Here is a 56,928-nt window from a genome sequence, read left to right as displayed (position 1 = left end):
GTCGTCGTCGCCGGCCCCGCCGAACAGGTTGGTGCAGCCGGCGCCCGCGGCGCCCAGCGCGACGCACGAGAGCATGAGCGCGTAGCTGAGGCGCCGCGCCAGCGTGCGCCGCGGGGCGTCGCCCGGCGGCAGAGGCCGGGAGGCAGACGCATCCGCCCTGTCGAGGGGTCCCGTCGTTTGCGTGTTCATAAGCTTGTTCCTCGTAATCCCAAGTAAGGTGGGTGGACGGACACGCGGATCTCCGCGCGTCACGCGAGCCCGTCCAGCGGGCCAGTGCCCTTCGAGGCGTCGCCGAAGGTGCTGTTGCTGAGGCCCATGGCCTGGCAGACCGAGACCAGGAGCTGCTGGTGGGGAGCGCCGCCGAAATTGACGTAGCGGCCGGGCGTGAACGCTCCCCCGCCGGCGAGGACGAACGGGACCGACTCGCACCGGTGCAGCGGCGCGTCGCCGAGCTCCTTGGCCCACACGACCAGCGTCTCGTCGAGCAGGGTGCCGCCGCCGGAGCCGGCGGTCGACTTCAGCTTCTTGAGGAGGTAGGCGAACTGCTCGGCGAACCATCGCTCCGCGATGCGGAACTTGTCGACGTCCTCGCCCGTGCTCGCGTGCGAGAGCGAGTGATGGTCCGTGCCGGCCAGGCCGAGCCACCGGAGGTGCAGCGGCGAGACGGTGTGAGAGAACTGGACGGTCGCGACCCGGGTCCGCCCGCACGCGAGCGCCGCGGCGACGAGGTCCATCTGCGCGAGGGCGATGTCGGGGACGGCGTCCTCGTCGGTGGGGTTGAACGCGGGCGGGGGCGCGGGCGGCGTGTTGCAGCTCGCGGCGATGGGGCCCGCGCCCGTGCTGGCGCCGGGCGCGATCTGCTTGAGCCCGTCGATGTGCGCGTCGAGCTTGGCCTGCTCGCGCTCGGGCACGCCGGCGCGCAGCGCCTGCATCTCGCTGTTCGTGACGCGCAGGATGCTCTGCCGGCGCTTCTTCTTCGGATCGACCTCCTCGGCCCCATTCCCGGTCGGCTCAGCGCTCCCGGTGAAGCCGTCGAAGATCTGGTTGTAGGCCGTCCGCGGCTCGTCGATCACGGGCGCGAACTGCCCCGCCGCGCTGTACGACATGCGGGTCTGCGAGTTCGTCCCCCACGGGCTCGTGTAGATACCGAGGTTGGCCGGCCGGACGCCGAGCTCCTGGGCGACGTACCAGTCTAGGCTCTGGCCGCGGCTCGCGCTGCCGGCGTTGCCGCCGCCCGTGAGCATGTTGACCATGCCGGGCTCGTGGTTGTCGACCCCCTTGAAGTCGATGCCGTCGCAGATAATGAGATCGGATTTGTGCGCCGCGAGCGGCTCGAGGATCGAGCCGGCAGGGAAAGAGAAGCTGGATCCAGAGCCCTGCGGGCGCCAGAGATGGTGGTGAGTTCCGTTGGGAGAGAAGAAGATGACCAGATTTCGGGCAGTCCCACCGTCGGCGCGAAGGTGGCCGATCCTCCCGAGGAACGGAGCGGCGAGGAGACCGGCGCCCAGGCCGGCGGCGAAGCGACGTCTGGATATGCGATTCATAACGACGGGCTTTAGCAGAGGTCATGCCCGCGAAACAAACAGCGTCTAGCACTCGAATTCACCCGACAAATGATGTGCTACATGTCGCCTGAACCGAGAGCTGTTCTGGGCACGAGATCCAGGAGATTCCGGGGGCGATCCTGGACCCGAACGAGTTCGGCGCGCGTTCACCACAAGGCATGAGCGAGCTCGGCAGAGAGCGGACTTCAATATTCCAGCGAGAGCCCTCGAATCCGCGGCGAGACATCCAAAGAATGTGCCAGAGACATCCGGAAATGCCTTAGGGATCCATCGCGATCCTCGGCTGTCACCGGTACAGCGAAGCGATCAAGCGACGAACGAGATGCCATGAAGACCGGATGAGTCAGGATTTTTATATTCCCGGTGTCCCCGGGTCGTTGGCAGCTCAACCCATCCTCGTCCGATCATCTCCTGCTATTCTCGTCAGAGCATCTCTTTGCATGATGCTCTACCGAGAATCCCAGTTCGCATTGGCGCTCTTCCGGGAAACGCATTTCGCATGTTCCTCGTCCAGGAAGCGCATTTCGCATGCTCCTCGTCCGAGAAACGCATTTCGCATCTCGATGAGGGGGTTGAAGGCCGCTGGACTGCCCCGCCGCGCGACCACCAGCCCCGGCGCGACGGCCGCGGCGAGCCGCCGGCGCGGAGCGCATCGCGAGGATGGGCAGCAGCCGCCGCTCGTGCGATGAGCTAGGGCCCCGCCGCCGGGGCAGACCTCGCCCGTGGCCCTCCAGATGGCTGTAGCGCTCCCCACGAGACCATGCCCCACGCACGCCCCGCCCCGGCCACCGGAGCGCGCGCCCGGACCCCCGGGCACGCCCGCGCCGCGGCGCAGGGCGCCGGGCGCGCTCGCGTTGCTCGCGCTGGCGGCGGCCCTCGGCGGCCCTCACGCGGCGGCAGCGCGCGCGCCGGATGGGCCGCCGCCCGGTCCGCCGGGGCCGGCCGCCAGCGCGCAGGCGGGCGCGCCGGCCGACGACGCCGCCGCGCCGGCCGACGGTCGCTCCGTGGTCTCGCCGGTGCAGCGGCCCGAAGAGCGCGACGTACCGCAGCGCGCGTGCTCCTTCACGCTGCCCGTCTGCGTGCACGCGCCCGCGGACGTCCCGGGGGCCGCCGTCCTGGACGGCCTCGCTCACCTGGAGGCCGCGATGCGCGCCTACGACGCGCTCGGCCTGCCGCGGCCGCTCCCCGACGGGCAGCGGGGCGGAGGCCCGTCGTACGACCTCTACCTGGAGCGCGGCCCGCGCCGCGGGCCCCTCCGCGTCGGGCACGACATGCGGGCGCTCGGGGATCGGTTCGACGCCGCGAGCGCGTTCGCCGTCGCCGCGGCGCCGGCGGCGCCCGGGCGAGGCGGGTGCGCGAGCGCCTCGGACGCGGCCTACGCGCTCGGGCACGCCGTCGCCGCGCGCCTCGACGCCGGGGCGGAGGAGGGCGCGCTCGCGATGACGGCGAGCTACCTCGCCGCCGTCGCGGCGCCCTGCCCGGCCGAGGAGCTCGCCGCCGTCGACGCCTTCCAGCGCGCGCCCGAGCGGGCGCTCACCGGCGCCGCGCTCGGCGCGCTCGACGGCGCCCTGCTCTTTCCGTGGTACCTCGACGACGCCTACGGCACCGGCACGCCGGCGCAGGTCGCGGTGTCGCTGCTCGCGATCGCGGCGCAGTCCACGCCCGCGGGCGCCGCGCGCTTCCGCGGCGAGCCCGACGTCTTCGACGCGCTCCGGGCGTCGCTCCGGTCCCGCGGCAAGGAGCTCGACGACCTGCTCCTCGAGTTCGCGGTCGCGCGGGCGTTCCTCGGCAGCCGCAGCGACGGCGCCCACCTCTCGGACGCCGCGCGCTTCGGCGACTTCGGCCGGGTGCGCTTCGAGTGGTCGCTGCCCTACGCGACGCTCCCGCGGCGGGTCGCGCCCCTGCGGCCGATCGAGCCGACAGGCGCCACCTACCTCTGGCTCGATCTGTCGGCGGAGAGCGCGGCCGGGGGGCCCGATCTCGAGACGGCCGAGATCACGTTCGTGGCCGACTGGGAGCTGCCGGCGCTGTTCCGCTGGGCGATCGTGAAGGTCGACAGGCAGGGCGCCGAGGCCGGCCGCGTCGAGGTGGCCGGCATCTTCGGGAGCAGCCGCGCGCAGCGCACCGTGGTGGGGCTCGAGGGCCTGTCGGGGCTGCTCATCGTGGGCGTCAACGCGGGGAGCATGATCCGGAGCCACCCGTTCGATCCGGACGACGCGCCGTTCATGCCGCACGCGTACGCGGTCTGGCTCTCCAGGTAGCGCGGCGCGCTCGCCTGCGCGGCGCTCGCCTGCGCGTCACACCCGCGCCTCGCTCCCCCTCGGCGACAGGTGATGCGCGAACCACTCGCCGGCGAGCCGGGCGACCGCCGCGAGCGCGCCCGGCTCCTCGAACAGGTGCGTCGCCGAGGGCACGACGGCGAGGCGGCGCGGGCCGGCCAGGCGGTCGAGGGCCTCGTGGTTCAGCTCGAGCACCGCCGTGTCCGCGCTGCCCACGATGAGCAGCGTCGGCGCCCGCACCCGGGAGAGCGCGCTGCCCGCGAGGTCGGGCCTGCCGCCGCGCGACACGACGGCGCCGACGACGCGGGGCCTCGCCGCGGCGGCCACGAGCGCGGCCGCCGCGCCGGTGCTGGCGCCGAAGTAGCCGACGCCCAGGTGACGGAGCTCGGGGCGCGCGAGCGCCCAGTCCGTCGCCCCGACCAGCCGCCGGGCGAGGAGGTCGACGTCGAAGCGGAGGCGAGCGCTCGGGCGATCCTCCGCCTCCTCGCCCTCGGTGAGCAGGTCGAACAGCAGCGTGGCCAGCCCCCACCGCCAGAGCGCCTCCGCGACGGAGCGGTTGCGAGGGCTCCTGCGGCTGCTGCCGCTGCCGTGGGCGAAGATCACGAGGCCGACCGCCCTCTCCGGGATCGCGAGGTCGCCGGGCAGCGCCGCCGTGCCCGCCTGGACGCAGAGGGGGCGCTCCGCCCCTTCCGGTGGACGCGGCAGCTCGCGCCGCGCCTCGGCGAGCAGCAGGGCGACCTCGTCGTCGGACGTCTGCGAGAAGTCCTCGTAGTAGGCGCCGATCGCCTGGAGGCTCGCGTCCTCCTCGATGCAGGCGACGCCGTCGACCTCGCGACAGAGCGACGACAGGCTCGACGGCGCGGCCACGGGCGTCGCGAGGACGAGCCGCCTCGGCGAGCGCTTGCGCAGGTCGCGCAGCGCGGCCCGCACCGTGCCGCCCGTCGCGATGCCGTCGTCCACGACGATCACCGTCCGCCCCTCGACGGGGGGCATCGGCCTGTCGCCCCGGAACCGGCGCACCCGGCGCTCCACCTCGACAGCCTCCTGCGCCGCGATCTCGGCGAGCTCCGCCTCGGTGATCCCGAGCAGCGCGACGAGGTGCCGGTCGATGTACACCTCGCCGCCCTCGGCGATCGCGCCGACGCCGAGCTCCGGCTGCCCGGGCGCGCCGAGCTTGCGCACGATCCACACATCGAGCGGCGCGCCGAGCGCACGCGCCACCTCGTAGGCCACCTCGACCCCGCCTCGCGGCAGGCCGAGCACGATCGGCGCCTCGCTCCGATACCCCGAAAGGAGCTGCGCGAGCCTGCGCCCGGCGTCCCTGCGATCCTGGAACAGTTTGGCTCGACCCATTCGCCGCCTCCCCTCACCTCCGCCCTCTCCGGCCCTTCAAGAGCGGTGCCGCGCGCGCAGCGAGAGCGCGCGGCCGGCGGCGGTGCGCGGCGGACGCGGCAGCGGGGGGCGCGAGGGCGGCCGGCGCGGGCTCAGCCGCGCGGCGCGGCGCGGCGGCGCGTCAGCCGAACAGGCTCCACTCGTCCTCGATGAGCGAGAGGGCGTTGATCAGCTCGACCGCGAGCTCGCGCTCCAGCCACTCGTCGATGCGCTGGCCGGCCGCGATGGCGCTGTAGCTCGCGCGCGGGATGCGCTTCGCGAGGTGCATCAGGCACGCGCCGGTGCGCTCGAGGCGCGCGACCCAGTCGGTGTCGCGGTAGGCGTACCTGGCCTGGTGGATCAGCGAGTCGCTGAGCGCGGAGATCCTGTCGCGGATGACGTCGGCGGGCTCGGCGCGGGAGCCGATCGCCTCGCGCACCTCGCCGATGGCGCGCAGCACGAGGCCGACCGGCGCGCCGGGGTGGAACGAGGCGCGCTTCGGCGAGAACGTCAGGTCGTCGAGCGCGAGGAAGTACCAGGCCTGCGGGGAGGACACGCGGTAGAGGTACGCCGCGCCGCACGCGTCGGCCGCCGCCATCGCGATCTGCCAGGCGCCCGCCTCGTCGATGCTGTCCTGCTCCGCCGGCATCCCGTCGACGCGCTCGATCCCCGCGCCGCTGACGAGCGGATCGGCCCACGCCATGACCAGCACCGAGGTGGCGCGCGACCAGCTGCACAGGAGGCGCGCGCTCGCCTCGGCGGACACGCGGCCGCCCGGCGCGAGCCACACGAAGCGCCCCTCCTTGAGGTCGGCGCGGTACTCGTGCAGCGAGGCGCCGTGGTCGGCGAGCTGCTGGAAGAGCTCCTCGCCCCGCGCCGCCCAGCGCTGGGCGCGGGCCTCCTCGGCGCTGCCGGACGGCGTGTCGTCCCAGTCGAGCTCCGGCGGCCGGGGCGGCCCGAGCTCCGCGTCGTCCGCCTCGCTCTTCGCCTTGGCGCGCCGCGTTCGCCGCTTCGGCGTCGCCGCGCGGGCCTGCTCGTCGGCGCGCGCCCTGGCCGCGCGGATCCTCGGCGCGGCCGGCCGTTCCGTCGCGGCGCGTTTGCCGGGCGGCGCCGGCCGTTCCGTCGCGCCGCGCTTGTTCGGCGCGGCCGGCCGTTCCGTCGCGGCGCGCTTCCCCTGCGCCGCCGGCCGTTCCGTCGCGCCGCGCTTGTTCGGCGCGGCCGGCCGTTCCGTCGCGGCGCGCTTCCCCTGCGCCGCCGGGCGCGCCGTCACAGCGCGCTCGTTCGGCGCGGCCGCTCGCGCCGCTACGGCGCGCTTGCCCGGCGCCGGGGTTCGCTTCGTCGCGGCGCGCTCCGCCAGCGCGGCCGCTGCCTTCGCCCTCCTGGGCCGAGCCCCCGAGCTGGCGGGCGGCCGCTCCTTCCGGTCGCGCAGCGCCGCCGGCGCGCCCACGTCCGCGGCGCCGCGCTCGCCCGCCTTGACGTGAGACGGCGCGCGCGCGCGCCCGCTCGATGCCTTGACGGTGCGCCTGGGTTCGGCCGATGTCCCCCGACCGCGCGGTTTGGGCATTGGGACAGGGTATCACGAGGTCGACGGACAACACCGGTGGAGACGCGCGGGGGAACACGGCTGGCGCGCCTGACCCGAGCGCCCGGCATTTCCCCCGGTCTCGCGCGGCTCACTTCGCTTCGGCGAGGGCGCGGCGCACGACCTTCTTGAATTTGGCGAGCGGCTGAGCTCCGCTGACCAGGTAACCGTTGATCACGAAGCCCGGAGTCCCGGTGATACCGGCGCTCTTCGCGACCTGCATGTCGGCCTCGACGGCGGCGCGGTGCGTGCGCTCGTCGAGCGCTCTGGCGAAGCGCGCCGCGTTGAGCCCGAGGCTCGCGGCGTGCTGCTCCAGGGCCGCCCGGTCGAGGTTCGAGGCGGCGTTGTCCTTGAAGAGCCGGTCGTGCATCTTCCAGAAGCCGGCCGGCCCTTGCTGCGCCATCGCCTCCATGGCCGCCTCGGCGGCGAGCTGCGCCTCGGGGTGGAAGGGCAGCGGCAGGTGGCGAAAGACCACACGGACCTTGCCCGGGAAGGCCTTGAGGAGCTCGTCCATCGTGGCCCCGCCGCGCGCGCAATAGGGACACTGGAAGTCGGAGAACATCTGGATGACCACCTTGCCGGCGGCCGCGCCCTTGCCGGGGTTCTCCTTGGACGGCGGCGGCACGGACACCCGGGGCGGGGGCTCCGGCGGGACCGCCTGCTTCTGGATGGACTCGTAGACGCCCGCGCGCGGCGTCCCCGCCACGACCATCGCCTCTGCCTTCGCGATCTCCTCGTCGATGATCGCCTGGAACTTCTCGATCGGCTGCGCGCCGATGAGCCTGCGTCCATTGATGAAGAAGTGAGGTGTCCCGCTCGCGCCGAGATCGTCCGCGAGCTCCACGTCGGCCTCGATCTTGGCCGTGTGCTTGCGCGAGGCGATGGCGCGCTTCGCCGCCGCCACGTTCAGCTGGAGTTCCGCGGCGACGGCCTCGAGAGAGGCGTCGTCGAGGGCGGCCTCGCCGGCGAGGAGACGGTCGTTGGCCCGCCAGAAGGCGGCGTCCCCCTTCTGGGCCCGGGCCTCGCGCGCGAGCTCTGCGGCGGGCTCGGCCCGCGGGTGGAACGGGAGCGGGTTGTCCTTCCAGACGACGCGCAGCTTGTCGCCGTACTGCGCCGCGAGCTTCTCGATCGTCGGCGTGACCCGCCTGCAGAACGGACACTGGTAGTCGCTGAACATCACCATCGTGACCAGCGCCGTGTCCTTGCCGCGCACGGGCGAGTCGCCGACCGGCACGAGGTGCACGACCGCGCTGACGTCCTCCTCCTCGGCGTCCTCGGGCTCCTCGGCGGGGGCGGCGAAGTTCTTCGTCGCGAGCGCCGCGTACACCTGCTCCGGCGGCGTCCCCGCGGCGCGGAGCTCCCGCGCCGCCGCGAGCTGCGCGTCGATGATCTCGGTGAATTGCTCGGCCGGCTGCGCGCCGACGACGAGGACGCCGTTGATGAACGACGCGGGCGTGCCGTTCACGCCGAGCCGCGCGGCGAGCGCCATGTCCGCCTCGACCTTCCGCGCCGCGCCGCTCTGCTGCACGAGCTGCTGGATCTGCCCGGGGGTCACCCCGGCGCGCCGGAGCGCCGCGGCCTCGATCTCCGGCGAGAGCCGCTCGTCGGCCGCGAAGATCGCGTCGTGAAACGCCCAGAAGCCGCCGGGACCGGCGTGGGCGAACACCGCCATCCCCGCTTCCGCGGTCGGCCGAGCCTGCCTGTGGAAGGCGAGCGGCATGTTCTTCCACACGATCCGGAGCTGCTCCGGGCCATACCGCTGCTCGAGCTGCCTCAGCGTGCCGCCCAGGTGCTTGCAGAAGGGACACTCGAAGTCGGAGAACACGACGATCGTCACGGGCGCAAGCCGGCTGCCGCGCGCGGGATCGGCGCGGGTCACCGGCACGGGACCAGGGTCGCCCTCCGCGACCATGAGCTCGTCGCCGCGCGCTCCCGGCCTCGGCGGCGCGCCGCCGGCCTCCGCCGGCTGCGGCGTGCCAGGAGGGGACGGCGGCAGGGAGGAGCTGCACGAGAGGGTGAGCAGCAGCGAGAGCCAGGCGACGGCGGCGATGGCGCGGCGGAGCATCGCGCGAGTGTACTCTCGTTCGGCGATGGCGCCGTCGCCGCGCCCGCCTCGCTGCGCGCGCCTTCACGTCCCGAGCAGCGCGGGAGACGCGCGCGCCGGGCGCGATTGACGCCCTCGTCGCCTTCGGCCATGACGGGCCCCGGCGCGCCCGCTCGGCCGCGCCAGGAGAGCGCACCGGGAAACCATGGAGAAGGTCTACAGCGCCGCCCGCATCCAGCCGGAGGAGCACAGGGACGTCCTCGCGCAGCTCTGGAGAGAGAACCTCGCCCACGGCGAGGTATCACCGGAGTTCGTCGAGCGCCGGATGCGCTGGTTCCAGGAGCAGAACCCGGCCGGCCCCCCTCGGACCTGGATGGGTTTTCACGGCCCCGAGCGCGAGATCATCGGCAGCGGCTCGTTCTACCCGCGCGACCTCTATGTCAGCGGGCGCAAGCTGAAGGCCGGCATCCTCGGCGACTTCGGCGTGACCCGGGCGCACCGCATCGCCGGCGCCGCGATGACCATCCAGCGCGAGCTCGCGAAGGGCTGCCGCGACGCCGGGGTCGACTTCCTCTACGGCTTCCCCAACAAGGCCTCATTCCCGATCTTCCAGCGCGCCGGTTACAAGAAGATCGCCGACTCCATCATCTGGGTCCGGCCGCTCATGGCCGCGTACAAGCTGCATGAGCTCGCGGCCTCGTCGGCCGGCGAGCAGCGCAGCACGGTGGGCGCCGTGGTGCAGCGGGTCGCCGAGCGGGCCGCCTCGGCGGTCCCTCACCCTCGCTGGCGCGCGCTCTGGGAGGCGTCGGAGCCGGCCGCCCCGCCCGCCCCGCTCGCGCAGGCCCTGTCGACGGCCGCCGAGCGGTTCGTCCAGCGGGCGACGGTGAAGCCGGACAACGCCCTGGTCCGGGCCGCGGGGCGCGCGATCGACGCCTCGATGGCGGTCAGGGACACCGCGGTGCTGCTCGCGAAGGGGCGCCGGGTGCGCACCGAGCTCGTGGACGCCGCCGATCACCGCTTCGACGAGCTGTGGTCGCGCGCGAGGCCCTCGCCGATCGTCGGCGAGCGGAGCGCCCAGTTCCTGAACTGGCGTTACGCGCAGCTCGGCGCCGCCCGCTACCGCTTCTTCTGCATGCTCGACAGGCACGACGGGCGGCTGCTCGGCTACACCGTCTACTCGGTGCGGAACAACAAGGTCGAGCTGACCGACATGTTCTGCGAGGACGACGGCCCCCTGCTCGACGCCCTGCTCCTCGAGTTCTGCCAGGCGATGCGGCGCGAGGGGCACGTCTCCGTGGGCATGCTCCTGGTGACCCCTCCCGCCTTCAACGCGCGCCTCCGGGCGCTCGGCTTCTTCTCCCGCCCGCACCCCCCGAGCGTCGGCTCGCGGTGGCTTGTCGTACACCTCGACCCGAGCTTCCCGGAGGAGCTGCGGCGCGTGCTGCTCGACCCGAACAGCTGGTTCATGACCGACGGCGAGCTCGACGTCTGATCGCCGGGGCGCCCGGCACCACGGCGGATCCCACCGATCCGCTGGACCCCCTCCTTCCGCCGATTACCCTTGCCTCCATGGATAACGAGGCGCCCGCCCTGTCCATCGCGCGGCTGCGCTCCATCTGGGATGCGGAGGTGGGCCCCTCCGCGCGGCGCGCGCTCACCGCGGCGGCCTTCGCGGGGCTGTTCGGCGCGGCGCACGTCGCGCGCGTCGGCACTCCGCTCGCGCGCGCGCTCGCCGGGGCCGGCCTCGCGCTGCTGCTCGCGGCGATCGTCGCGCGGGCGATCGTCGCGCGGCGGCGCCGCGGCGACGCCCGGCGCACGGTGCGCGAGATCATCGGCCGCACGGACGAGGCGCTCGGCGCCGCCACCCTGAGGGCGCTCGCGCTCGTGGATCGCGCCGCGGCCGACGATCGCGTCGGGTCGCCGGAGCTCGCGGGCCTGCACCTCAGGCGGCTGCTCGGCCGCGCCTCGCACCCGCGCATCGCCGCGCGCGCGCGGCGGGCGGCGGCGCGGTGGGCGAGCGCGGGCCTCGCGCTCGGCGTGGCGGCGCTCGCGGCCGCCGCGATCGAGCCGCCGCGCGTCGTCGAGGGGCTCGACGTCCTGGCGGCCCGCGGCGGCGAGGCGCCGCTCGATCTGCCGTGGCTCGAGGACATCGAGGTGACGGCCACGCCGCCCGAATACCTGCACGAGGACCCCGAGGTGCTCCTGCCGTTCGCGACGACGATGCAGCCCCGCGGCACCGTGATCACCCTGCGCGGGCGCCCGATCCGCGGGGGCCGCGCGCTCGTGCTGACCGACGGCGCCGCCGACGTCCCGTTCGTCGACGACGGCAAGGGCGGCGTGATCGCCCGCTGGACGCTCGGCGACTCGACGACCCTGCAGGCCGCCGCGCGCTTCGGGCAGGTGCGCGTCCGGCAGGCGGACGCGCAGCGCGTCGTGTCGATCCCGGACGACGCGCCGCGCGTCACGCTCGAGGGGGCCCCGCGCACGGTGAAGCTCCTCGACGAGCCCAGCATCCCGCTCCGCTACGAGGTCACCGACGATCACGGCCTGCGCGAGGTCGATCTCGTCCTGCGCGCCGGCGCCAGGGAGGAGCGGCGGGTGCTCTCGCGGCCGGCGGGGGACGCGAAGGTCGACCGCGGGGGCTACGAGCTCAGGGCGCGCGACCCCTTCTTCCGCAGGACGTACGTGCCCATCGAGGTGCGGATCGAGGCGCGGGACAACGACCCGATCGAGGGCCCGAAGTGGGGCAGGAGCGAGGCGATCCTGGTCGTGCCGCCGCAGGTGGGCGAGCCCGAGGCGCTGCGCTACGTCGCGCTCGTGAAGGCGCGCGACGCCCTGACCGACCTGCTCGCCGACCGCATCGGCCAGAAGGCGCCGGACGCGGGCGGCGCCGCGGCGCACGCGGCGCACGAGGCCGAGGCGCAGGCGACCGCGAAGGCGGCGGTCGAGCGGGCGCTCGACGCCGATTACGGCGGCATCCGGGTGCGGGGGCGCATCGCGTCGCTCGCCCGAGGTCAGCTCGCCAGGCTCGACGAGGCGCTCGCCGCCGAGCGGCGGTCGACCACGCGCGCGGCGCACCAGAAGCTGCTCGACGAGACCGAGGGCGTGCTGCTCGCGTTCGACGCGGGCCTGCGCGGCCTCGGGTACCGCGACGCCCAGGCCGTCGCGCGGCGGCTCGCCGACGTCGCGGACGAGGCCGCGGCGGCCGCGGAGCTGCTCGGCGACGGCGATCGCGGCAACGGCGAGGTGCGCCTGGAGGCGGCGGTCACGGTGCTGGGCGGCGGGGGGGTCGAGCTGCGCAAGCTCGGCGAGCTCGGCCTCGACCTCGGCGAGATCGTCGCGAACGACCTGCGCAGGATCGCGCGCGCCCGCGGCGCGGGCGACTGGATGCACGCCGAGCTCGCGGCGCGCGACCTCGCGGCGCGGCTCAGGCGGCCGGAGCCCTCGTTCGGCGGCGGCGGCCGCGGCGGCGTCGAGTCCGGGGCGCCGCGCGGCGGGCCGGAGCCCGCGGACGCCTCGAGCGCCGACGAGAGCGTCGCGCAGAGCGAGCGCGATCTCGAGGAGCTCGCGCGCGATCACGCCGCCGAGATGAACGCGGTCGCCGAGGAGCTCGAGCGCGCGTCGCGGCCCGAGGACGTGGAGGCGCTCCGCGAGGAGGCGAAGCGGCACGCCGAGGCGATCCGCGAGGCGGTGCGGGATCTGCCGCAGCCCGGCGCGGCGCCGGGGTCGGCCGAGTCGGCCGCGGCGGCGGGCAGGGAGCAGGCCGAGGCGATGGCCGGCGCGCTGGAGCAGGGCCGCCCCGAGGACGCGGTCCAGAGCGGCCAGGGCGCGATGCGCTCGCTCGGCGAGGCGAAGCGGCTCGGGTCGCAGAGCGGCGGCTTCTTCCCCGAGGAGCGGGCCGGTCGCGAGGCCGCCGAGGCGCAGCAGGCGCTCGCCGAGGAGCTGGCGTGGGCCGAGGAGGCGCTGCGCAAGCTGCGGCAGGCCGCGTCGGAGCGGGCGCGGGAGGGCCTCGGGAAGTCCAGCCAGCGCGAGGGCTCGCTCGCCGATCGCGCGCGCGATCTCCGCAAGCGGGGCGAGCGCGGCGACAGCCGCATGCCGGAGGAGGTGCTCGAGCGCCTCGACGAGGCCGAGCAGGCGATGCGCGACGCGCAGCGCGCCCTGTCCGAGGGCGACGGCGAGCAAGGCGGCGAGCGGCAGCGCGACGCGCAGCGGCTGCTCGAGATGTCGCGCAGCGAAGATCAGGGCCAGGAGGGCGACGGCGATCCGGACGGGGACAGGGACATGGCGAGGAAGGCCGACATCCCGGACAAGGACAAGCACAAGGGCCCCGAGGAGTTCCGCCGGCGCGTGCTCGAGGGGCTCGGGGGCGCGTCGGAGCCGCGGTTGAGAGAGGCGGTCAAGCGTTACGCGGAGGGGCTGTTGAAATGAGGCGCATCGGTGGTGCAGCGGGTCCGGCCAGGGCGCCGCGGATGGCGGCGGCGGTCGCGAGGCGCGGGCTCAGGGCGGTGATCCTGGCCGCGCTCGCGACGGCGGCGACGCCGGCGTCCGGCCGCCTGTCGATCGGCGATCTCGATCGCGCGACGCGGGCGCGGGCGGCGATCCTGGAGATCGACGTCCCCGCGGCGCGGGACATCCTGAAGGACGCGGATCCGGCGGACCCCTCGCTCGCGCTCGAGCGCGGCCGGCTCGCCATCTACGAGGGCGACTGCGACGCCGCCTCGGCGATCCTCGCGCGCCCCGACCTCGCGGCGACGGCGGAGGGCGCGGCGCTCGGCGACGTCGCGCGCGGCTGCGCCCGCGCCACCGCCGCCACGGTCGTCGTGAACGACGAGGCGCGCGGCGTCTGGGTGCGGCTCCAGGACGACGACGATCGCGCGCTCGTGCCGCTCCTCGTCGAGGTCGCAGCGAAGACGCGCGACGTGCTCGCGAAGGACCTCGGCGTCGAGCTGCTGCGGCCGCTGCGCATCGACCTCGTCCGGGATCAGTTCACGCTCTCCGCGATGACGGGCCTGCCCGAGGACGCGGCGCGGACGACGGGGACCGTCGCCATCGCCAAGTGGGGGCGGGTGACGATGCTCTCCCCGCGCGCGACGCCGAACGGCTATCCGTGGCTGGACACGCTCGCGCACGAGATCACGCACCTCGCGCTCTCGCGCGGCACGCGCGACAACGCCCCGCTGTGGCTGCAGGAGGGCGTGGCCAAGCGCGAGGAGGTCCGCTGGCGCGAGCCCGACCCGCTGGACGACGTGCCGTCCCCGGACGCCGTCGCCTGGCTGGGCATCCAGAAGGGCCTCGGGCGCCCGCTCGACAAGATCGGCCCCTCGATCGCGATGCTCCCGAGCGCGGAGGAGGCGGCGATCGTGTTCGCCGAGGTGGCGAGCTTCATCCGCTACTGGACGAGGGAGGCGGGCGACGCGGCGCTGCCGCAGCTCCTGGTCCGGCTCAAGGCGGCGAGCAGCGACGCGGACCTCGAGCGGGCGATCGCGGAGATCTCCGGGGCGGATCTCGCGGCCTGGGACAAGCGATGGCGCGCCTACCTCGCCACCGTGCCGGCCGACGTGCCGCCCGATCTCGCGCCGGGCGGGGACATGCCGCACCGGCAGGAGGTCGGCAAGCGGGTGCGGCTCGGGCAGCTCCTCCACGATCGCGGCCACTACGCCGCGGCCGCGGTCCAGCACGCGCGCGCGCAGGCGCTCGCCCCGCATGAGCCGGCGGTGCGCTGCTTCCTCGCCGCCTCCTTGCTGGCCTCGGGCGAGCGCGCCAGCGCCGCGCCGCTCGTCGAGCGGGTCGAGGACGTGAACAGCCGCCACGGCCGGTGGTGGTCGCTGCACGGCTCGCTCCACGGCGGCCCCGACGCGGACCGCGCCTTCTCGGCCGGCACCGCGCTCGACCCCCTGAGCCCCGAGGTAGCCTGCGAGGAGAAGCTACCGCCCGAGCTCCCCGGCGATCCCGTCCGCTCGGCGCTCTGTGAGGCCGCCCGCCGCAGGGCGCCCTAGACGCAAAAAAAGACTGCGACCTGAGGAAAGTCGCGCCCCTGAGCGCAATGCCACGCCAGCGCCGGTTTTTGCGCGAACGCGCCCGCTCCGGCTTCGTGGCGCTGGACCGCGCCTCTACGGTACGCGCGATGCCGAACGCCGCTCGCATCGCCTTGATGGTCGCGCTGGGCCTCGCCCTGCCGGCTCGGGCGTCCGCCGACGACCCGCAGAGCGCCATGTGGCCGGAGGTGTACGGCGAGTTCAGCGCCTCCTCCCTGCTGGCGTTCGGCTTGATGCCCGTGGCGGGCCTCGGGCTCTCGTCCGCGATCGCGCTCCGCTGGTTCGGCGGCTCCTTCTCGCTCGAGTCGCGCGCGCTCAAGACGCTGAGCAGCAACGATCCGCACCTCGGGGAGAGGAGCACCGCCGGGCTCGGGGCCGCCTCGATCTGCCGGCACGAGCAGACGATCTTCCTGTGCCAGGTCCTCCAGATCGGCGCGCTCGGCACGCCCGTCCCGCCGGACGTGAAGCTGTCCGGACCCCATTCCCCCTGGATCGTCACCTTCGGCGGGCGCGGCGGCACCGACTGGCGCATCACTCGGCACCTCCACCTCCGCGGCTTCGTCGAGCTGCACATCATCCCGATGCGCCCTGTCGTGAAGCTCGGCAACTTCTCCCAGGATCAGGCCGCCTATCTCGCGGCGCTCGCCGGGCTCGGCCTGACGGTGCCCGTGGACACGGAGTGAACCGGAGCGCCGCGAGGCGCCCCGCGCGCCGCCCGCGCGCCGCCGCTGCGGACCTCCGCGCGCGACCGCCCCCCGGAGACCCGCCGCGTCAGCCCTTCGCCCGGAGCGCGCGCGCGAGGGTGTTCCTGCCGACGCCGAGCCGCTTCGCCGCTTCCGTCTTGTTCCCCTCGCAGGCCCGGACCATCGCCTCCACGTAGCGCCGCGTCACCTCGTCGAGGGTGAGGCCGAGCGGCAGCGCGACGCGCTCGTCGCCCTCGAGCGTCGCGGCGGCGGGCGGCGGCGCCCCCTCGCGCCGCCGCGACGGCAGGTGCCCCACGGTGATGCGGCCGTCCGGCGCGAGGGCGATGGCGCTCTCGACCCAGTGCTCGAGCTCACGCACGTTGCCCGGCCACGTGTGCGCGCGGATGTGGCGGAGCGCCTCCGGATCGAACCGCGGCGCGGGCCTGCCGTACCTCGTCGCGTAGACGTCCGCGAAGTGGCGCGCGAGCGTCTCGACGTCCTCGGGGCCGCGCTCGCGCAGCGCCGGCAGGTCGATCTCGACGACGCGCGCGCGGTAGTAGAGGTCCTCCCGGAAGCGGCCCTCGGCGACCGCGCGCTCGAGGTCGCAGTGCGTGGCGCACACGACGCGCACGTCGGCGCGGAGCGTCTGGCGGCCGCCGACGCGCTCGAAGGACCGATCCTGCAGGAAGCGGAGCAGCTTGCCCTGGATGTCGAGCGGCAGGTCCCCGAGCTCGTCCAGGAAGAGCGTGCCGCCCTCCGCGAGCTCGACCTTGCCCGGCACGCGGCGATCGGCGCCGGTGAACGCCCCGCGCTCGTGGCCGAACAGCTCGCTCTCGACGAGCTGCGCCGGCAGGGTCGTGCAGTCGACCGTGACGAAGGGCCTCGTCTGGCGCCGCGAGTTCACGTGGATCGCCCGCGCGAACAGGCTCTTGCCGGTGCCGGTCTCGCCGCGGAGCAGCACGGTCGCGTCGGTCTGGGCCGCGAGCTGGACCTTCTCGTACACGGCGCCGAGCCGCTCGCTGCGGCCGACGATCCGGTTGAAGGGCCCCTGCAGCACGACCCCCGGCCCGCCGCCCTCGGCGGCGCGGAGCGTCGTCAGCGCGAGCGCGCGGGCGAGCTGCGTCGCGAGCGCGACGAGGTAGCGCTCGTCCTCCTCGTCGAAGGGCGCCCCCGCGCGGTTCAGCAGCTGCACGACGCCGCGGACGGGCGCGGCGCCGTCCTCGCGGATGGGCGCGACGAGCGTCGAGCGCGTCGTGTAGCCCGTCGCTCGGTCGGCGGACGGATCGAAGCGCGGATCGCGCGCGGCGTCATCGACGCGCACGACCTCCCCGGTCCTGGCGACGTGCCCCGCGATGCCGCGCTCGAGCGGCTGCCGGAGCGTGGGGAGCTCGGGCAGGAGGGCGACGCGCGTCACGAGATCGCCGCGCTCGGCGTCCACGAGCCAGATCGTCGCGCGGTCGGCGCGGAGCGCCTTCGCGAGCCGCTCGCACGCCGTGCCGAGGAGGGCGTCGAAGTCGACCTCCCGGGCGAGGAGGGAGGCGAGATCGACGAGCAGCGAGAGGCGCGACATGGATAGCGGAGCAGTATCCAGCATAGAGGGCGCCGCGCTTGTCGTCACCCGCGTCATCACGCGGCCCGCGCGATGGCCTCGACGTCGATGCAGAGCCCCTCGCGCGCGGCGACCGACGCAGGGAAGAGCTCGCGCGAGAGGCGCTCGATCTCCGCGACCCCCGCGTCCGTCCGCTGCGGGTCGTGGTGGAAGAGGACGAGCTTGTGCGCGCCGCACGCCCTCGCGATCTCGGCCCCCGCGACGTACGTCGAGTGCCCCCAGCCGACACGCGAGCGGCCGCCGTCGCCGCGGTACTCCTCCGGCGTGTACTGCGCGTCGTAGATGAGCACGTCGGCGCCGTCCGCGAGTGCGCGCAGCGCCGGATCGACGCAGGCGTAGTGCTCGGTGTCGGTCGCGTAGACGACGCTGCGCCCCCCGTGCTCGACGCGGTAGGCGAGCACGCCGCCCGGGTGGTTCAGCTTGGCGATCCGCACGTGGACCTCGCCCACGTCGAACGCCTCGCCGGGCCGCGCCTCGCGCAGGGCGATCTGCCCGCCCAGCTCGTCCAGCCGGACCGGGAAGCTCGGCGCCGCCATCTGCGTCGAGAGCGCGTCGCGGAGGCTCCCGATCCCGTGCGCGCTGCCCACGATCGACAGCCGCGAGCTCGGCAGGTACGCCGGCACGAAGAACGGCAGCCCCTGGATGTGATCCCAGTGCAGGTGCGAGAGCAGCACCGTCGCCTCGACAGGCCCCTCCCGCAGCAGCGCGTCTCCGAGCTTGCGCGCGCCTGTCCCCGCGTCGAGGATGATCCGCGACGATCCGCAGCGGACCTCCACGCAGCTCGTGTTTCCGCCCACCGACGCCGTCTCCGGCCCGGGCGATGCGATGCTTCCGCGGACTCCCCAGAACCTGATCTCCATCGCTGTGTCCTGCCTCCTGAGGGACTCTTCAGCGAGCGGCGTGCCAGGACGTATACGCTTGAAACTGCTCCGTTTTTCTGCTGCCCCCGCCGGGATCGATCGAAGTTGCAGCGCGCGGTCCGGAGCGGCGCTTCAGAATGGAGCGCGCGGCCGGGGCGGCCTGCTCGCGCGCGCCCTCGCATTTGCGCGGAGCGGCGCTTCGCGGTTGACGCGCTCGCACCGACGTGGAGAAACGTCGATCGCGGGGGACGGGCCTGGCGATGCGCGACGGGGATCGCGCTGTGCGTCGCGCGTCGCGTCAAGGCTGAGCTCCTCCGCTGGCCTCCGCCGGATGAGGATCGCGCCGCGCGGAGGTTCGGTTGACCCGAGCGTTGACCCGGGTCCTTCCCGAGGCCTAGCATTCCTGCACCGCTCTCTTTCCCGCATTGATAACGCCGCTCCGCACAATGACCGTTGCCACCTACGCCGCCGCACAGCTGTTGCGGGTGCTTCCGCGAGAGCGCATTACCCGGGCCGTTGGCCGCCTCTGCGACGCCAGAGCACCCGCCGCCGTCTTGAACGCGGTGGTCAAGCTCTACGCGCGCGCGTACCGCGTCGACATGGACGCGGCCGAGGTCCTGACGAGCCCTTACGAGAGCTTCGACGCGTTCTTCACGCGCAAGCTCCGCGAGGGGATGCGCCCTGTCTGCTCCGATCCCGGAGCCATCACCAGCCCTGCCGACGGCCGGATCGCCGCGATCGGCCCCGTGACCGAAGGTGGGCGCCTGCTCATCAAGGGACAGCCCTACCGGGTGGAGGACCTCGTGGGCGACCCCGAGGAGGCCACCCGGTACGACGGCGGGCAGTTCGCGGTCGTCTACCTGTCGCCCCGCGACTACCACCGGGTCCACTCGCCGATCGCCGGCCAGATCAGCGCCATCCGCTCGATGCCGGGGGAGCTCTTCCCGGTGAACTCGATCGGCGAGCGCCACGTGCCGGGCCTCTTCTCGCGCAACCGGCGCGTCGCCATCGTGATCGACACCGAGCGCCAGGGGCGCGTGACGGTCGTGATGGTGGGCGCGATGATCGTCGGACGGATCACGGTGAGCGCCATCGACGCGCGCGACGTGCCGCTCGGCGTTCACCCGCTCACGCCAGCCCTCCCGGTCCGGTGTGGCGAGGAGATCGGGAAGTTCCACCTCGGCTCCACGGCGGTCATGTTCGTGGAGCGCGGGGCGGCGCCCCCGTGGAGCAGGGCTCCCGGGCCGATCCTCTATGGTGAGCCGCTCGACGGGGGGGGCAAGCAATGACGAGCGAGCGGCCGCGCAACCCCCTGGCTGCGTCCGCCCAGGAAGGCGGCGTCTCCGGAGAGCCCGGCGGCGCGCCTCTGCCGGGCGAGGCAGGGAGCGCGGCCGCACCAGCGCCGCACGGAGAGAAGGGCGCGTTCCCGGGGCGCTCGTCGTCCCCTCCGCGGCCCGAGCGCACGGCCAGCGCGCGCCCGCAGAGCGCGACGGCGACGCCGCTGCCGCGCCTCGATGTCGTCGCGAGCATGGCCGACGGCAGCTCCGGCGGGCAGCCCTCGGAGATCCCGGATCTCGACCTCGATCCGCGCATCGCCGGGCCCCCCACGGAGCGCTCGCGGCACGGCACCCCCCTGCCGGCGAGCCCCGGCGCGAGGCGGGCCTGGCAATCGCTGGCTGCGGAGGTGGAGCGGACCGGCGAGGTCGAGCGCGGCGACAGCGCGAAGGTCGCGCGACGCCGCTCGCGCCGGCTCGTGAACCTGTCCGGAGACGCGCCGCAGCACGGCGACGATCCGGCCGCCCCGCACGGGGACACGGCGACCGCGCGCCCGCGCGCCCTCCAGGATGCGCAGGACGACGACGGGTGGATGGACGTCGCGGCGAGGCCCCCCAGCGAGCCGGCGATCGAGGAGCCCAGGCCCGCCGGCAAGCCGACGCCGATGCCGCCGCCGAACCTGGCGGCGGAGCTGGTCGCGCCCCGGGCGGTCCCGCGCCCGGCGCCGAAGTCGTCGAGCAGCGTGCCGCCGATGCCGACGCCCGGCGGGTTCATCATCGATCCGGACTCGGTCGCGGTGATCCGGCCGCTCCAGATCCTCAGCATCGAGTCGAACCTGCCGCCGGTCAGCTCGACGCCCGAGCCCTCTGGCCCGCCGCCGGTGGACGAGCCGGCCAAGCCGCCGCTGGAGGAGTCCGCCAGGCCGCCGCTGCTGACCGAGCCGAACGAGCACGAGTGGCCGCCGCTCCAGTTCAGGGTCCGCTCCGCGCTCCCCACCGTGCTCGGGCTGGAGGCGTTCGCGGATGGCGCGTCCGAGGGCCCGCCGACGTCGCGCGACGCGACCGACGACCCCGTCGAGCCTCCGAGGCCGAGGGCCGTCTCGGCGCCGGAGATCGAGGCGCGCGCCCTGGACTGGCCGCTGGGGCCGAGCGGGGACGAGCTCGCGGAGGTCGAGCCGGAGCCCGAGCTGGTCGACGAGGCGAAGCCCGAGCTGCCGAGCGCCTCGCCCGCGGGCGCCGAGCGCGCGCAGGAAGGGGCCGGCGCGACGCGCGGCACCTTGCCGCCGAAGAGCAGCGAGGTCGAGCTGGAGGAGGTCGAGCCCGAGCGCGACGCCGAGACCGCCGAACAGAGCCTCGCCGCCCGCGGCGACGCGCAGGCGCAGCAACCCAAGAAGCCGCCGCCGCCGCCGCCGCCGCCCCTGCCGCCGCGGCGCCCGCGCGCGATGGCCTCGCCCGACCTCGCGACGTTCACGAGCTCGGTGCCGCCCCCGCCCGTCTCCGTACCGCCCCCGCCGCCGGCCGCCGAGCCGCCGGTCGCCGCGCGGCCAGCCGCCGCGGCCGCGCCGCCCGCGGCGAAGCAGGTCGAGGTCGACCCGAGCTCCGGCCCGTTGACCGAGCCCGCCGCGCGCCGGAAGCGCCCGTGGTGGGAAGAGCTCTTCGGCGACGACTTCGTGCGCACGCTCGACAAGATCGACGCGAAGGTGGTTCGCCGCGAGGTCGACTTCATCGAGGAGCGGCTCGGCGTCGAGAAGGGCGCGGTGATCCTCGATCTCGCGTGCGGCGCGGGCAGCCACGCGATCGAGATCGCGAGCCGCGGCTACAGCGTGGTCGGCTACGACCTGTCGCTGGCCATGCTCGCCCGCGCCGCCGACGACGCGCAGGACCGCGGCCAGAAGCTGAACTTCCTCCAGGGCGACATGCGCGAGATGACGTTCGAGGAGACCTTCGACGGCATCTACTGCTGGTCGACGAGCTTCGGCTACTTCGACGACGAGAAGAACGCCGACGTGCTCGCCCGCATCCGCCGCGCCCTCCGCGCGGGCGGCATGCTCCTGCTCGACATCGTGAACCGCGACTACGTCGCCTCCCGCCAGCCGAGCCTGGTCTGGTTCGAGGGCGACGGCTGCGTCTGCATGGATGAGATGCAGGTCGATTTCTTCACGAGCCGCCTCAGGGTGAAGCGCACCGTGATGTTCGAGGACGGCCGCTCGCGCGAGATCGACTACTCGATCCGCCTCTACGGGCTGCACGAGCTCGGCAAGATGCTGCACGAGGCGGGCTTCAAGGTCACCGAGGTGACCGGCCACCCCGCGCACCCGGGCGTCTTCTTCGGCTCCGAGTCGCCGCGGCTCATCATCCTTGCCGAGCGGAGCTGAGGCGCTAGGGCCTCCTGACGCATGAGCTTCGAGGCCGCGATCTCGCGCGCGCTGCCAGGCATCCCGCGCAGCACCTCCCCCGTCGACCAGATCGCCTACGCCCGCGATCTCTGGCCGCGGCACCACCTCGCCGTGACCGAGGGCCGCATCGCCGAGCACCGGCCCGGCATGATCGTGTGGCCGGCGTCCACGGAGGAGGTCGCCCAGGTGGTGCGCTTCTGCGCGGACGAGGGGCTCCCACTCGTGCCATACGGCGCGGGCTCGGGCGTGTGCGGCGGCGTCTTGCCGGACGACCGCACGGTCGTGCTCGACCTCAAGCGGCTCTCCCGCCGCCGCGCGATCGACCGGCAGGGCCCCTCGGTCGAGATCGAGGCCGGCGCGCTCGGCATCCGGTTCGAGGAGGAGCTCAACGCCGAGGGCTTCACGCTGGGCCACTTCCCTTCGTCGATCCTCTGCTCGACGGTGGGCGGCTGGGTCGCGGCGCGCAGCGCCGGCCAGTGCTCGGGGCGCTACGGCAAGATCGAGGACATGGTCGCCTCGCTCGAGTGCGTCGTCGGCCGCGGCGAGATCGTCCGCTTCGATCGGCGCACGCTCGGCCCGGATCTGACGCCGCTCCTCATCGGCAGCGAGGGCGTGCTCGGGGTGGTCACCGCCGCGACGCTCCGGCTGCACCCTGCCCCGCCGGCGCGCGCGTTCGCCGCCTTCTCATTTCCCACCCTGGAGGCCGGGTGGGACGCGATGCGGGAGATGTTCCAGGCCGGCCTACGCCCGGCGGTCTCGCGGCTCTACGATCCGTTCGACTCGTTCATGGCGCGGCTGGGCGCGGTGCGCCGGCAGCGCGCGCACGCCGGCGCCGGCGACGAGCCCACCGAGGGGGCGGCCGCGCGTGCGCACGGCGCGCGCGGCCCCGGGGCAGGCGCCGCCGTGCTGCGCGGCCTGCTGCGCGCGCCGGGGCTCCTCAACCAGGTCGTCGACGCCGTCGGGTCGCGCGTGCTCCGCGGCGCGACGCTCATCCTCATCTTCGAGGGCACCGCGCGCGCGAGCGCGGAGGATCTCGCCCGCGCCGCGGCGATCGCCGAGCGCGCCGGGGCGAGGTCGCTCGGCGAGGAGCCGGCGCGCCACTGGCTCGCGCACCGCTACAGCGTGAGCTACCGCCAGGCGCCCGTCTTCATGGCCGGCGCGTTCAGCGACACCATGGAGGTCGCCGCGCCGTGGTCGCGCCTCGGCGCGCTCTACCGCGCGGTGCGCGGGGCGCTCGGGCGGCACGTGTTCGTGATGGCCCACCTGTCCCACGCCTATCCGGACGGCTGCAGCATCTACTTCACCTTCGCCGGCAGCGCGCCGAGCGTCGCGGCGGCCGAGGCGAAGTACGACGCGGCCTGGCGGGCGGCGCTCGACGCCGCGATCGACGCCGGCGGCACGCTCTCGCACCACCACGGCGTCGGCCGCAGCAAGGCGCCTCGCCTCGGCGCTGAGCTCGGCCTCGGCGCCGACGTCGTTCACGCGCTCCGCGGCGTCTTCGACCCTGCCGGCATCATGAACCCCGGCAACCTGCTCCCGCGCGAGGCCGCCTCCGCGGCGCGCCGGCCGGTGCCGCCGCCGCCCGCGTCGCCCGCGCTCGACCGCGACTCCCTCCTCGTGCACGCCGCCGGCGCCGCGCGCCTCGGCGACGTCGAGCGCGCGCTCGAGCCGCTCGGCCTCACGCTGGGGCTCGACGCCGACGCGGCCCCGCTCGAGCTCACGATCGACGCCTGGATCGCGGCCGGCGCCCCGGGCGCCCCGGATCCGTGGAGCGATCCGGTCGATCACCTGGTCGCCGGGTTCACCGCGCGGCTCGCGTCGGGCGCCGAGCTCGCGGTGCGGCCGGCCCCGCGTCGCGCGGTGGGTCCGGACCTCTTCGCCCTGTTCCTCGGCGTGAAGGGGCGCGTCGGCGAGATCACGTCCGTGCACCTGCGCGCCCACGGCGCGTCGCGGTCCCGCGCGCTCCCGACCTCGCTGCCGCGCCAGCCGCCGCTCGGCGACGCTGAAGCGGCGTGGCTCGACGCGGTGGTGAACGCCGCCCGCGCCGTGCGCTGACCGCGCCGGCGCTGAGCGCGCTCGGCCGGGAGCGCGCTCGGCCGGGAGCGCGCTCAGCCAGATGTGCTCAGCCGGGAGGCCAGGCCATCGACCGCCCGCCCAGCACGTGGACGTGCAGGTGGAAGACCGTCTGGCCGGCGTGCGCGCCGCTGTTCACCACGGTCCTGAAGCCGCTCTCCGCGATGCCGGTCAGCTCGGCCACCCGCCGCGCGGCGAGCAGCAGCCGGCCGAGCACGGCCTCGTCCTCGGGCCCGGCCTGGCCGATCCCCGCGATGTGGCGCTTCGGGATGACGAGCACATGCGTGGGCGCCTGCGGGTTCACGTCGTGGAAGGCGAGCACATGCTCGTCCTCGAGCACGACCTTCGACGGGATCTCCTTGTTCGCGATCTTGCAGAAGAGGCACATGGTCGACTCCTACGGTGCTTGCGTCTCGCGCTGCTCCCGGTCACGCGGCAGCGCCCTGGTCGCGGGGTCCGGACCTCCCGGCTCCTCCTGCCCCTCACCAGGACCTCCCGGCCTACCGACCAGCCCTTCCTCGGGCAGCAGGCGGGCGAGCGCTCGCTCGATGCGCGAGGTATCCGCCGGCTCGGGGAGCAGGTCGCGGGGCAGCGCGGCGCCCGCGGCCGGGACCGGCGGCGCGGCCTCTCCCTCCTGCTGCGCGTCCCCCACCGCCTGCTGCCCGGGCGGTGGGACCTTCCCGCGCGCGACCGCGATGCGGAGCACCGCGAGCTCGAGGGCGTCGAGGGCGGCGGTGCGCTTCAGCCCCAGCGACGGCACGTCGTAGGTGAGCAGCGCGCCCCCGCTCGCGGCGGGCGCGAGCCCGGCGCGGTCCGCGCCCGCGACGAGCTGGCGCACGATGCTCCTGAGCAGCGCCGCCCGCCGCCGCACCCGGCGCGTCTCCGGGTCGGTGTAGAGCGCGTAGAACCGGTTGCGCGAGAAGGTGGACGGCGCGAGCACCAGCGCGACGAACAGCGCCTCCAGATCGATGGGCGGCGACCCCTTCACGTCGCGTGCTCCTGCGCGCCCGCGGGCCCCGAGATCCCGCCGCGACGCAGCAGCTCCGCCTGACGGTGCGTGCGCAGCGCGCCGATGAGCTCCTCGAGATCCCCCTCGATGATCTTGTCGAGCTTGTGCAGCGTGAGGCCGATCCGGTGATCGGTCACGCGGTTCTGCGGGAAGTTGTAGGTCCGCACCTTCTGCGCGCGCTCCCCCGTGCCGACCATGGTCCTTCGTTCGGCGCTCTGCGCTTCCTCCTGCCGTCGCTGCTCGAGCTCGAGCAGCCGGCTCCGGAGCACCTTCATCGCCTTCGCCTTGTTCTTGAGCTGGGAGCGCTCGTCCTGGCACTTCACGATCATGCCCGTCGGCAGGTGCTTGATCTGCACGGCGCTGTTCGTCGTGTTCACGCCCTGGCCGCCGGGGCCGCCCGACGCTGCGATCGAGATCTCCAGGTCCTTGTCGTCGATGTGCACGTCGACCTCGTCGGCCTCGGGCAGGACGGCGACGGTCGCGGTCGAGGTGTGGATCCGCCCCTGCGTCTCCGTCGTGGGGACCCGCTGCACGCGGTGCACGCCGCCCTCGAAACGGAGGTGGGAGTAGACGTCCTGCCCCGAGATCAGCGCCGCGACCTCCTTGTAGCCGCCGGCGGAGGCCTCGCTCAGGTTGAGCACCTCGACCTTCCACCGCTTCGTCTCCGCGTAGCGACAGAGCATGCGGAAGAGGTCGGCCGCGAAGAGCGCCGCCTCCTCGCCGCCCTCGCCGCTCCGGATCTCGATGACGGTGTTCCGTCCGTCGTTCGGGTCCCTCGGCAAGAGGAGGACCTCGAGCTCGCTGGCGAGCCGGTCCCGCTCGAGCTCGAGCTCGGGCAGCTCCGCCTGGGCGAGCTCGGACAGGTCGGGGTCGCTGAGCGCCTCGCGATCCTCGGCGATGCGCCGCTCGACGTCGCGCAGCCTGGCGAACGCGGCGACCACGGGCTCGATCTCGGTCCGCTCGCGGTTGAGCCGCTGGAGCTCGGCCGGGGCGGCGAGCACCGCGGGGCTGCACATGAGGTGCTCGAGTTCCTGAAAGCGGCGCTGGACCGCCTCGAGTTTCGCGATAGGTAGCATCTGCAATCCGAAGACGGGCGGGTTTGGACGGCGGCGGAATGACGCGCGCGGCGGCGACGCCGGCGCTCGCTAGCCGTGGGCGCCAGCGTAGCCGGGGTCGGCCAGCAGCTTGGAGTAGTCCGCGAACACCCGGTCCGGCTGGGCCGGCGCGGCGACCGACTCCTCGCGCCAGAGCGTCGCGCGGAGCGAGGCGAGCGCGACCTCGAGCTGCGCGTCGTCCGGCTCCGCCGTCGTGATCTTCTGGACCAGGAACCCCGGCCAGAGCAGCACGCGGAGCGGGCCGGTCGTGCAATACCGCGCGAAGATCCGCTGGATCTCGAAGGTGACCGCGGCGATCAGCGGGAGGAACGGCAGCTTCATCAGGAAGAAGCCGACGCTCTCCACGAGCCGGCCGCCGGGCAGCTTGGGCAGGAGCGCGCCGAGGGACGCGCCGGCGACCGAGAACACAACGATCGACACGAGCGCCACCATCACCAGGAACGTCGTCCCGCAGCGGGGGTGCATGGCCGTCTTCCGGCGCGCGTTCTCGACCTCGAGCGCCTCGTGCGCCTCGTAGGTGGAGATCGCCTTGTGCTCCGCCCCGTGGAACTGGAAGACGCGCCGCACCTCCGGGATCTGGCGGATCAGGAGGAGGTAGGTGACGACGATGGCGAGCTTCGCCACGCCGGTGATCGCCTGGAACCCCGGCGAGGTGACCTCCAGCCCGAGGCCCAGGAGCTTGTTGACCAGCTCGGCGCCGGCCTGGGGCGCCGCCACGAAGAGCAGGACCGCGAAGGCGATCGGGAGCAGGCCCATGCCCCCTCCCCGCTTCTTCGCGCCGCCGTCGCCGCCCGACGCGGGGCCGCCTGTGACCTGCGCGGGCTCCACGTCCTGCGCCGCGATCGCCGCCATGCTGAGCGCCAGCGAGGTGAGGCTGGCGCCGCTCCGTCCGGCGCTCGACTGCGGCGACGGCTTGGACGCCGGGCCCTTGGCCGAGCCGGCCTCCTCGGCCGCGAGGTCCTGCTCATAGAGGTCCGCAGACCAGCGGAGCGCCTGGGATCCGAGGCGCAGCGACTCGACGAGGGTCGCGACCCCCCGCACGAACGGCCAGGTGCGCGGCCCCCTGGAGACCGCGCTCATCGGCTGCTCGCGCACCACCAGCTCCCCGGAGCGGCGTCGGCAGACGATCGCGACCGAGCTCGGCGATCGCATCATGACCCCTTCAATCACCGCTTGGCCGCCGATATACGGACGTGCAGGCTGCTCGCTCATACGCGTTCCAATCTAGCGCATAACGCGGCTGGCGCATGGGCCCGACCGACCAGCGCTGCGAAGGAGGTGGATGACGTCGCGCGGCGCGACGCCTCGACCGCTCGCTCCGTGGCGAGCGGGCTCGGGACGTATCGGAGCCTCCGCCACGCCCCGGGCGGGGAGCGGCGTGAAGGGCGTGTCTGTGAAAGGAGGGGGCGTCGGGGCGGGGGGACGATCAGCCCGCCGACTTGCCAGCGGTCGCGTACTTCCTGCGGAAGCGATCGACGCGGCCGGCGACGTCCATGATCTTGTGCTTGCCCGTGTAGAACGGGTGGCACGCGGAGCACACGTCGGTGGTAAAGCTGCCGCGGGTGGAGCGGGTCTCGACGACGGCGCCGCACGCGCAGGTGATCGTGGAGTCCTTGTACTCGGGGTGGATGCCGGGCTTCATGGTGAGTCCTTCGGGTGTTGCGAGGGAGGGCGCCTATAGCTCAGCGAGTTCTGGACCGCAAGAAGCCCCTCCGGCGCGCGTCTCTTCCGGGCTTCTCTTCCGCGCTTCGGGTCCAGGCTCGGCCCGCGCAGACCGGCGCGGCAGAGAGCCCTGACGCGACCTGCTGAGCTTGCCGCGCCGCGACCGCTCCGTCACCCGCTGCCACCCGCTGCGGGTCGCGGCCGCTCGTTACCGCTCGTTGCGCGGCGCTGTTGCGCCGGTGCGGGCGCTGGCCAGCGCGCAGCGCGGACCGCTTACCTGCGGCCCGGGGGCGCCTCGGTCAAGGGCCGGAGCCCCGCCGGAGGGCGCGCACGGCAATTGCTAGGGGCGGCGTTGACGCTCGGACGCACATGGTTAGTTTCGCGGTCGCGAGCCAGCGAGCTCGCGAAAATCGGCGAAAGTATCCGAATTCCCAGCGGTTTTTGACGGCTCTGGAGCAGGGGCTCGCTGTAGCTGTCAGCCGAGCCCTGCTGGCCGGGACTTCTCGCCCCCCCGCGGTACCAAGCCGTCGCGCACACATTTTTCGGAGGGTTCAACGTCATGGGCAAGATCATCGGCATCGATCTCGGCACGACCAACAGCGTCGTCGCGGTGATGGAGGGGAAGGAGCCCAAGGTCATCGTGAATGAGGAGGGCTCGCGCCTCACGCCGTCTGTGGTGGCCTGGGACGACAAGGGCGAGGTGCTCGTCGGACAGATCGCCAAGCGCCAGGCGGTCACGAACCCCACCAACACCATCTACTCGGCCAAGCGCTTCATGGGGCGCCGCTTCGAGGAGGTGCAGGACGAGTCGAAGCGCGTCCCGTACAAGGTCAGCAAGGGCAAGAACGGCGACGCCGGGATCGAGGTTCGCGGCAAGCAGATGTCGCCCCCCGAGGTCTCCGCGAAGGTCCTCCAGAAGCTGAAGAAGGCCGCGGAGGACTACCTCGGCGAGAAGGTGACCGATGCCGTCATCACCGTGCCGGCGTACTTCAACGACTCGCAGCGCCAGGCCACCAAGGACGCGGGCCGCATCGCCGGGCTCGAGGTGAAGCGCATCGTCAACGAGCCCACGGCGGCCGCGCTCGCCTACGGCCTCGACAAGAAGAACGAGCAGGTCATCGCGGTCTACGACTTCGGCGGTGGCACGTTCGACATCTCGATCCTCGAGGTCGGCGACAACGTCGTGCAGGTCATCTCGACCAACGGCGACACCCACCTCGGCGGCGACGACGTCGACCACCTCGTGATGGACTGGCTCGCGGCCGAGTTCAAGAAGGACACGGGCATCGACGTCGCGAACGACAAGATGGTCGTGCAGCGGCTCAAGGACGCCGCGGAGCAGGCGAAGATCGAGCTGTCGAACGTGCAGGAGACGACGATCAACCTGCCGTTCTTGACCGCGGACGCCTCGGGGCCGAAGCACCTCCAGAAGCAGCTCACCCGGGCGAAGCTCGAGCAGATGATCCGGCAGCTCATCGAGCGCACGCTCGAGCCGACCCGCAAGGCGCTGGCCGACGCGAAGAAGACGCCGCAGCAGATCGACGAGATCGTCCTCGTCGGCGGCTCGACGCGCATCCCGCTCGTCCAGGAGACGGTCAAGAAGTTCTTCGGCAAGGAGCCGCACAAGGGCGTGAACCCGGACGAGGTCGTGGCGGTCGGCGCCGCGGTCCAGGCGGGCGTGCTCTCGGGCGACGTGAAGGACCTCGTTCTGCTCGACGTCACCCCGCTCTCGCTCGGCGTCGAGACGCTCGGCGGCGTGATGACCGTGATGATCTCGAGGAACACCACGATCCCGACGCAGAAGAAGGAGATCTTCTCGACCGCGACCGACAGCCAGCCGAGCGTCGAGGTCCACGTGCTCCAGGGCGAGCGCACCGAGGCCCGCTACAACCGGACCCTGGGCCGCTTCCACCTGGAAGGCATCATGCCGGCGCCCCGCGGCGTGCCGAAGATCGAGGTGACGTTCGACATCGACGCGAACGGCATCCTGTCGGTGCACGCGAAGGACACGGCCACCGGCAAGGATCAGCGCATCACGATCACGGCCTCCGGCGGCCTGAAGGAGGACGAGATCAACCGGATGGTCAACGAGGCCGCGACGCACGAGGCCGAGGACAAGCGGCGGCGTGAGGAGATCGAGCGGCGCAACAAGCTCGATAACCTCTGCTACACGCTGGAAAAGACGATCAGCGAGAACAAGGACAAGCTGCCGGAGAGCGACGTCTCGGCGCTGAACGGGATCATCGCCGAGGGCCGCTCGGCCATCGAGAAGCAGGACGACGCGGCCGTGACCGCGACGCTGGAGCGGCTCGAGAAGGAGGCGCACCGCATCGCCAGCGTCATGTACGAGAAGGCGGGCCCGCCGCAGGACGGCGGGGGCGCGGGCCCCGGCGGCGCTGCGGGAGGCCAGCCGCCGCCCCCCGCCGGCGGCAAGGGGAAGGACTCGGTCATCGACGCGGAGTTCGAGGAGTCGAACTGACCACCGCGAGGTGAGCGTTCCTCCAGCAAGCGCGACGAGCGCGGCTTCGGCCGCGCTCGTTCTGCATTTATCCCCTCAATTCGTCGCTTGCCTTCACAGCGCCAGCCGCGGCGCCGTCGGTCGCCGCGGTCCGCCGTCTCGTCCGCGGCGCTCGCCTTGGACGTCGACTCGGATGTCCGGGAGCCGTATAACCGGCGCTCATGCGAACCCTCCTGCCGCTCGCCACCCTGGTCCTGATGGCCGGTCCCATCGCCTGCGGGCCGTCCCCCACGCCTGCCGCGCCGACAGGAGGACAGGGTGCGGTCAAGGCCGGGCCTCCACAGCCCGCCGCCCCTGAGTTCGATCTGTCCCCCGTCGCCGAGCCCGCCGATGTCGTGGGCGTCCTGCGCTGGAGCAACCCGGCGGCCACGCTGTCGAGCGTCGCCGCGTGCGCCGGGATGTCGCCGGCGCTCGCCGAGGCGGGCGCGCAGGGCCTCTCCGCGGGCCTCCTGGGCGAGCTCGTGAGCCCCTCCATCGATACGAACCAGCTCGCCTCGGTGATCGCGCTCGACGCGCCGGTGCACGCGATCGTCGCGCTGGACGACAGCTCGAAGCGGGGCAACCCGATCGCGGCCGTATCGCTCGGGCTCACGTCGCTGGAGCGGGCGAGGGGCACGCTCCAGGCCGGCGCCACCCTGACCGAGGTGAAGCCCGGCCTGTGGAAGATCGGCGGCAAGGAGCCCTCGTCGTCGAGCTGCTTCCTCGCCGCGTCCGCAGGCTCGACGCCGGCGCGGCTCCTCTGCGGCGACCGGGATCGGGACGTGACGACCCTCGGGCCCTACCTCGCGCGCACGCTGCCGACCGTCGCGCCCGAGGCGCGCGACCTCCACGGCGAGGTCCGCTTCGTCCCGCTCAGCGCGAAGTACGGCGGCATGGCGAAGCAGCAGCTCGGGGGGCTCCCGATCCTCGCGCAGAGCCAGCTCTCGATCGGGCACCCCCAGTTCGACCGGGCGCTCACGGACGCGAGCACCGCCGTCCAGGAGGAGCTCGCGGCGCTGATCGACGACGCGAGCAGGGCGGTCGTCGATCTCCGGGTGGACAACCAGTCCTGCGTGAACCTCACGGCGGCCCTGGAGCTCCGGGGCCAGTCGTCGTGGCTCGCGAAGACCATCGCCGACGGCGCGAACCGCGCCGGACCGGCGCCGGCGCTCTACTGGCGCGCGCCGAAGGACAGCCACGGCGCCTTCTTCGACCACGGCTACGACCCCGCGCACTACAGCGGCATCCTCAAGACGCTGCGCGCGATGCTCGAAGGGTGGCTGGAGAAGGAGAAGATCGGCACGCCCGCCGATCGCAAGGCGCTCGGCGATGTCCTCTCGCTGCCGATCAACAAGGCGCCGAGCGTGTCCGCGCACGGGTACGTCGACGCGCCGCCTGCCGCCGCGAAGACCGCGAAGCCGACGCCGCACGAGATGTTCGGCAGCATGATGGGCGGCTTCGTCGGCTGGAACCTGTTCGGGCTCGAAGAGGCGCCCGACACGTACGTGAAGTACCTGAAGAACGTCGTCACCGCCTACAACACGCCGGGGCTCCGCAAGCGGCTCCCGGAGCTCGACATCGATCCGAAGCAACTGCCGACGGTCAAGACGGTGGCGGCGCCGAAGGAGCTCGGGAAGACGTCCCTCGCGGTCGAGATCCAGATCGTCAACGAGATGCCGCCGCTCGACGGCGACGCGGCGCCGGGCACCAAGGCCAAGCCCAAGCAGAAGCTCACCGTGACGCTGCACCTGCTCGTCATGGGCGAGGAGAAGACGACCTGGATCGCGTTCGGCCACGACAAGCGCGAGCTGCTGCGGCGGCTCGCGATGGTGAAGGCGGGCGCGCCGGACACGGAGACGCTCGCGTCGCGTCCGGGGCTCGAGAAGCTGAAGACCGGGAAGTTCGTCTCGGCCGGATTCACGACGCTCGCCCCGATCACCCGGACCCTCCAGAACGTGCTCACGACGCTGTCCGGATCCGACGCGGCAGGAGGCATGGCGCTGCCCCCGGAAGCCCGGCAGTTCGGCGATGCGCTGGCAAAGCTCCCCCACAAAGGGGAAGGGCTGATGTTCGTGACGACCCAGGAGCAGGGCGGCGCAGCGCCGCGCGCCGAGATCTCGATCAACCTGTCCAAGCCGGTGCTCGAGGACATCGGCGCCCTCCTCGCGGCAGGGCTCCAGATGGCCGGCATCGCGAAGCCATAGGCCCCCGGATGCGCTATCACACCCAGGAGCCTGGGGCCGCTGCTCCTGCTCGGTCGTGTCCTTGGGTCGCCTGACCTCGCGCGTGCGTCGTCCGCCCACGCCCAGGACCGGTACGCGAATTGCCCACCTGCCCGAAACGATGAGAGGAACCCGATGAACAACCGTGAAGGTGAGAGTCGCGACGGAACGAGCCCGGCGCGGCCGGAGACGTCCGGGAACGCCACGCTGGCAGCCCCCATCCCGAGGCCGCCCGTGCGCCGCGCGGCCCCCGATGCGGACGACTCCGATCTGCCCGAGCTGACGCCGGAGCAGCTCAGCGAGCTCAGGCAGGCGCTCGAGGAGCGCCGGGCGAGCCTCGTCGCCAACATCGATGAGCGGCAGCACGCCGAGCGCGACGTCTCGCGCGAGGTGGGGGACGAGATGGACGAGGCCAACGCCGAGGGCGCGACCTCGCTCACGTCGAAGCTCCTGGAGCGCGATGTCCGGGTCCTGGCGGAGATCGACCGGGCGCTCGCCAAGATGAAGGAAGGGACCTACGGGATGTGCGAGGGCACCGGGGAGCCGATCGGCTACCGCCGCCTCAAGCTGCGTCCCTGGGCGCGCTACAGCGTCGCCTACCAGGAGCAGATCGAGCGCGAAGAGCGGACCGGCGGCGGCGCCTGATCTCCCCCTGCCTGCAGGTGCAGCACGTCCAGCGCCGCTTCAGCGCTGGACGCGCTGCCGGCGTCAAGCGTTGCCTGCCCAGCTCGCGAGCGACCGTTCGTCCGACAAGACGCTAGCGGAAGCGCGCGTCCAGCGGAGCGCTCGCGGTCGTGCGGAGCGCCTTGGTCCACGCGATCACCGGCGCACGCCAGTCGAGGCCCGTCCAGCTCGGGGACGGGTCCTGGGCCTGGAAGCGGAAGCCGTCCCCGCCGAAATAGAGAAAATCGATCGTCGCGACGGTGTAGCGGCGGCCCTCGTCCAGCGGGCTCCCGTCCTGGAGGACGGGACGACCGCTGGCTGAGGGCGATACGCCGAAGAACACCGCGTCGGGGTGGCGGAGCGCCTCGAGGATGTCGCTGCCACGGAGCGAGCAGATGACGAGCTTGTTGTCGAACGGGAGGACCGAGAACACCGTTGCTCTCGTGATCGGGCCCCTGGGTACCGATTGGCGGATACCATCCTTGTTCAGGATCGCGATGTCGACCCCGAGCTGGTCGCGCCACGCCCCTGCGATCCAGCGCTGGATCTCGGGGGAGTGGCGCTCCATCCCGTCGCTCGAATACCCGATCTGCTCCCCGAGCGCCTCGTCCAGCGCTCGTTGCCAGCCTGCGCTGGCCCTGGCGAGCGCTTCATCGGGCGGGACGGCGGGCGCGCCCTCCGGGCGGGACACGTCGACGAGCTCCGTGGAGGTCGACACGACGCGCTGGCGCAGCGGACGCCGGGGGTCGATCTCGAGCGACACGCGGGCGTAGCTGCGCAGCCGCCAGCCAGGATTGATGAGCGGGACGCCGCCGACACGCAGGTCGGCCTTCCTGTGGCAATGACCGGCGCCAACGAAGGACAGGCGCCACTCGGGGTGACGGGCGAGGAGCGGTTCGAGCACGTCCTGGCACTCGTGCGCGAGGAGCACCAGCGCGTCCGGCTCGGCGCGCCACGCCTCGGGAATGGCGCGCGAGAGCGCCGCCTCCTCGTCCTGGAACTCGATGCCCTCGAAGCGGCTCGCCGTCGCGGCCTCACGCGTGCGCGCGGTCGCCAGCCCGACGACCCCGACGCGCAGCCCGCGCCGCTCGAGCACGGTGAACGAGGGCAGCGCGAACGCGGAGAGCGACGGATCCGTCACGCGCACGTTCGCCGCGAGGTAGGTGATTCGCGACCGTGTCCTGTTCCGGAGAAACGCGTCCCTGCCGAAATCGAACTCATGGTTGCCGAACGCCGACGCGGCATAGCCCATGCGCGCCATCGCGTCGGCCATCGGTGCCCCCATGAAATACGAAGAGATCGCGGGGCCGGTCCAGTTGTCACCGCCGGACAGCGCGAGCGTCGACGCGTCCTGACAGGCCGGCGACGGGAGGAGATGCGGCGGAGCCCCGGGCGCCGGGCCAGCGCAATGGCGCTCCCTCGAGACCCACTGCGCCAGCACCTCGGCAGCGCCGCCGAGCACCCTCCCCTCCTCGGCGGTGGGCAGGAGCCACCCGTGCTCGTCGGTCGTGTACAGGAGCGTGATCGCGGCCGGAGCGCGCTCAGCCCGGGCCGGCGCCCTCGCCGCCGGCGCCGCCTCCCTGGCGTCGCACGCTGCGAGGCACAGGAGCGCATGAGCGCCGAACGCGACGATCGCGCGCCTGGCGCGAGCCCCGGGCGCCTCCCGTGCCGCGATCACGGACATCGTCCGGGCTCCGCGCGGCGGGGCACCTCAGCCGCCCATCCGCTGGATGAACGGGACGATGCGATCGATGAAGGGCTGTTTGTGGTGGCGATCGAACTCCGCCCACGTGCAGAGCGTCCGCGGATCCTTCACGCGATCGACGAAGAGCACGCCGTCCACGTGGTCCTTCTCGTGCTGGAACGTGCCCGCCGAGAGGCCGCGCACCACGCGGTCGATCGGCCTCCCCTCGCGATCGAGGCCGGTCAGCCGGATCTCGGTGTAGCGATCGACGACTCCCCTCAGGTTCGGGACGCTCAGGCAACCTTCGTAGTTCTCGAACGTCTCCTGCGTGAGCGGCTCGATCACCGGGTTGACCACGATCGTGAGCGGGATGTTCGGTTTGTACGGATAACGAGGGTTGTTCTGCACCTCGACCGCGAAGATTCGCAGCGGCGCATGGACCTGAGTGGCGGCGATGCCCGCGCCGTTCGCGTCGCGCATCGTCTCCACCAGGTCGTCGATGAACGTCTGCACGGCGCGGGACGAGAGCTCTTCCGGCGTGACCTCGCGCGCCCGCTGCCTGAGGATGGGGTTGCCGATGTGGGCGATTTTGAGGAGCGTCACGCGGCGATCCTACCATGGAGGCCCGCCGCCGACCCGGCCGGCCACGCCGGCACACGCGCGGCAGACCATGCAGGGCGCGGCAGCGTCAGCTATGGAGAGGACGCATGCACACCCTCCCCGACGAGCCGCGCGTCCCCGAGCAGCAGCAGGCGACCGCCGTCATGAACCTCCGCTTCGAAGACGTCAGCCAGACCGGGCGGGTGATGCTGGACGCGCTGCCGCACGGCCTCGGGCCCGCGATCTGGGGGAAGCTCATCTCGGGGAGCCCCATCGAAGCGCTCATGAGCGCGCAGGGGGTCATCCCGATCCTCACCCGCCTCATCATCGAGGGTGGTGAGGGGCCGATCGCAGCGCGGGAGCCGCTGCGGCTGCGCGGGCTTTACCAGCTCGCGCACACGGAGGACGCGGCCGCCGAGGTGAACCGGCTGATCCTGGCCATGTGGCTCTCGGCCAGCGCGCGCCGCAGCCGGACCTACGGCCCGCCGCCGCCCGGCGCCGGCGAGCAGATCCAGGTCGGTCGCGTGTTCGCGGAGCACGTCTTCACGCGGCCCTTCGCGGAGGCCGGGGCGCGCAAGGTGCTGCGCTTCGAGTCGCCGGATCTGCCGGCGGTGCCGCCGGACCGCTATGCGTGGCGCTCGCCCGAGGCGCTGATGGGCCTGCCAGAGGGCGCGGAGCCGCTCGACGTGGAGCCGACCCTGGATCCAATCCCCGTCGCGTTCGGCCTGGATCACACCGACGGGAACCAGCACGTGAACTCGCTCGTGTACCCGCGGCTCTTCGCGGAGGCCGCGCTCCGGCGCCTCTCCGCGCAGGGGCACGGCACCGCGGTGCTCGCCCGCAGGGTGGAGATCGCCTACCGCAAGCCGTGCTTCGCGGGCATGCGGGCGAGGATCGTGCTGCGCACCTTCGCGATGGGTAGCGCGCTCGGCGCGCTCGGCGCGTTCGTGCCGGATGCGCCGGAAAACGCGGCCAGCGCGGCCCCCGACGCGCGCGCCTATTGCTACATCCGCACGCTGTTCGAGCCCTGAGCCGCGCGACGCTACGCGCTCGCCGGGCGGGGGAGGCCGGCGCGGTCGGCGATCTCGTCGTGGAAGGCGCGGAACGTCGACTCCTGCGGCCACGAGGGCGCGTTGGCGAGGAGCCGTTCGACCCGCGCGAGCTCCCCCTCGTCGATGGCCACGACGGCCGCGGCGTAGCGCATCGCCCAGAAGACGAGCGGGCTGGCCTCGCTCGCGCGCTCCAGCAGCGCGCGGTCGCCCGGCACGCTCTGGTGGGCGAAGGCGCGGGCGAGCGCGCCGGCGGCCGCCCGCAGCGTGACCACCCGGTCGCGGAAGGGAGAGCTGACGTTCGGCAGAGGGAGGCGCTCCAGGCGCCCCGCCCGCTCGAGGGCCGCGTCGCGATCGCCCTCGAAGGCGTAGAGGAGCGTGTCCAGGAAGAGCCGGTGCTCGAGGGCCGCGTCCCACGCAGGCCCGCGCTCGGCAGCGGCCATGGCCGCGCGCGCCTTGTCGACCCAGCCATACGCGGCGAACGCCGTCGCCGTCATGAGCGGCGCCATCGTCGCCGGGTGCGGGATGCGGTGCAGCGTCGGCGACCAGCGCTGGAGCACCGACCGCACATCCCCCGAGCGGAGCAGCCTGCGCAGCTTGCGGCGAGCGAGCCAGCGGGCGGCGGCGAACGCGAGGACCACGCCGAGCACCGCGGCCATGACCACCGGCTGCTGCCAGGCGAACCGGAGCGCGGCCGCTGCCAGCGCTGCGGAGCCGATGAAGATGAGCACCGGAATCAGCCGGCTGCTCCGCCCCTCGTCCTCGGCATCGAACGGATTCACGACTCCCTCAAGCGTACGGTCCTTCCCGTACGAGGCAAGTCCCGGGCGATGCCCGCTCCAGGTCGCTCGCCCGGGGGGATGGCGCCCAGAAGGGGACGAGGGGGGAGGCGCTCGCCGGGAACCGCCGGGAGCCGCGAGAGGCAGCCGACATGCGTGACCACAAAGCGCGCGGCGAGCGTCATGGACACTCGACACGGACCCGAGGTTCGGTTACGAAGTCTCTGCGTCAGGCGACAGCGCCTGAACCTCATGGGTCCGCCGACAGCGCGCCGTGAACCCCGCCAGGCCCGGAAGGGAGCAACGGTAGCGGAAAGCGAGTGTGGCGGGCCCACTTGCTTTTTGTGGGTCGCGCGTCAGGCGGGCGTCTCGCGCCGCGACAGCGGGGCGAGCTCGAGCCCGAGCTCCGTGGCGAGCCGGAAGATGCGCTCGTCGCGGTAGAACTCGCCGAAGACGACGCGCGAGATGCCCGCGTTCGCGATCATCTTGAAGCACCCCCAGCACGGCGAGGCCGTGACGTAGACCGTCGCGCCGTCGATCCGCACCCCGTTCCGCGCGGCCTGGATGATGGCGTTCGCCTCCGCGTGGATCGTGCGCACGCAGTGGCCGTCCTCGATGAGGTGCCCCTCCTCGTCGCAATGAGGCAGCCCGCGGATCGATCCGTTGTACCCCGTCGCCAGGATGCTCTTGTCGCGCACGATCACCGCGCCGACGTGCTTCCGGTCGCAGGTCGCCCGCGACGCGACGACCTCGGCGATGCGCATGAAGTATTCATCCCACGAAGCCCGGTGAGTCATCGCTCGTCTCCACGACGGGGAGCCGCGCTCGCTGTCCCCTCGACGTCCGGGGATCCGCGCCCGCTGTCCCCTCCAGAATGTTCAGGGATCCGCCGCCCGGTCCTCTCGCGAGGCGGCCCGGCGACGCGCGCCCGCGGCCCACGCTGAGCCGCGCCGCGCGCCCCGCGGGCGCTTCTATCACGACGCCGGGCGCCGCGGGGCCTTCCCGGACCGGGCGACCGCGCGAGGCGCCTCGACAGCGAGGCCCGCCGCGTGGTAGCGCGCGGGGGTGAGCTCCACCGCGAACAGCCGCCGGTCAGATCGCCGCATCCTCGTGCTCGGCTCGGGGGGGCGCGAGCACGCCCTCGCGCGCGCGTTCGCCCGATCGCCCTCGGTCGCCGAGGTCGTCGTGGCGCCCGGGAACGCCGGGACCCACGCGCAGGGCGGCGCGGGCCGCGCCCCGATCCGCCGCGCCGATCTCGCCTCCATGGCGCCCGACGAGGTGACCCGGCTCGCCGTTCGCGAGCACGTCGATCTGGTCGTCGTCGGCCCGGAGGCGCCGCTCTGCGCGGGCGTCGCCGACGCGCTCGCCGCCGCGGGCGTCGCCGTCTTCGGGCCGAGCCGCGAGGCGGCGCGCCTCGAGGGGTCGAAGGCGTTCCTGAAGGAGTTCGCCGCGCGCCACGGCATCCCGACCGCGCCGTTCCAGATCGCGCGCTCCTTCGACGAGGCGTCGCGCATCATCCGCGAGCGCGGCGCGCCCATCGTCGTGAAGGCCGACGGGCTCTGCGCCGGCAAGGGCGTCGTCGTCGCGACGACCGTCGACGAGGCGCTCGCGGCCGCGAAGGACATGCTCGTGGACCGACGCTTCGGCGACGCCGGCGCGACCGTGATCCTCGAGGACGCGATCCAGGGCGAGGAGGCCAGCCTGCACGCCCTCAGCGACGGCCAGGCGATCTTCGTCCTGCCGGCCGCGCGCGATCACAAGCGGGTCGGCGAGGGCGACACCGGGCCGAACACCGGCGGCATGGGCGCGTTCGCGCCGAGCGCCCGCGTCACCCCCGCCCTCACCGCGCGCGTCGAGCGCGAGATCCTCCGGCCCACCATCGACGGCATGCGCGCGGAGGGGAGGCCCTTCCGCGGGGTCCTGTTCGCGGGGCTGATGATCACGCCGGCGGGAGATCCCGTGCTGCTCGAGCACAACGTCCGCTTCGGCGATCCCGAGTGCGAGGGGTTGATGGAGCTCCTCGAGGGCGACGTCGCCGAGCTCTGCGCGTCGGCCGCGGCGGGCGCGCTGGACGCCGGGGCGGCGCGCGTCGCCCCCGGCCGCCACGCGCTCACCGTCGTCCTCGCGGCGCGCGGCTACCCGACGGCGCCCGTGACCGGCGACGTCATCCGCGGCCTCGACGCCGCGGCCGCGGTGGAGGGCGCGTTCGTGAACCACGCGGGCACGGCGGAGCGGGACGGCGCGATCGTCACCGCGGGCGGCCGCGTGCTCGCCGTCACCGCCGCGGGCGACTCGCTCGCGGAGGCGCGGGAGCGCGCGTTCCGCGCGGCGAGCGCGATCGACTTCGACGGCAAGGTGCTCCGCCGGGACATCGGGGTGGACGGAGCGCGCGCGGCCGGGTGAAGCAACGCCATGGAGCCCATCATCGATCTCGCCCCAGGCGCTGAGGAGAACCCGCTCGCCGCCCAGTTCGGCGGCCTGATCCGCGAGCACCTCGCGGGCGACGCGCGGCGCGCGTCCGACTTCCGGGCGCTGCGCGGCTCCGTGCTCGTCGTCGCGCAGGACAGCGGCACGTCGATGACGATGCGCTTCGATCACGGGCGCCTCACCATCCACGACGGCGCGATCGGCATCCCGTCCGTCACGTTCTGCGGGGACGAGGCGGCGCTCCGAAGGCTCCCCGACATCGCGTTCCACCGCTGGGTGAGCCTCCCCAAGCTGGGCGTGCTGCACCGCCGGCAGAGCGAGCCGCTGCGCGAGCTCGCGCGCCTCGTGGCCAGCGGGGAGCTCAAGATCTACGGCCTCGTCGCGCACCCGCGGCTCATCCTCGCGCTGCTCCGGGTCCTCTCCCGCCACCCCTGAGCCTCCGCCCTGGCCGGCCGCGCGCCGTCTGTCGCGGTGTGACACTGTAAGATGGCAGCGGACGTCTCCGCCCGCGCTCCACGACCGTTCTTGTGGGCTTGCAAACCAATACCACGCGGCCCGGAAGCTGACTTTTGACGGCCTGTTGGGCTGTTGGTATGGCTCGATCATGGGCATCCGATTGCGCTACCTCGCCCACGATCTCGAGGTGCCGCTCGGCGAGTTCTTCATCGGACGGAGCGCCGACTGCCAGCTATCGCTCGACGACCCGCTGGTGTCGCGCAAGCACGCGCTGCTGACCGTCGGTGAAGGCGGCGTGGCGATCGAAGATCTCGGCAGCCGCAACGGCGTGCTCATCAACGGGAACCGGATCACGGGGCGCCAGCTCCTGTCCGACGGCGACAAGATCGCGATCGGGGGGCAGGAGATGTTCCTGCTCGGGGCGATCGAGCCGAGCTCGACGCACTCGCCGCGCAGCGCGCCGCTGTGGACGCGGCAGCAGAACGCGCGCACGGTCGACATGAGCGAGATGTCCTCGGGCGAGGACGACGGCGCGACGGCCATCGCCTCGCGGCGGTCGCTCCCCGGGCTCATCCCGCAGCACCCCGACAAGCGGGTGCACGCGCTCAGCCTGATCGGCAGCGTCGCCGACAAGGCGCTCGCCCTGGGGCGCGTCGACGAGGCGGAGCGCATCCTCCAGCGTTCGCTCAACGACATCCTGACCAAGGCGCGGGAGGGGGGCGTCGGCGCCGTGCAGCCCGAGCTGGTCGAGAAGGCCAGCGCGTACGCGGCCCGACTGGCCGGGGCCACCGGCCGGGGGTCCTGGATCAACTACATTTTCGAGCTGAATACGCGGCTCGAGCTCCTCCTTCCCGCCTACCTCGTCGATGAGCTGTATAGTGTCCTCCGCAAGGTGAAGGCCGTCGACATGTCCATTCTCCGTGGCTATGCGAAGCGGCTCCGCGAGCGTGCAGGAGAACGTACCCCGGCGGAGCGGTTCATCCTCCAGCGTATCGAAGGGCTCGAGCGCCTCGGCGCACTGAAATAGACCATGCCTTTCCGCCTCCGGTACTTGGCGCACGATTTCGAGCTCCCCGAAGGGCCCTTCGTGATTGGCCGGAGCGGCGACTGCCAGCTCTCGCTCGACGACCCGCTGGTGTCGCGTCGCCACGCGACGCTGCAGGTGCGGAGCGACGGCGTCGCGGCGATCGACCTCGAGAGCAGGAACGGCGTGTACGTCAACGGCACGCGCATCTCCGGCCAGCGCGAGCTGGTCGACGGCGACCGCATCATCATCGGCAGCCAGGAGATGCTGCTCTACGGCGGCGAGGAGTCGCGGCCGCACGACGCCTACGGGGTCGAGTTCCGGCGCGCGACGGCGACGCTCGGCGCGATGGCGCTGACCGAGATGCGCAAGATGTCGGACGACCCGACGGAGCTCACGAGCCCGACGGGCGACGGCGGCTCGAAGGGCTTCCAGTCGCTGCGCCTGCTCGCGAGCCTCGCCGACAAGGCGCTCGCGATGGGCCGGAGCGAGGAGGCCGAGCGCATCCTGCAGACGGTGCTGATCGACATCCTCAGCCGCGCGCGGACGAACGTGCCGCTGGAGATGCCGGCCGCGGAGCTCGCCGCGCGCTACGCGGCCCGCCTCGCCGGCGCGACGACCAAGGGGAGCTGGGTGAACTACGCGTTCGAGCTCTTCACGATCGCGCGCCGCCCGCTGCCCGGGCCCGTGGTCGATGAGCTCTACACCGTGGTCCGGCGGGTCAAGTCGCTCGACATCCAGCCGCTCAGGATCTACCTCGACGACCTTCGCCGGATGGCGCCTTCGTTCGGTCCGACCGAGCGGTTCTTGATGCAGCGGATTGAGGGTCTCGAGCGGCTCGTCGCGGCGAAGTAGCGGGCGCCGCCTCGTCGTCGGCCGGCGCCGCGCGAGCAGGCGCGGCGGGCCGAGTGGGCGCGCGCGGCGGCGGCGCCGGCGCCGCGCGCGAGGTGGCGCGCGAGGCCGGCGTACCCGAGGGGACCTGCGGCGGCGCCGCGCGAGACGCCGCGCGCGAGGCGGGCGTACCCGAGGGAACCGGCGGCGGCGTCGCGCGAGACGGCTGCGGCGGGGCCGCCGGGGGGACCGGCGGCGGCGCGTTGCGAGGGCGCGCGCGCGCCTCCGCCTCTTGCCAGCCGAGGTTCCTCGCGGCCGCCTTCGCGATCGCGTCGCGCAGCTCGGGATCGGGGACCTTGCCGAGCTCGCGCCGCACCTCGACCGGGAGCGGCGCCTCCTTCGGCGCCGGGCGGACCTCCTCGCGCCAGGGTGGACGCGCGACCGGATCCACCTTGCCCACGCGGAAACGGAGCGACTGCACCGGGAGGCCGCGCGCACGGAGCTGCGTCGTGATCGCGTCGCCGAGCATCGAGAGCTCCTGCGCCCAGGTCGAGCTCGCCGCGCGCACGTGCAGCACCCCGCGCTCCAGCTTGAGCGGGCGGGCGCGCGCCGCGATCCGCGACCCCACGGCCGCCTCCCAGTCGCGGAACGGCATCGGCGCGGTGTCGACCTCCGCCGGCGCGGCCAGCGAGGACCCCCGCTGGATCAACGCGCCCAGCCGCTCCATGCCTCCGGTCCGACGCGCCATGCGAGCCGAGCGTAGCAGCCCGACGGCGCCTTGTTCTGACGGAGCGCGCCGTCCACGCTCGCCCAGCGTCACGGACGGCCGCGCCCCGCCGCGCCGTCCTGCGACCAGGACGTCTGCCCGCCAGCGCGCGCGCCGTCACGCGGCACGGAAATCCGGGATCTACAAGCGCTTTCGGCGATAGCGACGACCGGGAGAACAGAGGTCGAAGCGGGCGCTCGGGCGCCTCATCCAGGGATCCGTATCAGTACCGAAGGTGGGACTCGAACCCACAAGCCCTTGCGGACAGCGGATTTTGAATCCGCCGCGTCTGCCATTCCGCCACTTCGGCTCAGCGTTGCGATGTCAGGGAGCTGCTGGAACCGTAGATCACCGGGCACGACCCTGGCAACGGTCTGAGCGCGGCGCGAAGAGGGAGCCGGGCGCCGCGAGGCCGCGCGGCGGGCGGCGCGCTCCTCGCGCGCGCCGCCGATCACACCACGAAATCCAGCATCTGGAGGCGCGTCAGGTAGTCCTGGAGCGCGGCGGCGTACTCGTCGATCAAGAGGTCGAGCTTCACCAGCGCGCCGTGGTCGTCGACCGCGTCGATCGTCCCGCTCACCGGGATCTCGCGCGCGGGCAGGACGAGAACGCCGCTCCAGTGCGCGCCCTTCGCCGCGTCGCGCAGACCGGCGAGGCGCATCCAGCCGTCGGAGAGCTCGACGACCGGGACGAGGGCGCCGCTGTCCAGGCGGACGGAGCTCTTCAGCGTGTGGGCCGGCTCGACCATGTAGTGGGAGCGCCGGTTCTTCTCGATGAGATCCTCGAGCGTCGCGCAGATGACCTTGCTCAGCGGCGTCTCCTCGCTGTCGAGCACGAGCTCGAGCAGCCGCTTCATCGCCTTCTGCGTGCGGATGAGGTTCGCGCGCACCTCCTCGATCCGCCGCGCGTCGCGCCGGATCTTGCCGGCCACGACGTTGAGCAGGTTGTTGTAGAAGGGGTAGGCGACGTCGCCGTGCTCCTCGAAGAAGTCCTGGAGCTCGGCGACGCCGATGCGCCAGATCTCCGAGGGCTGCGTCGTCACCGCGGTCGTCGTCCGCCGGAGGCCGGTCAGCGCGCCGAGCTCGCCGATGGGCGAGATGGGGGTCAGCCGGAAGCGCGTCTCGCCCGCGTCGAGCAGCGCGACCTCGCCCTGGACCAGGAGAAGCATGTGCGCCGGCGCGCTCCCGGCCTCGAAGAGCACGTGGCCCGACGGGACCTCCTGGCGCTGGAACGCCATCATCAGCTCGTCGAGGTGGTCCTCCGTGATTCTCTCGAACAGGGGGATCGCGTGCAGGTCGGAAGGACGGACCGCCATGGGGTGACACTCCTCTTCAACAGGGTCGGGCTCCGCGGCCGCAACGTTGCGAGACACGGATCCTCGCGGCGCACGAGCTCGGCGTGACCGCGGGGGCGCATCCTACTCCAGGTCCCGACGCGAGGAAGAGGGATGGCCGCCCCGCTGCGAGACGCTCGCGGGGTCCGCGAGCCTGCGCACCTTCTCGCATCCTCGAGGCGACCGCCGCATCGGCGGATCGCCGCGTCCCCGCGCCCCGCCTCGCCGGATCGGCGCGTGGCCGGAGCGCCGGTCAGGCTTGCCCCGCTAGCCGGATCGAGGGGGTGCCGGTAACGTCGCCCAGGTGATGCAGTCCGTTCGCCAAGGGCTCTCCGCCGCGATGCGCCGGGCGCCGCTCGGGCTCCTCGTCATCGCCCTCGCCCTCCTCGTCGTCTCGTGCGGCTCCGCGTCGTCGGGGACGCCGGTCGACGCGGAGATGCCGCCGCCGCCGAAGCCGCGCAACGCGGCGGCGATCGCGCAGTCGATCGCCGGGGGGAAGGTCTCGGTGCTCGTCTACGCCGACAGGACCCGGGGCCACCCCATCATGGCGCGGCTCGCGGCGCTCGACCTGTGGGGGCCCGTGCTCGGCGGCACGGGGCTCGATCCGGAGCGGGACCTCGAGCGCGCGTTCGTCACCGCGCCGCGCGCGGACGCGGCCAGCGAGGCGGTGATCGTCCTGGAGCACAACGTGCCGCCCGAACGGCTGGCGTCGGGGCTCGACGCGCTGCTGTCGCGCAGCCAGCCGCCGGGCTCCCGGGAGGAGGGGCTCGGCGTCCCCGCGGTGCGCGTGACCATCAAGGGGCACACCCGCGTGGTGGCGACCGTGGAGCCGAACTTCCTCGTGGTGCTGCCGGTCTCGAGGGCGCGCGAGGCGCGGCGCTTCGTCGGGACCGGGGGCTTCCCCGACCCGACCGGCGACGAGGCCGCGATCGCCGCGGCTGTCGACCCGGCGCGGACCCTGAAAGGGCCGCGAGAGGCGCCCCGCGTGCCGCCGACGCTGAGGTCGCTCGAGGCCACCGTGACGCTGGCCAAGGACGGCGGCGCCCACCTGGCGCTCGACGGGCCGAGCGAGAGCCCCGAGCAGGCCGCCCGCGACGCGGAGTTCCTCAACGACGAGGTCGAGCGCACGACCTCGTTCCGCATCGCCATCGTCACCGTCCGCGTGGTCGACCCGATCGGGTTCTTCGCCGAGGGGGACCGGGTGAAGGCGAAGCGGCGCGTGACGCCGGGGGAGCTCGACAAGCTCTTCGGCCTGCTCAGCGCCGTGCTGCCGCGCTAGGCTGCTGCGCGATGCGACTCGTCAAGATCGGAATCGCCAACGTCAACGCGACCGTCGGCGCCGTCCGCTCGAACACCGACCGGTGCCTCTCGCTCGCCCACGCCATGGCGCGCGACGACGTCACGCTGGCGGTCTTCCCGGAGCAGGTGATCGGCGGATACGCCTCCGAGGATCTCGTGCAGTGGCCGGCGTTCGTCGCGAGCCAGCAGCGCGAGCTCCGCCGGTTCGCCGAGGAGACGGCGGCGCTCCGCACCGCGTTCGTCATCGGCGTGACCGTCGGCGTGGGGGGCGACCTCTTCAACGCCGGCGCGATCGTCCACGCCGGCCGGGTGCTCGCCTTCTCCCCCAAGGAGAAGCTGCCGACGTACAACATCTTCTACGAGGCGCGGACGTTCTCGCGCGGCATGCCGTTCATGGAGCTCGACGCCGACGGCGTGATCTGCGGCGACCGCATCCTCGCCTTCGACTTCGGGACGATCGCGGTCGAGGTGTGCGAGGACATCTGGTCGCCCGACGGCCCGATGCGGCGGCGCTGCTACGCGGGCGCGGAGATCATCTGCAACATCTCGGCGTCGCCGTTCCGCGCGGGGGTGACGGGCACCCGGCGCGAGATGATCGCGACCCGCGCGGCGGACAACCAGTGCACGATCGCGTACGCGAACCTCGTCGGCGGCAACGACGGGCTCGTCTTCGACGGCGGCGGGTTCATCAACCAGAATGGCCGGCCGATGCTGGAGGCGCCGCGCTTCCGCGAGGGGTTCTCCGCGGCCGTCGTCGACCTCGACCGGACGACGCGCTGCCGACGCGAGGCGAGCACCTGGCGCAGCGACCTCGAGGAGTTCCGGCGCGCCTCGCCGCACATGGTGGAGGTCCTCCGCGTCGACGGGGAGACCGCGGACCGCTCGCGCCTCGCCTACCCCGCCCCGCCGCCCGGCACGACGCCGTTCCTGCCGTCGGCCGCGCTGCCGGCGATCTCCCCGCGCGACGAGCTGCTCGACGACTTCTACGAGGTGCTCGCGCTCGGCGTCGCCGATTACTACCGCAAGATCGGCGCGTTCAAGAGCATCGGCCTCGCGCTCTCGGGCGGCCGCGACTCGCTCCTCACGCTGCTCGTGGCCTGGCGCGCGGTGCGGCTGCTCTACCCGGATCTCGAGGGCCAGGCGCTGCGCGACCGGATGAAGACCTCGCTCCACGCGTTCTTCATGCCGTCGCGCTACTCCAGCGACGCGACGCACCGGGCGGCGGCCCAGATCGCCGACGATCTCGGGGTGTCGTTCGCGGTGATCCCGATCGAGGACGCGTTCCCGCGGGAGATGGAGGCCGCCCAGGCGATGGTGGGCGGGGACCGGCAGCTCACCGAGCTCACGAAGCAGAACGTGCAGGCGCGCATCCGCGGCGGGCGCATGTGGAACTGGTCGAACACGAGCGGCGCGCTGTTCCTGCAGACCGGGAACATGAGCGAGAAGGCGCTCGGCTACACCACCGTGGGCGGCGACCTCGAGGGGGCGTTCAGCGTGATCGCCAACCTGCCGAAGACGGTGGTCATCGCCCTGATCGAGCGCCTCTCGCAGCGCTTCGGGTTCAAGGGGATCCAGCAGACGCTCGCCACCACCGCGGGGCCGGAGCTCGCCGAGAACCAGTCGGGCGAGGCCGAGCTCATGCCGTTCGAGGTCCTCGACGCGTGCCTCTACCTCTACGGCGCGGAGAAGCTCGCCGCCGACGAGCTGGCCGCGGCGCTGCCCAGCCTGTTCCCCGACAAGGATCCCGCCGCGCTGCGGTCCTGGGCCGAGAAGTTCGCGACGCTGTTCACGCGATCGATCTTCAAGTGGGTGCAGTCGCCGATCGCCATCCACCTCGGGTCGCTCGATCTGGACCGGGAGCGCGCGCTGCAGCTCCCCGTGGTGCAGCGGACCGAGTGGAAGGGCGGCTGAGCGCCGCCTGGTCTCCGACCAGCGCGTCAGCGCGTCAGCGCGTCAGTTGGCGGCCTCCTCGACCGACGCCGGGGTCCTGCCGTCCTTCCCGTCCCTCGGGGCGAGCTCGAGGACCTCGTGGCCAGGGGCCGCGGGGGGCGGGGCGGGGCGGATCGTGCCGTCGGCGGAGAAGCGCTCGAGCTCCTCGGTCACGCGGCGGAGGTACGCCTGCTTGATGTGGAACGGCAGGAAGGCGCTCTTGAAGCCGGCCACGATGGTCGACTTGATCTCCTTCAGGCCGAATCCCATCTTCGTGTGGCAGTGCCAGAGCTCGTGCGACACCGTCGTGTCGGTGACGAGCCGGTTGTCGGTGTTGACCGTCACCCGCAGGCCGAGGCTCTGGTAGAGCTTGAGCGGGTGCGACGCGAGATCGCGCACGGCGCCGGTCTGCACGTTCGATGACGGGCAGCACTCGAGCGGGATGCGGTGATCGTTGATGTAGTGGAGCAGGCCGCCGTCCTCGCGCAGGCGACAGCCGTGGCCGATCCGGTGCGCGCCGCACACGTGGAGCGCCTGGGCGATCGACTCGGGGCCGTACGCCTCGCCGGCGTGGATGGTGCAGTTGATGTTGTTCTGCCGCACGAGCTGGAAGGCAGCCTTGTGGTGCTTCGCCGGGTGGTCGTACTCGGCGCCGGCGAGGTCGAACCCGACGACGCCGCGGCTCTTGTAGGCCACCGCGAGCTCCGCCATCTCCAGCGACGACTCGGGCGAGATGTTGCGGATGCCGCAGACGATGACGTTGCTCTCGATGCCCAGCGCGTCGCGCGCCGCCCTGAGCCCCGAGAGCACCGCCTCGACGACGCTCGTGAGGCGCAGCCCGAGGCGGGTGTGCAGCATCGGCGAGTAGCGGACCTCCATGTACCGGACGTTCTCGCGCGCGGCGTCCTCCGCGAGCTCGTAGGCGACGCGGTAGAGCGCCTCCTCCGTCTGCAGGACGCGCAGCGTGATGTCGAACGCCTTGAGGTACTCGACGAGCGAGCCGCAGTTCTGCCCCAGGTTCATCACCTTGCGCAGCTCGCTCGGCTCGTAGGTCGGGAGCTCGACGCGGTGGCTGCGGGCGAGCTCGATGATCGTCTCGAGGCGCAGCGAGCCGTCGAGGTGGACGTGCAGGTCGGTCTTGGGAAGCTGGCGGAAGAACTCCAGGGGGAGCTTGCCAGCTAGCTCGGGATGATCAGTCATGAGCTATTCTGTCATCCGCTGACCAGCCGCGAAAGGCAGCGGCGGGCGCGATGTGGCTCACGGCCGCCCCTACGAGGACGGCGCGGACGACGAGGGCGGCGAGGCGGATGACGGAGACGCGCCGCCGCCGTCGTCCACGGCGCCGCCGCGCGAGCGATCCCGGCCGCCCACGAGCACGGCGGCCGCGGCCACGCCGAAGAGGGCGACGAACAGCCACGGGAGCGGCAAGCTCAAGGGATCGCCGGCGACCTCGCGCCGCAGCCCATCGCGGATGCGCTCGGGGTTGTACCCGACCACGAGCCGCCGCCCGACGTAGGTCAACGGGAGCCCGCGCGCCTCCATCCGCCCATAGAGCGCGACGTCGGCGTCGATGGCGGCCTGCGTCGACGGCGCGGCGAGGCACGCCTCGAGCTCCGTGGCCGAGAGCCCGAGCGGCGCGAGGACCGACGCGACGCGCCCTCCGGTGAGCCTGCCGGGGTGCGCGCTGTAGAGCAGCGCCGCGGCCTGCTCGCGCCTGTCCTCGGGGGTGCAGACATAGGCCTTCGCCGCGGGGAGCGCGCCGGGGTGGCTCGGGAGCGGCATCATCTTGCGCACGTGGCGCACGCGGTCGCCGTGGGCCTCCTCGATCTTGCTCAGCTCGGGGTGCAGCTTGCGGCAGAACGGGCACTCGAAGTCGGTGAAGGCGACGATGGTGACCTTGCCCGGCTCCTGCATCGCCGCGATCTCCGGCGGGAGCGGCGGGATCACCGGGTGGCTGCCCCAGAGGAACGGCAGGCCGATCGCGGCCACCGACGCCGCGCCCCACACCGTCGTGGTCGGCAGGCCCCCCTGGGCGGCGCGCTCGAAGGCCGCGCGCGGCATGCGCCACGCCTGCCACGCGACGAGGGCCGCCGTGACCGCCGCGGTGAGCGCCGCGAGGTCGACCGCGATGCACCACGCGCAGAACGCGCCGATCGCGAACGCCTGCAGCCCGAGGAGCACCGTGGCGCCGAGGCCGCCGAGCGCCGAGGCGGCCGCGATGGCGACGTGGTGCCAGCGCTCGCGCGCGAGCAGCGACGCGGCGATGAGCGTCGTGTAGGCGGCGAGGCCGAGGTTCGGCAGCGGGACGCCGAAGAGCCGGCTGTACGGCGACACCCGGACGGCGAAGCAGCCCGAGCCGACGCCGCAGAACGCCGGGTCGCCCGCGTTCTGGTACTCGACCACGAGCGCCGCGCTCGCGGTGATCGCGACGAAGAGCGCGAGCCGGAAGAGCGTGACGAAGAACCGGGCGCGCCCGGCCCGCCTGTCTCCGGCCGAAGGCGCAGCCGCCTCGGGGCCCGCCCGAGGAGCGTCCGATGCTCCTCGCCCAGCCTGTCTGTCGCTGGACGGACGCACCGCGAAGAGGTTGCCCCTCGCGGCGAGGGCGACGAGGAAGATCAGCGCGAGGAGCAGGGCGATCGAGTTCAGCAGCATCGGTCGTGGCGGCTCGAGTGGCGTGGGCTCGAGGCATACCGGACCCGGGCGGAGACAGCCAGCGAGAGGAGACTCGTGCTAGTCGAGTTTCATGCGTTCTTCATCTCGCGGAGATTCTCCGACGACCAGCCTCGGCGCGCGCCGCCGGGAGGCCGTGGTCGGCCTGCTGTCCTCCTTCAAGCGCGCCCTGCACGCGAACGAGATCGCGGAGCGCCTCGGCCTCGAGCCGAGCCGCTACGCGAAGCTGCAGCGGCTGCTCGAGGAGCTGTCGACGGAGGGCAGCATCGTCGCGCTCCCCGGCCAGCGGTTCCGCATGAGCGCCCAGCAGGTCGAGGCGCGCGGCGCCGAGCGCGAGGGGACGCTCACGGTGCACCCGCGCGGCTTCGGCTTCGTGTCGCTCGGCGGGGCGGCCGAGGACGTCTACATCTCGCCCGAGGCGATGGGCGGCGCGCTCCACGGCGACACCGTCGCGGTGCGCATCGCGGCGCGCTCGCGGCGCGGCGTGGAGGGGGAGGTCGTCCGCGTCATCAAGCGGCGCCACGCGCGCGTGGCCGGCGTGCTGCGGCGCCGCGGCAAGAGCGCGTGGCTCGAGCCGGACGACGGGCGCGTCCGGGGGCCCATCGTGATCGTGCCGCGCGAGAAGGGCGGGCCGCTCGCGCCGGCCGACGCCGAGGACGGCGCCGCGGCGGTCGTGTCGATCTCCCGCTTCCCGGACTTGCCGGAGGAGAACCCGGAGGGCGTGCTCGAGGCCGTGCTCGGCACGCCCGGCGATCCGAACGTGGAGGTCGCCAAGATCCTGATGCGCGAGGGGATCGAGGAGGAGCACGCGCCGGAGGCGATCGCCGAGGCCGAGGCGTTCGGGGGCGAGGTGCCGGCCGAGGCGCTCGAGGGGCGCACCGACCTCACCCACCTGCCCATGCCCACGATCGATCCGGAGGACGCGCGCGACCACGACGACGCGGTCTGGGTGATCCGCGAGGACGACGGCTCGTACCGCGCCTGGATCGCGATCGCCGACGTGTCGCACTACGTGCGGCCGGGCAGCGCGCTCGACCAGGCGGCGCTCGCGCGCGGCAACTCGATCTACCTGCCCGACAGGGCGATCCCGATGCTGCCGCGGGCGCTGTCGTCGAACCTCTGCTCGCTCCTGCCGGGGGTGATCCGGCTCTGCCTGTGCGTGGAGGTCGAGCTCGACGCGGCGGCGACGGTGCGGCGCGCCCGCGTCATCGAGGGGTACATCCGCTCGGCGGCGAAGCTCACCTACCCCGGCGTGGCGCGCGCGCTCGGCTTCACCGCCGAGCCGCCGCGCAGCCCCGAGGCCGAGGCGTACAGGAACGACCTCCAGGTGATGTGGGATCTCGCGCGGCTGCTCCGCGGCAAGCGGATGCGGCGGGGCGCGCTCGACCTGGACCTGCCCGAGGCGAAGGTGGTGCTCGATCCGGAGACGGGCGCGCCCGTCGACGTGCAGAAGCGCAGCCACGACCCGGGCGTGGCGAAGGCCTACCAGCTCATCGAGGAGCTGATGCTCCTCGCGAACGAGACCTGCGCGCAGTTCGTCGTCGACCAGAGCATCCCGACCGTGTTCCGGTACCACGCGCCGCCGGACCAGGCGAAGCTCGAGCGCTTCGCGACGATGTGCGGAGAGCTCGGGCTCGCGTTCGATCCCGAGGACGCGGCCGACCCGAAGAAGCTGTCGGTGTTCCTGAAGAAGCTCGACGCGCACCCGCAGAAGCAGGTGCTGCACATGCTCCTGCTCCGCGCGATGAAGCAGGCGGTGTACGACGTCGCCAACGTGGGCCACTTCGGCCTCGCCTCGAGCGCGTACCTGCACTTCACCTCGCCCATCCGGCGGTACCCGGACATCACCGCGCACCGGGCGATCCGCGCGGTGCTGCGCGGCGAGCGCGTCGACCGCAGCGAGGCGGCCATCGAGCGGCTGCGCGAGGCGGCGATCACGGCGTCCGAGCGCGAGCGCAAGGCGATGGAGGTGGAGCGCGAGGTGGTCGATCTGCACCGCGCGCTCCTCATGCGCTCGCGGCTCGGGGACATCTTCGAGGGGACCGTGACGGGCCTCGTGGGCACGGGCGTCTACGTCAACGTCGAGGATCCGTTCGTCGACGTGCTCGTCCGCATGGAGTCGCTCGGCCCGGATCAGTACGAGATCGACGACGAGGGGCTGCGCGTCATCGGCCGCCGGTCGGGGGACCGCATCGCGATCGGCGACACGACGCTCGTGCAGATCGAGGACGTGGCCATCCTGCGGCGCACCATCTATGGCCGGCGGCTCGCGGGCTCAGACGCGTCGGATGAGCCCAAGCCGCGCCGGCAGCGGCGCGACGCGGCGGACGCACGGGGCAAACGTCGTGTCAAGAGCAGCAAGAGCACCGTGACGGCCAAGGGCGCCAAGGGCGCCAAGGCGAGCAAGGGCGGCAAGGCCAGCAAGGGCGGCAAGAGCACCAAGGTGCGAAAGAAGCAGCGGTAACCGCCGTCGCCGCGACGACGGCGCGCCCCGGCGCGCGATCCGCTTGCCCGCAGTTGCCGCTCGGACACCCGAGCGCGCGCCCTCCCGGGCCACACTCCCTCTCGCCAGACGCGCGAAACATCTCGGAATCATCGAGGAATCACCCTCGAATGACCGAGGACATAACCTCGAAACGATCGACGCGAGTCGCGCCGATTGGCGCTCGACCTCGGCGCGGCCTGCGCGCGGCGCGCGTCGGCGCGAGATCCGCAATCGCACCTTCTCCGCAACGGACTCCAGATCAAAAAAAGGAGCGCACCTGCATTTTTGTTGCGCTCAGAAAATCGCTATGGTCTCAACTGATTCATTCTAGGAGAGAGGTAGCCAATGCCGAAGCCGACGTATCCCGCCTACAACGCTGGTGACTTCCTGGTCGATTACGAGGAGAAGGTCTTCGAAGACGTCAAGGCGAAGCCAGGAGAGAAGGCGCTGGTCACCTTTCACACGGTGGCCTTCGAGGGTTCGATCGGCCTCGTCAACGTGCTGACGGCGATCCGCCTCCAGCGTAAGGGGTTTGAGACATCGATCCTGCTCTACGGGCCGGGCGTCACGCTCGGGCTGCAGCGCGGCTTTCCGAAGCTCGGCAGCGAGGCGTTCTCCGGGCACCTCGCGGTCAACCAGCAGATCGGCCGGTTCATGGAGGAGGGCGGCAAGGTGTACGCGTGCCGGTTCGCGCTGCAGGCGCTCTACGGCCACGGCGAGCACGCGCTGATCCCCGGTATCAAGCCCATCAGCCCGCTCGACGTGCTCGATATCCAGCTCATCCACCGCCGGGACAACGCGTTCGTGGTCCACTCCTGGACGCTCTGAACCGGGCACCGGCGATGGACACGACGCGCAGAGTCAGGGCGGCCGCGGTGCAGGCCAGTCCCGTCCTCGGCAGCAGGGACGGGACGACCGAGCGCGTCGTCGCCGCGATCGCCAGGGCCGCGAAGGAGGGCGCCGAGCTCTGCGTCTTCCCCGAGGCGTTCGTCCCGTATTACCCGTACTTCTCCTTCGTGCTCCCGCCGCCCGCCATGGGCAAGGAGCACATGCGCCTTTACGACGAGGCGGTCACCGTCCCCGGCCCGGTGACGCAGGCCGTGGCGGCCGCCGCGCGCGCGCACGGGGTGGTCGTGGTGCTCGGCGTGAACGAGCGCGATCACGGGACGCTGTACAATGCGCAGCTCGTCTTCGACAAGGACGGCACCCTCGCGCTCCATCGGCGCAAGCTCACGCCGACCTACCACGAGCGGATGATCTGGGGGCAGGGCGACGGCTCGGGGCTCAGGACCGTGGACACCGCGGTCGGGAGGATCGGGGCGCTCGCCTGCTGGGAGCACTACAACCCGCTCGCGCGGTTCGCGCTCATCGCGCAGCACGAGCAGATCCATTGCAGCCAGTTCCCCGGCTCGCTGGTCGGGTCGATCTTCGCCGAGCAGATGGAGGTGACGATCCGGCACCACGCGCTGGAGTCGGGCTGCTTCGTGGTGAACGCCACGGCCTTCCTGACGCCGGAGCAGGTGCGGGAGGTCGCGCCGAGCGAGCAGATGCAGGGCGTGCTGCGCGGCGGGTGCATGACGGCCATCGTGACGCCGGAGGGCATGCACGCGTGCCCGCCGGTGACCGACGGCGAGGGGATGGCCGTCGCGGATCTCGACTTCGCCCTGATCACGAAGCGAAAGCGGATGATGGACGCCGCCGGGCACTACGCCCGGCCCGACGTGCTGCGGCTCTGGATGGACACGGCGCCGCGCGCCATCACGCTCGGCGCGCTCGGCGCGAGCAGCCCCAAGGCCTCTTCCCTCGATCCTGCGGCGGTGGACCATGGATACCCAGACGCTGATCACCGAGCTCCAGTCGTTCGGCCTGAGGCTGGCTGAAGCCCCCGAGGGCGCCCCGGACGCGGGCGCCGCGCCGGACGCGGAGGCCGGCGAGGGCCGCCGCGCGGCGTGGACCTCGCGCCGCGGCGGGGCGGGGCCGACACAGCACGTGGCGGCGACGCTCGGCGGCGCCACGGTGATGATCCCGATCCACACCGACAAGGCCGCGGCGTCGCCGTTCGTGGCGCGGATCGGGCGCGACGGGGCCGGCACCGTGGCGCGGGACGGCGAGGAGCTCGCGCCGATCGCCCTCGTGAAGGCGCCGCGGTTCTACGCCCTCTCGACGCGGGACGGGATCCCCTACCCCAAGATCGCGCTCCTGCACGGCGCGGACGTCCTCGCGTCGACGGTGCTCCAGACGTGCGTCCGGTACGCGGAGCGCGAGAAGGCCTGCGCCTTCTGCGCGATCGGGCAGTCGCTCGCGGCGGGGCGCACCACCGCGAAGAAGACGCCGGAGCAGCTCGGCGAGGTCGCCGAGGCGGCGGCGCGGCTCGACGGGGTGCGGCACGTGACGCTGACCACCGGCACGCCGCGATCGGCCGATCGCGGGGCGGCGCACCTCGCCGACTGCGCGCGCGGCATCAAGGCGCGCGTCGACCTGCCGGTGCAGGCGCAGTGCGAGCCGCCCGACGATCTCGCCTGGTTCGAGCGGATGCGCGCGGCCGGCGTCGACAGCCTGGGCATGCACCTCGAGGCGGTCGAGGACGAGGTGCGCGCCGCCGCGATGCCGGGCAAGGCCGAGGTGAGCGTGGCCCGGTACTTCGAGGCGTTCGAGGCGGCCGTGCGCGTGTTCGGGCGCGGCCAGGTGTCGACCTACCTCATCGCGGGGCTCGGCGACTCGCTGGCATCGCTAGTCGACGCGAGCGAGCGGCTCATCGCGATGGGGGTCTATCCGTTCGTCGTCCCGCTCGTGCCGATCCCGGGGACGCCCTCGGCCGACCGCGCGCCGCCGTCGGGGGACTTCATGCGAGCGATCTACACGCGCATCGGCCCGCTGCTCGCGCGGGCGGGGATGCGCTCGACCGACGTGAAGGCGGGCTGCGCCCGCTGCGGCGCCTGCTCGGGGCTCTCGGGCTTCGAGGCGGCAGGAGAGGCCGCGGCGCCGCCGGGACCCGGCGCGGCATGGACATCCACCTCGGGGAGCTTCGATGACGCCACCGTACAGCTTCGAGCTCGTGCAGAGCAGGGAGACCTATCTCGCGTACCTCCGCTTGCGCCAGGCCATCTTCTGCGACGAGCAAGGGCTGTTCAAGGCCACGGACGAGGATGAGTGGGACGCCGCCGCGCTCCCCATCGTCGCCGTGCAGCCCGGGGCGCGCGAGGGCGAGGAGGTCGTCGGCACGGTGCGCATCTACGAGGCGGAGCCCGGCCTGTGGTACGGCGGCCGGCTCGGCGTCGCGCGCGGCCACCGCAAGCAGGGCCTGGTCGGCCGCGGGCTCGTCCACAAGGCGGTCACCACGGCGCACGGCTGGGGGTGCCAGCGGTTCCTCGCGCTCGTCCAGGTGGCCAACGTCCCGTTCTTCGAGGGCATCCACTGGCGCTCCCTCGAGGAGCGGTCCTACCGCGATCACCCGCACCACCTGATGCAGGCCGACCTCGAGAGCTACCCGCCGGGCGACGAGCCTCGCCCGCCGCCCGGGCAGAGGTTCCGCTGATGCTCGCCGGCCTCGCGGCCCAGCTCCGCGGCGCGCTCGGCATCCTCGCGAAGCGGGACGTGCAGATCCCGGCGCGGTTCCTGGCCGGCGCGGGCGTCGCGGCCGGCGCGGACGCCGCGGCCGACCGGCGCGTGGCGCTCGGCGACGACTGCGCGGCCATCCCGGACGGGGACGGCTACCTGCTCCTCGCCGCCGAGGGGATCTGGCCGGCGTTCCTCGAAGGGGACCCGCGGTTCGCGGGCTACAGCGCCGTCATGGTCAACATCAGCGACATCCACGCGATGGGCGGCCGGCCCATCGCGGTCGTCGATGTCGTCTGGGGGACCTCGGCCGGCGCGCTGGAGCCCGTCTGGGAGGGCATGATCGCGGCGTCGCGCGCGTACGGCGTGCCGATCGTTGGAGGGCATACGAGCGCGCGCAGCCCCTACAACGCCCTCGCCGTCGCGATCGCCGGGCGGGCGCGGCGGCTCATCACGAGCTTCGCGGCGCGCCCGGGCGACGTGCTCGTCGCGGCGATCGACCTGCGCGGCCAGATGCACGCGGAGCACCCGTTCTGGGACGCGTCGACCGGCGTGGATCCGGCGCGGCTCCGCGGCGACCTCGAGGTCCTGCCCGCCCTCGCCGAGGCGGGCCTGTGCGACGCGGGCAAGGACATCAGCATGGGCGGCGTCGTCGGGACGCTGCTCATGCTCCTGGAGACGTCCGGCGCCGGCGCGGTGCTCGACGTCGAGGCCGTCCCGAGGCCGAGCGGGGTGCGCGATCTGTCGATCGCGCGCTGGCTGCTCGCGTTCCCGAGCTACGGCTTCCTGCTCAGCGTGCGGCCCGAGGCCGCCGGCGAGGTGCTGTCGGCGTTCGCGCGGCGGGGGATCGCGAGCGCGGCGGTCGGCTCGGTCGACGGCTCGCGGCGGCTCACGCTGGAGGCCGCCGGCGAGCGGGAGACGCTCTGGGACCTCGCCGCGGAGCCGCTCACCGGGTTCGCGACGGAGGGGGCCCGATGAGCCGCGCCGCCTTCCCAGGCGCCACGGGCGCCCCCGGCAGCGCGACGAGCGCCGGCGCGCGTACGCCCGATGACGCGCCGCTCTCTGTCGCGCTCCTCACCTACTCGACCAAGCCGCGCGGCGG

45 protein-coding genes, 1 tRNA gene and 1 other RNA gene (2 of these 47 cut by a window edge) are annotated in these 56,928 nt (G+C 73.2%); 26 read left to right on the top strand and 21 right to left on the bottom strand.

Annotated elements, in window-relative coordinates:
- On the bottom strand, positions 1–189 hold the start of the coding sequence (locus WME76_RS43275; protein WP_437957995.1) for a DUF1592 domain-containing protein. It extends 2,241 nt beyond the left edge of the window; 189 of the gene's 2,430 nt are visible here — the first part of the coding sequence; it begins with the start codon at positions 187–189; its stop codon lies off the left edge, out of view.
- A gap of 59 nt (positions 190–248) precedes the next feature.
- Positions 249–1,544: a DUF1552 domain-containing protein gene (locus WME76_RS43270; protein WP_437957994.1), complete on the bottom strand. Its 1,296-nt coding sequence runs from the start codon at positions 1,542–1,544 to the stop codon at positions 249–251.
- Between the two features lie 755 nt (positions 1,545–2,299).
- Here WME76_RS43270 and WME76_RS43265 point away from each other — a divergent pair.
- Positions 2,300–3,826 carry a hypothetical protein gene (locus tag WME76_RS43265; protein ID WP_437957993.1) on the top strand — a complete coding sequence of 509 codons (1,527 nt, stop codon included), beginning with the start codon at positions 2,300–2,302 and terminating at the stop codon, positions 3,824–3,826.
- A gap of 36 nt (positions 3,827–3,862) precedes the next feature.
- Here WME76_RS43265 and WME76_RS43260 read toward each other — a convergent pair whose 3' ends face one another.
- The 3 genes from WME76_RS43260 to WME76_RS43250 all read right to left on the bottom strand — a co-directional run bounded on the left by WME76_RS43260 (position 3,863) and on the right by WME76_RS43250 (position 8,862).
- Positions 3,863–5,197, bottom strand: a complete 1,335-nt coding sequence (locus WME76_RS43260) for a phosphoribosyltransferase family protein (protein WP_437957992.1) — start codon at positions 5,195–5,197, stop codon at positions 3,863–3,865.
- 160 nt (positions 5,198–5,357) lie between these two features.
- Positions 5,358–6,779 carry a DUF6882 domain-containing protein gene (locus tag WME76_RS43255; RefSeq protein WP_437957991.1) on the bottom strand — a complete coding sequence of 474 codons (1,422 nt, stop codon included), beginning with the start codon at positions 6,777–6,779 and terminating at the stop codon, positions 5,358–5,360.
- 109 nt (positions 6,780–6,888) lie between these two features.
- A complete protein-coding gene (locus WME76_RS43250) occupies positions 6,889–8,862 on the bottom strand; it encodes a DsbA family protein (protein WP_437957990.1) in 1,974 nt (657 codons plus the stop codon).
- A gap of 184 nt (positions 8,863–9,046) precedes the next feature.
- On the opposite strand from WME76_RS43250, the gene WME76_RS43245 reads away from it, so the two are divergent.
- From WME76_RS43245 to WME76_RS43230, 4 genes are all read left to right on the top strand, one after another.
- The gene (locus WME76_RS43245) at positions 9,047–10,333 is read left to right on the top strand and encodes a GNAT family N-acetyltransferase (protein WP_437957989.1); all 1,287 of its coding nucleotides are present in this window, start codon (positions 9,047–9,049) and stop codon (positions 10,331–10,333) included.
- Between the two features lie 77 nt (positions 10,334–10,410).
- Positions 10,411–13,269 carry a DUF4175 family protein gene (locus WME76_RS43240; protein WP_437957988.1) on the top strand — a complete coding sequence of 953 codons (2,859 nt, stop codon included), beginning with the start codon at positions 10,411–10,413 and terminating at the stop codon, positions 13,267–13,269.
- A complete protein-coding gene (locus WME76_RS43235; RefSeq protein ID WP_437957987.1) occupies positions 13,266–14,837 on the top strand; it encodes a hypothetical protein in 1,572 nt (523 codons plus the stop codon). The genes WME76_RS43240 and WME76_RS43235 overlap by 4 nt, the downstream gene beginning before the upstream one ends.
- A gap of 128 nt (positions 14,838–14,965) precedes the next feature.
- The gene (locus tag WME76_RS43230; RefSeq protein WP_437957986.1) at positions 14,966–15,559 is read left to right on the top strand and encodes a hypothetical protein; all 594 of its coding nucleotides are present in this window, start codon (positions 14,966–14,968) and stop codon (positions 15,557–15,559) included.
- Between the two features lie 88 nt (positions 15,560–15,647).
- On the opposite strand, the gene WME76_RS43225 is transcribed toward WME76_RS43230, so the two are convergent.
- On the bottom strand, positions 15,648–17,129 hold the full coding sequence (locus tag WME76_RS43225) for a sigma-54-dependent Fis family transcriptional regulator (protein ID WP_433932277.1): 1,482 nt from the start codon (positions 17,127–17,129) through the stop codon (positions 15,648–15,650).
- A 56-nt stretch (positions 17,130–17,185) separates the two neighbouring features.
- Positions 17,186–18,028 carry an MBL fold metallo-hydrolase gene (locus WME76_RS43220; protein WP_061614983.1) on the bottom strand — a complete coding sequence of 281 codons (843 nt, stop codon included), beginning with the start codon at positions 18,026–18,028 and terminating at the stop codon, positions 17,186–17,188.
- 563 nt (positions 18,029–18,591) lie between these two features.
- Between WME76_RS43220 and asd the strand changes: the two genes are divergently transcribed.
- Genes asd through WME76_RS43205 form a run of 3 tightly spaced genes read left to right on the top strand, consistent with a single transcriptional unit; the run spans position 18,592 to position 23,753 of the window.
- Positions 18,592–19,317: an archaetidylserine decarboxylase gene (asd, locus tag WME76_RS43215; RefSeq protein ID WP_437962227.1), complete on the top strand. Its 726-nt coding sequence runs from the start codon at positions 18,592–18,594 to the stop codon at positions 19,315–19,317.
- The gene (locus tag WME76_RS43210; RefSeq protein WP_437957985.1) at positions 19,314–21,677 is read left to right on the top strand and encodes a methyltransferase domain-containing protein; all 2,364 of its coding nucleotides are present in this window, start codon (positions 19,314–19,316) and stop codon (positions 21,675–21,677) included. Before asd ends, WME76_RS43210 begins: the two co-directional genes overlap by 4 nt.
- A 21-nt stretch (positions 21,678–21,698) precedes the next feature.
- Positions 21,699–23,753, top strand: a complete 2,055-nt coding sequence (locus WME76_RS43205; protein ID WP_437957984.1) for an FAD-binding protein — start codon at positions 21,699–21,701, stop codon at positions 23,751–23,753.
- A gap of 67 nt (positions 23,754–23,820) precedes the next feature.
- On the opposite strand, the gene WME76_RS43200 is transcribed toward WME76_RS43205, so the two are convergent.
- The 5 genes from WME76_RS43200 to rpmE form a co-directional block, all read right to left on the bottom strand.
- The gene (locus tag WME76_RS43200; RefSeq protein ID WP_437957983.1) at positions 23,821–24,159 is read right to left on the bottom strand and encodes a histidine triad nucleotide-binding protein; all 339 of its coding nucleotides are present in this window, start codon (positions 24,157–24,159) and stop codon (positions 23,821–23,823) included.
- Positions 24,160–24,168: 9 nt separating this feature from the next.
- On the bottom strand, positions 24,169–24,759 hold the full coding sequence (locus tag WME76_RS43195) for a hypothetical protein (protein ID WP_437957982.1): 591 nt from the start codon (positions 24,757–24,759) through the stop codon (positions 24,169–24,171).
- Positions 24,756–25,856: a peptide chain release factor 1 gene (gene prfA / locus WME76_RS43190; protein ID WP_061621073.1), complete on the bottom strand. Its 1,101-nt coding sequence runs from the start codon at positions 25,854–25,856 to the stop codon at positions 24,756–24,758. The genes WME76_RS43195 and prfA overlap by 4 nt, the downstream gene beginning before the upstream one ends.
- Positions 25,857–25,925: 69 nt before the next feature.
- Positions 25,926–27,050 carry a DUF1385 domain-containing protein gene (locus WME76_RS43185; protein ID WP_437957981.1) on the bottom strand — a complete coding sequence of 375 codons (1,125 nt, stop codon included), beginning with the start codon at positions 27,048–27,050 and terminating at the stop codon, positions 25,926–25,928.
- Positions 27,051–27,321: 271 nt separating this feature from the next.
- Positions 27,322–27,537 (bottom strand): 50S ribosomal protein L31, encoded by a 216-nt coding sequence (gene rpmE / locus WME76_RS43180; protein WP_061621075.1) that lies wholly within the window; start codon positions 27,535–27,537, stop codon positions 27,322–27,324.
- Between the two features lie 579 nt (positions 27,538–28,116).
- Here rpmE and dnaK point away from each other — a divergent pair.
- The 3 genes from dnaK to WME76_RS43165 all read left to right on the top strand — a co-directional run bounded on the left by dnaK (position 28,117) and on the right by WME76_RS43165 (position 32,921).
- On the top strand, positions 28,117–30,036 hold the full coding sequence (gene dnaK / locus WME76_RS43175; protein ID WP_437957980.1) for a molecular chaperone DnaK: 1,920 nt from the start codon (positions 28,117–28,119) through the stop codon (positions 30,034–30,036).
- 200 nt (positions 30,037–30,236) lie between these two features.
- Positions 30,237–32,258: a hypothetical protein gene (locus tag WME76_RS43170; RefSeq protein ID WP_437957979.1), complete on the top strand. Its 2,022-nt coding sequence runs from the start codon at positions 30,237–30,239 to the stop codon at positions 32,256–32,258.
- A gap of 153 nt (positions 32,259–32,411) precedes the next feature.
- A complete protein-coding gene (locus tag WME76_RS43165; RefSeq protein WP_437287944.1) occupies positions 32,412–32,921 on the top strand; it encodes a TraR/DksA family transcriptional regulator in 510 nt (169 codons plus the stop codon).
- 112 nt (positions 32,922–33,033) lie between these two features.
- Here the strand turns inward: WME76_RS43165 and WME76_RS43160 are convergent, their stop codons facing one another.
- Together WME76_RS43160 and def are read right to left on the bottom strand one after the other, a co-directional pair.
- Positions 33,034–34,617, bottom strand: coding sequence for a bifunctional metallophosphatase/5'-nucleotidase (locus tag WME76_RS43160; protein ID WP_437957978.1), 1,584 nt, complete (start codon positions 34,615–34,617; stop codon positions 33,034–33,036).
- 33 nt (positions 34,618–34,650) lie between these two features.
- Entirely contained in the window at positions 34,651–35,226 is a 576-nt protein-coding gene (gene def / locus WME76_RS43155; RefSeq protein ID WP_437957977.1) for a peptide deformylase, read from the bottom strand.
- Positions 35,227–35,330: 104 nt separating this feature from the next.
- Between def and WME76_RS43150 the strand changes: the two genes are divergently transcribed.
- Complete coding sequence (locus WME76_RS43150) at positions 35,331–36,254, top strand: hypothetical protein (RefSeq protein WP_437957976.1); 924 nt, start codon at positions 35,331–35,333, stop codon at positions 36,252–36,254.
- A gap of 11 nt (positions 36,255–36,265) precedes the next feature.
- Here WME76_RS43150 and WME76_RS43145 read toward each other — a convergent pair whose 3' ends face one another.
- Positions 36,266–37,054 carry a hypothetical protein gene (locus WME76_RS43145; RefSeq protein WP_061621081.1) on the bottom strand — a complete coding sequence of 263 codons (789 nt, stop codon included), beginning with the start codon at positions 37,052–37,054 and terminating at the stop codon, positions 36,266–36,268.
- A 247-nt stretch (positions 37,055–37,301) separates the two neighbouring features.
- Between WME76_RS43145 and ffs the strand changes: the two genes are divergently transcribed.
- Positions 37,302–37,391: signal recognition particle sRNA small type (gene ffs / locus WME76_RS43140), an RNA gene on the top strand.
- A 16-nt stretch (positions 37,392–37,407) separates the two neighbouring features.
- On the opposite strand, the gene WME76_RS43135 is transcribed toward ffs, so the two are convergent.
- Positions 37,408–37,848, bottom strand: coding sequence for a deoxycytidylate deaminase (locus WME76_RS43135; RefSeq protein WP_437957975.1), 441 nt, complete (start codon positions 37,846–37,848; stop codon positions 37,408–37,410).
- A 268-nt stretch (positions 37,849–38,116) separates the two neighbouring features.
- Here WME76_RS43135 and purD point away from each other — a divergent pair, with 268 nt between their 5' ends.
- The 4 genes from purD (at position 38,117) to WME76_RS43115 (ending at position 41,813) form a co-directional block, all read left to right on the top strand.
- Complete coding sequence (gene purD, locus WME76_RS43130; protein ID WP_437957974.1) at positions 38,117–39,454, top strand: phosphoribosylamine--glycine ligase; 1,338 nt, start codon at positions 38,117–38,119, stop codon at positions 39,452–39,454.
- A gap of 9 nt (positions 39,455–39,463) precedes the next feature.
- The gene (locus WME76_RS43125) at positions 39,464–39,913 is read left to right on the top strand and encodes a hypothetical protein (RefSeq protein WP_061615894.1); all 450 of its coding nucleotides are present in this window, start codon (positions 39,464–39,466) and stop codon (positions 39,911–39,913) included.
- A gap of 169 nt (positions 39,914–40,082) precedes the next feature.
- On the top strand, positions 40,083–40,961 hold the full coding sequence (locus WME76_RS43120) for an FHA domain-containing protein (RefSeq protein ID WP_437287936.1): 879 nt from the start codon (positions 40,083–40,085) through the stop codon (positions 40,959–40,961).
- Between the two features lie 3 nt (positions 40,962–40,964).
- Complete coding sequence (locus WME76_RS43115) at positions 40,965–41,813, top strand: FHA domain-containing protein (protein WP_437957973.1); 849 nt, start codon at positions 40,965–40,967, stop codon at positions 41,811–41,813.
- Here WME76_RS43115 and WME76_RS43110 read toward each other — a convergent pair.
- The 3 genes from WME76_RS43110 to WME76_RS43100 form a co-directional block, all read right to left on the bottom strand.
- Positions 41,704–42,537, bottom strand: coding sequence for a DUF721 domain-containing protein (locus WME76_RS43110; RefSeq protein ID WP_437957972.1), 834 nt, complete (start codon positions 42,535–42,537; stop codon positions 41,704–41,706). The genes WME76_RS43115 and WME76_RS43110 overlap by 110 nt on opposite strands.
- A 245-nt stretch (positions 42,538–42,782) precedes the next feature.
- Positions 42,783–42,865 (bottom strand) — tRNA-Leu (locus tag WME76_RS43105).
- 141 nt (positions 42,866–43,006) lie between these two features.
- Positions 43,007–43,870, bottom strand: a complete 864-nt coding sequence (locus WME76_RS43100; protein WP_437287934.1) for a Crp/Fnr family transcriptional regulator — start codon at positions 43,868–43,870, stop codon at positions 43,007–43,009.
- Between the two features lie 325 nt (positions 43,871–44,195).
- Here WME76_RS43100 and WME76_RS43095 point away from each other — a divergent pair, with 325 nt between their 5' ends.
- Positions 44,196–45,167, top strand: coding sequence for a hypothetical protein (locus WME76_RS43095; RefSeq protein WP_437957971.1), 972 nt, complete (start codon positions 44,196–44,198; stop codon positions 45,165–45,167).
- An 11-nt stretch (positions 45,168–45,178) separates the two neighbouring features.
- Entirely contained in the window at positions 45,179–47,098 is a 1,920-nt protein-coding gene (gene nadE, locus WME76_RS43090; RefSeq protein ID WP_437957970.1) for an NAD(+) synthase, read from the top strand.
- A 42-nt stretch (positions 47,099–47,140) separates the two neighbouring features.
- Here nadE and add read toward each other — a convergent pair whose 3' ends face one another.
- Both add and WME76_RS43080 read right to left on the bottom strand, forming a co-directional pair.
- On the bottom strand, positions 47,141–48,316 hold the full coding sequence (add, locus tag WME76_RS43085; protein ID WP_437957969.1) for an adenosine deaminase: 1,176 nt from the start codon (positions 48,314–48,316) through the stop codon (positions 47,141–47,143).
- Positions 48,317–48,385: 69 nt separating this feature from the next.
- Positions 48,386–49,768, bottom strand: coding sequence for a vitamin K epoxide reductase family protein (locus WME76_RS43080; protein ID WP_437957968.1), 1,383 nt, complete (start codon positions 49,766–49,768; stop codon positions 48,386–48,388).
- Between the two features lie 91 nt (positions 49,769–49,859).
- On the opposite strand from WME76_RS43080, the gene rnr reads away from it, so the two are divergent.
- The 7 genes from rnr to WME76_RS43045 form a co-directional block, all read left to right on the top strand.
- Positions 49,860–52,250, top strand: coding sequence for a ribonuclease R (gene rnr, locus WME76_RS43075; protein WP_437957967.1), 2,391 nt, complete (start codon positions 49,860–49,862; stop codon positions 52,248–52,250).
- 366 nt (positions 52,251–52,616) lie between these two features.
- Positions 52,617–53,099 carry an MSMEG_0572/Sll0783 family nitrogen starvation response protein gene (locus WME76_RS43070; RefSeq protein WP_437599621.1) on the top strand — a complete coding sequence of 161 codons (483 nt, stop codon included), beginning with the start codon at positions 52,617–52,619 and terminating at the stop codon, positions 53,097–53,099.
- A 14-nt stretch (positions 53,100–53,113) separates the two neighbouring features.
- Positions 53,114–54,151 (top strand): Nit6803 family nitrilase, encoded by a 1,038-nt coding sequence (locus WME76_RS43065; RefSeq protein ID WP_437957966.1) that lies wholly within the window; start codon positions 53,114–53,116, stop codon positions 54,149–54,151.
- Positions 54,096–55,421 carry an MSMEG_0568 family radical SAM protein gene (locus WME76_RS43060; RefSeq protein ID WP_437957965.1) on the top strand — a complete coding sequence of 442 codons (1,326 nt, stop codon included), beginning with the start codon at positions 54,096–54,098 and terminating at the stop codon, positions 55,419–55,421. Before WME76_RS43065 ends, WME76_RS43060 begins: the two co-directional genes overlap by 56 nt.
- Entirely contained in the window at positions 55,363–55,806 is a 444-nt protein-coding gene (locus WME76_RS43055) for an MSMEG_0567/Sll0786 family nitrogen starvation N-acetyltransferase (RefSeq protein WP_437957964.1), read from the top strand. The genes WME76_RS43060 and WME76_RS43055 overlap by 59 nt, the downstream gene beginning before the upstream one ends.
- Positions 55,806–56,804 (top strand): sll0787 family AIR synthase-like protein, encoded by a 999-nt coding sequence (locus WME76_RS43050; RefSeq protein ID WP_437957963.1) that lies wholly within the window; start codon positions 55,806–55,808, stop codon positions 56,802–56,804. The genes WME76_RS43055 and WME76_RS43050 overlap by 1 nt, the downstream gene beginning before the upstream one ends.
- A protein-coding gene (locus WME76_RS43045; RefSeq protein ID WP_437957962.1) for an MSMEG_0565 family glycosyltransferase crosses the window boundary here: on the top strand, positions 56,801–56,928 show its beginning. It continues 1,165 nt past the right edge of the window; the window shows 128 of its 1,293 coding nt (coding positions 1–128); its start codon is at positions 56,801–56,803; the stop codon falls past the right edge of the window. The genes WME76_RS43050 and WME76_RS43045 overlap by 4 nt, the downstream gene beginning before the upstream one ends.

The organism is Sorangium sp. So ce119, assembly GCF_051524405.1.
GTDB classification, from domain to species: Bacteria; Myxococcota_A; Polyangia; order Polyangiales; family Polyangiaceae; genus Sorangium; species Sorangium cellulosum_G.
The sequence above is the reverse complement of the archived record's forward strand: the minus strand, read 5'-3'. Positions and strand labels throughout refer to the sequence as shown.

What these genes read in the sequence shown, in the direction of transcription:
- WME76_RS43100 (WP_437287934.1), bottom strand. Translation starts at nt 43,870, where the DNA reads ATGGCGGTCCGTCCTTCCGACCTGCACGCGATCCCCCTGTTCGAGAGA.
- WME76_RS43230 (WP_437957986.1), top strand. Translation starts at nt 14,966, where the DNA reads ATGCCGAACGCCGCTCGCATCGCCTTGATGGTCGCGCTGGGCCTCGCC.
- WME76_RS43200 (WP_437957983.1), bottom strand. Translation starts at nt 24,159, where the DNA reads ATGTGCCTCTTCTGCAAGATCGCGAACAAGGAGATCCCGTCGAAGGTC.
- add (WP_437957969.1), bottom strand. Translation starts at nt 48,316, where the DNA reads ATGACTGATCATCCCGAGCTAGCTGGCAAGCTCCCCCTGGAGTTCTTC.
- WME76_RS43255 (WP_437957991.1), bottom strand. Translation starts at nt 6,779, where the DNA reads ATGCCCAAACCGCGCGGTCGGGGGACATCGGCCGAACCCAGGCGCACC.
- prfA (WP_061621073.1), bottom strand. Translation starts at nt 25,856, where the DNA reads ATGCTACCTATCGCGAAACTCGAGGCGGTCCAGCGCCGCTTTCAGGAA.
- WME76_RS43125 (WP_061615894.1), top strand. Translation starts at nt 39,464, where the DNA reads ATGGAGCCCATCATCGATCTCGCCCCAGGCGCTGAGGAGAACCCGCTC.
- WME76_RS43070 (WP_437599621.1), top strand. Translation starts at nt 52,617, where the DNA reads ATGCCGAAGCCGACGTATCCCGCCTACAACGCTGGTGACTTCCTGGTC.
- WME76_RS43165 (WP_437287944.1), top strand. Translation starts at nt 32,412, where the DNA reads ATGAACAACCGTGAAGGTGAGAGTCGCGACGGAACGAGCCCGGCGCGG.
- rpmE (WP_061621075.1), bottom strand. Translation starts at nt 27,537, where the DNA reads ATGAAGCCCGGCATCCACCCCGAGTACAAGGACTCCACGATCACCTGC.
- WME76_RS43080 (WP_437957968.1), bottom strand. Translation starts at nt 49,768, where the DNA reads ATGCTGCTGAACTCGATCGCCCTGCTCCTCGCGCTGATCTTCCTCGTC.
- WME76_RS43205 (WP_437957984.1), top strand. Translation starts at nt 21,699, where the DNA reads ATGAGCTTCGAGGCCGCGATCTCGCGCGCGCTGCCAGGCATCCCGCGC.
- WME76_RS43150 (WP_437957976.1), top strand. Translation starts at nt 35,331, where the DNA reads ATGCACACCCTCCCCGACGAGCCGCGCGTCCCCGAGCAGCAGCAGGCG.
- rnr (WP_437957967.1), top strand. Translation starts at nt 49,860, where the DNA reads ATGCGTTCTTCATCTCGCGGAGATTCTCCGACGACCAGCCTCGGCGCG.
- WME76_RS43260 (WP_437957992.1), bottom strand. Translation starts at nt 5,197, where the DNA reads ATGGGTCGAGCCAAACTGTTCCAGGATCGCAGGGACGCCGGGCGCAGG.
- WME76_RS43065 (WP_437957966.1), top strand. Translation starts at nt 53,114, where the DNA reads ATGGACACGACGCGCAGAGTCAGGGCGGCCGCGGTGCAGGCCAGTCCC.
- nadE (WP_437957970.1), top strand. Translation starts at nt 45,179, where the DNA reads ATGCGACTCGTCAAGATCGGAATCGCCAACGTCAACGCGACCGTCGGC.
- WME76_RS43050 (WP_437957963.1), top strand. Translation starts at nt 55,806, where the DNA reads ATGCTCGCCGGCCTCGCGGCCCAGCTCCGCGGCGCGCTCGGCATCCTC.
- WME76_RS43270 (WP_437957994.1), bottom strand. Translation starts at nt 1,544, where the DNA reads ATGAATCGCATATCCAGACGTCGCTTCGCCGCCGGCCTGGGCGCCGGT.
- WME76_RS43135 (WP_437957975.1), bottom strand. Translation starts at nt 37,848, where the DNA reads ATGACTCACCGGGCTTCGTGGGATGAATACTTCATGCGCATCGCCGAG.
- WME76_RS43210 (WP_437957985.1), top strand. Translation starts at nt 19,314, where the DNA reads ATGACGAGCGAGCGGCCGCGCAACCCCCTGGCTGCGTCCGCCCAGGAA.
- WME76_RS43220 (WP_061614983.1), bottom strand. Translation starts at nt 18,028, where the DNA reads ATGGAGATCAGGTTCTGGGGAGTCCGCGGAAGCATCGCATCGCCCGGG.
- WME76_RS43110 (WP_437957972.1), bottom strand. Translation starts at nt 42,537, where the DNA reads ATGGCGCGTCGGACCGGAGGCATGGAGCGGCTGGGCGCGTTGATCCAG.
- WME76_RS43245 (WP_437957989.1), top strand. Translation starts at nt 9,047, where the DNA reads ATGGAGAAGGTCTACAGCGCCGCCCGCATCCAGCCGGAGGAGCACAGG.
- WME76_RS43240 (WP_437957988.1), top strand. Translation starts at nt 10,411, where the DNA reads ATGGATAACGAGGCGCCCGCCCTGTCCATCGCGCGGCTGCGCTCCATC.
- WME76_RS43170 (WP_437957979.1), top strand. Translation starts at nt 30,237, where the DNA reads ATGCGAACCCTCCTGCCGCTCGCCACCCTGGTCCTGATGGCCGGTCCC.
- WME76_RS43235 (WP_437957987.1), top strand. Translation starts at nt 13,266, where the DNA reads ATGAGGCGCATCGGTGGTGCAGCGGGTCCGGCCAGGGCGCCGCGGATG.
- WME76_RS43120 (WP_437287936.1), top strand. Translation starts at nt 40,083, where the DNA reads ATGGGCATCCGATTGCGCTACCTCGCCCACGATCTCGAGGTGCCGCTC.
- WME76_RS43225 (WP_433932277.1), bottom strand. Translation starts at nt 17,129, where the DNA reads ATGTCGCGCCTCTCGCTGCTCGTCGATCTCGCCTCCCTCCTCGCCCGG.
- WME76_RS43185 (WP_437957981.1), bottom strand. Translation starts at nt 27,050, where the DNA reads ATGATGCGATCGCCGAGCTCGGTCGCGATCGTCTGCCGACGCCGCTCC.
- WME76_RS43095 (WP_437957971.1), top strand. Translation starts at nt 44,196, where the DNA reads ATGCAGTCCGTTCGCCAAGGGCTCTCCGCCGCGATGCGCCGGGCGCCG.
- WME76_RS43115 (WP_437957973.1), top strand. Translation starts at nt 40,965, where the DNA reads ATGCCTTTCCGCCTCCGGTACTTGGCGCACGATTTCGAGCTCCCCGAA.
- WME76_RS43060 (WP_437957965.1), top strand. Translation starts at nt 54,096, where the DNA reads ATGGATACCCAGACGCTGATCACCGAGCTCCAGTCGTTCGGCCTGAGG.
- WME76_RS43265 (WP_437957993.1), top strand. Translation starts at nt 2,300, where the DNA reads ATGGCTGTAGCGCTCCCCACGAGACCATGCCCCACGCACGCCCCGCCC.
- WME76_RS43250 (WP_437957990.1), bottom strand. Translation starts at nt 8,862, where the DNA reads ATGCTCCGCCGCGCCATCGCCGCCGTCGCCTGGCTCTCGCTGCTGCTC.
- dnaK (WP_437957980.1), top strand. Translation starts at nt 28,117, where the DNA reads ATGGGCAAGATCATCGGCATCGATCTCGGCACGACCAACAGCGTCGTC.